Raw genomic sequence first — 56,234 nt, 5'->3', positions numbered from 1 at the left:
GCCTACAATCGGCAGCTCATCGTGCTCCTGCTCGTCGGCGTCGGCGCCGGGCTCCTGCTCGCCGGACCCAGGGCGCCCCTGCGCGACCCGCGCCTGTGGCTCGGCGCGCTGCTCGCGCTGGTGATCGCCGCGCCGAACGTGATCTACCAGGCGACACACGAGTGGCCCCAGCTGCAGATGGCGGCCGCCCTGAAGATCGACGAAGGTGACGACAACCGCGTCACGTTCGTGCCGCTGCAGATCGTGCTGGTGAGCTGGCCGCTCATCCCCGTCATGGTCGGCGGGTGGATCCGGCTCTGGCGGGACCGCCTCACCCGATCGCTCGCGATCGCCTATCCGCTGTGCTGCGCGCTCGTCCTCTATTCGGGAGGGCGTCCCGACTATGTGGCCGGGCTTCTCATCCTCCTCTTCTCCGCGGGGTGCGAGCCCGCGGTCGCGTGGCTGACCGGACGGCCCCGGCGGCGGGTCCTCCTCGTGGCGGCGGTCGCTCTCGGCGCGGTCAACAACGTCGTCTTCGCCCTCCCGATCATCCCGGCCGGCTCGCTGCGCGGTTCCCCGGTCGCCGTGGCGAACGAGGTGGCCCGCGAGTCGGTCGGCTGGCCCGGGTTCGCCGCGCAGGTCGCGGCGGTGGTGCGCGCCCTCCCGGATGCCGACCGGCCGCGCGCCGTCCTGCTCGCCGCCAATTACGGCGAGGCCGGAGCGCTGGACCGCTGGGCCGGAGAGTACGGCCTGCCCCCGGTCCACAGCCCGCACAACGACCTCTACTGGTGGGGGCCTCCGCCCGAGACGGCCCGCGTCGCGGTCGTGGTGGGAGCCCCGTCGTCCTTCCTGACCGGGCGGTTCGCCCGCTGCGACCAGGCCGCCTCCATCGACGGCATGGCCGGGGAGGAGCAGGGCATCCCCGTGACCGTGTGCCGGGACCCCGTCACGTCGTGGCGGGCGCTGTGGCCTGAGCTGCGTCACTACAGCTGACCGCCGGTCCCCCCGGATGGGCAAAGGGTGGTGCGGTGAGGCAGGATGACGATGTGTTGCTGATCGACCTTGCCCGGACGTCCGTGGCCGTGGCGGCGGACTCGGCGCGGCTGGCCAAGATCGCGCATCTGGCCGAGCTGCTCGGCAGGGTGGCGCCCGAGGAAGCCGCGATCGCGATCGCCTATCTCTCCGGAGAGATCCCGCAGCGCCAGATCGGCGTGGGCCCGCGCACCCTCCACGAGGCACCCGAGCCGCGTCAGGTCGCCACGGCCACGCTGACGCAGGTCGACTCCTTCTTCGAGCGGATCAAGGCGCAGTCCGGTCCCGGATCGCAGACGGCGCGCAGGGCGCTCGTCGACGAACTTTTCAGCGCGGCCACCCGCCAGGAGCAGTCCTTCCTGCGTCGGCTCATCCGCGGCGAGCTCCGCCAGGGCGCCCTCGACGGCGTGATGATCGAGGCCCTCGCCAAGGCGGCCGGCGTCCCCGCGACGGAGATCAGGCGGGCGCTGACGCTGCGCGGCTGGCTGCCCGCCGTGGGCGCGGCCGCGCTGCGCGGCGGGGTCGAGGAGCTGCGCGGTTTCCACCTGGAGGTGGGGCGGCCGGTCTCGCCCATGCTCGCGCAGAGTGCGCCGTCCGTCACGGCGGCCCTGGAGAAGATCGGCGGCCCGGCCGCGCTGGAGTGGAAGCTCGACGGCGTGCGCGTCCAGGCCCACCGGTCAGGCGACCGGGTCGGCGTCTTCACCCGCACGCTCGAGGAGATCACGCCGCAGGTGCCCGAGCTGGTCGAGGTCCTTCTCGGGTTGCCCGAGCGCGACCTCGTGCTCGACGGCGAGGTCATCGCGTTGCGGCCGGACGGGCGGCCCGAGCCGTTCCAGGTCACCTCCGGCCGGGTCGCGAGCAGGACCGACGTCGAGACCGCCCGCGCGGCGGTGCCGTTGAGCGTCTTCTTCTTCGACGCCCTCCGGGTCGGCGGCGCCGACCTGCTCGATCTGCCCGCCGAGGAGCGGCACGCCGCGCTGGCCGCGGCCGTACCCGCCGGGCTCGTGACGCCCCGCCTGGTCACGGGTGACGCGGAGGAGGGCGAGGCGTTCTTCGCCGAGGTCGTACGGCTGGGCCACGAGGGGGTGGTGGCCAAGTCGCTCCAGGCGCCGTACGCCGCGGGACGACGCGGGGCCGGGTGGGTCAAGGTCAAGCCCCGGCACACCCTGGACCTCGTCGTGCTGGCGGCCGAGTGGGGCAGCGGGCGGCGCGAGGGCTGGCTGTCCAACCTCCACCTGGGCGCGCTCGACCCGGAGAGCGGCGGCTTCGTGATGCTCGGCAAGACCTTCAAGGGGCTCACGGACGAGCTGCTGACCTGGCAGACCGCGCAGTTTCTCCGGCTGGCCGAGGGGCCGGCCGACGGCTGGGTGGTCACCGTGAAGCCCGAGCTCGTGGTGGAGATCGCCTTCGACGGGGTACAGCGGTCGACCCGCTATCCCGGCGGGATGGCCCTGCGGTTCGCGCGGGTGCTGCGCTATCGGCCGGACAAGCGGCCCGAGGAGGCCGACACCGTGGCCACGGTGCGCTCCCTCATGCCCTGAGTTGCCCGGCCTGTGAACCGTGGATGCCTCACTTGACGAGGCGGACCGTCAGGGGATAGCGGAAGTCGCCCCCCGCGACGGCCGCGACTCCGCCGACGACGGCGAGCACGAAGCCCAGGATCCATATGAACGGGATCAGCGCCATCCCGACGACGGTGAAGGGCAGCAGCAAGGTCGCCCCCGCCACGGTGAGATGGAAGTTCAACGACTCGACCGCGTGCCTCCTGATGAACGGGGAGGTACGACCGGCGGTCAGCAGCATGATCAGCGGACCGACCACGAACAGGCCGCACAGCGTCAGCAGGTGTGCCGCCGCTCCCCCCACCCGGTCGCCGCCGTCGGCGGGCCCGGCACCGGGGTGCGCGGCACGCGAGTGGTATCCGGCGGCCCGCGGGTCGTACCGGGGCGGGGCCGCGGGCGGCACATACTCGGCGGCGCGGGCGCCGTAGAGCTCATCCATGATCGGGATGAGGTCGGCGTGGGTGCGGGCGGTCATCGCGAGATGCAGCCGCTCGTCCATCTCGAACTTGTCCAGGCGGCCCTCGGCGTAGGCCGCCTTGACGTGCTCGACCACCTGGTCACGGTCCTGGTTCGTGACCCGCAACTCGGGGTGGATGGGCGTGCGCCCGGACCAGGATGGTGTCGCTGCCGTCGGCATCAATGCCCTACCTCCGTCGATGGAACGGCCGCACCGGACGCTCGTGACCTCCGGGACGAACGCGACCTGCCTGCCTCTCTCCTTCGAGTCTGCCTCACCACCCGGGCGGCAGGGCATCTCACCGTCCATCCTCGTGCGGGCCATGGTCGCGGCACATCCGGGATGTCCCCGACGTCTCCCCCGAGAACCCCCTAACCCGCACGCCACTGATCGCCGCTTCCGCCGCCGAATTGACGGTCGGGAACGGTATATAAGGGGTATGAGATGGCGAGATCGTTATGGCATCCGGCGACTACGCGGCCCCCGAGTCGCCAAGTTCGACCGGGAGGCCACGGATGACGACATCGAGGCGTTGATCGCGTTCGCCAGGTCGCGGCGCGGCGTCGAGTTCTACGTGGAGCCGGAGACGTTCGCCACCGACACCACGGCCGTGGCCGTGGCCCACGACGGCGAGTGGACCCGCCGCCGTGTCGGGTCGCCCGCCGTCATCGGCAGGGTCGCCAGGGATCTGGCGCTTCCGGTGTACGACGTGCAGCTCACCGGCTATCCCGCCCGCATGCGCGCCTACAACGAGCGCCGCCGTGAGCAGGAGCGGCGCCAGACCGAGCCCTAGACTTCCCCGAGCTTTGGCCTTCCCCCAGGAACCGTCCAGAGGAACTGCCCAAGCCGGGAACCGTCCCGGGCGGGTCCATCCGGCCGGGGTCTATCCCGCCAGCAGGGGCCTCTCCTCGCCGAGCAGCGCGATCAACGGCACCAGCCAACTCATCCGCGGGCGCCCCATCTGCGCGTCCAACTCCTCCGGCGCCGGCATGCGCTCGCGCAGCGCGTCGGGGGGAAGCAGGTGCCGCAGAGCCTGGCACAGCAGATTCGCCATCGAGTACGCCGGGTCGGCCGCCAGTGCCCGCTCCAGCGCGAGGCCGGCGAGGGCGCAGTCCCCGTCGCGCCACGCCGACGCGGCCAGCAAGGACGCGACCGGGGCGACGAAGCGGGGGTCCAGCCGCCGGGTGAGGTCCCGCCACAGGGCGAGATGGGCCTCCCTGTCGTCGATCAGCGCCCACGCCTCGTCACGGACCCTGATGACCGCCAGATCGAGGCCGAGCCGCGCGGCCTCCTCGTCGTCGAGGCGGCCTCCGGAGTCGTAGCGGCCGATCGCCGACCTGACGCGGGCGAGACCGTCGGCCACGAACGCGGCGGCGGTCTCGTCGGGCCGCTCCGCCCGGGTCAGCAGGGCACGGACGTCCGCCGCGACCCGCCGGGTGGCCTGGCTCATCGCCACCCGACGGAGCCCGCCGTACGGCTCGACCGACCGGACCAGGGTGCGCCGGTCGGGCAGCGCGACCAGGCCGTGCACGACGGCCTCGGCGGCGACGCGGCCGGACACCGGATCGTAGGGCGTGCCCTCGGGCGGGCAGCAGTCCGCCCGAGCGCAGACGTAGGACCAGTAGCGCCCGCCCTCCGCCCGGAGGGCCTCGGCGACGTGCACGTCACCCTCGCGGAGCAACCGGAGCGTCTGGTCGACCGCGGGGGTCACCAGCGCGGCCGGGCCGTATCCGGCGAGCACGGCCATCGTCATCCGCTCGCGGCGCAGCAGCGCGGCCAGCGGATCGAGCGCCCCCGGCCCGATCGGCAGGTCCCACCGGGTGGTCACGCGTAGCGCGCTCCCCGCGAACGCGGCCACGACCAGGCTGTCCTGCGGGTGGAAGCCGATGAGGTACGGCACCGCCGCGAGGATGTCGGCGGGTGAGGAGAGCACGAGCGTCGAGATGGAGGTCATGGATCGAGAGCGTCGCGGACGCTCTCTCCCGCGAAGCGGCCGAGCCGCGTTCTGGGGATATCAGGTCCGCTGTGGAGGAAGCAGCCGCTCGCGGACCAGCATCGCGGCGCCCGCCACCGCGGCCGGCATGAGGACGACGGCGACGAGGGGAACCATGAAGGCCAGGAAGAGGACCACACCGAAGCCGAGCGTGGCCCCCTTGTCGGCGCGCAGGAGGGCGAAGCGCTGCTTGCGCGGGATGCCGCGGCGTTCCAGCGGGAGCGCGGTCAGCTCGACGCTCAGGAAGAAGCCGGAGACGATCGCGCCGAGCACCGGCACGACGGTCTGGCCGATGACCGGCACGAACCCGAGCACGAACAGCGGGATCGTCAACAGCAGCACGTAGTAGAGCGTCACGACGCTGTCCCGGATCGACCGCCCCAGCGACCGCCAGAAGGGGGCGTCGACGGCGCCCGGAAGGCCGCCGAGATCCTCCTCGACCTTCTCCGACAGCTTCTCGTAGAACGGCTCGCCGATGGCCAGGGTCACCGCGGCGTAGGTGAGCACGGCGAGCGCGAGGCCGCCCACGAAGATCAGGATGCCGACGAACGTCCGGAACGCGTCCCGCCAGCCCCAGTCGTCCGCGAACGGGGTCGCCCACTCGGCCAGATCACCGGCGTGCGTGCCCAGCCACACCAGCGCCACGGCGTACAGGACGAACGCGATCAGGGCCGGGACGAGTCCGAACAGCCACCACCGGGGATGCCGCGCCACCCATCCGAGCCCTCTGAAGACAGAGCCGACGCCGCTCATGAAGCCGCCGGCCTCTCGCCGGACGGGCCTCCCGATGCCATTCATGTCCGGCAGGCTAGCGCCTCGGATCATTCGTCGCGATCTCGCCCATCTCGCCCGTCGGAGGTCAGCCGGCGCCCGGCCAGAGACGCGTGACGGAGACGCCGACCGCGGCGAACAGGCGGCGGAGCAACGGAAGGGAGACGCCGAGGACGTTGCCGTGGTCGCCGTCGATGCCGTCGACGAACCATCCGCCGAGGCCGTCGAGGGTGAACGCGCCCGCCACCTTCAGCGGCTCTCCGCTGGCGACGTAGGCCGCGATCTCGTCGTCGGTGGGAGCCCCGAACCGGACGACCGTCGCGCCCACGTCGGAGGCGCTGCGGCCCGACGCCACGTCGATGACACAGTGGCCGGTGAGCAGGCGGCCGGTCCTCCCCCGCATCGACCGCCAGCGCGACACGGCGTCCTCCGGCGAGGACGGCTTGCCATACGCGACGCCGTCGAGCTCCAGCATGGAGTCGCAGCCGATGACGAGGCCCACGTCGAGCGAGGACGCGACGACGGCGGCCTTGGCCTCGGCGAGGGCCAGGCAGAGCGCGGCCGGGGTCTCCGCGGTGATCGCGTCCTCGTCCACGCCGCTGACGATCACCTTCGGATCGAGGCCGGCGGCGCGCAGGACTCCGAGGCGGGCCGGGGAAGCGGAGGCGAGAACGAGTTCGGTCACGGATGTCGAGTTTAGTGCTCACATTCCCCATGTCTTCCAGCCGTCAGCACCGATACCTTTTTGCGGTTATTGATCGACTTGTAGGGAGATTTCGGTGGCGAGGGCGACAATCCGGGAACGGCTGCGCTACTGGTTCGACAACACGATGTCGAAGGGGACGGTGGCGCTGATCGGCTGGCTGGGGCTGGCGTCGCTCGCCCTCATCCTCATCGTCTCGGGGCTGACCCTGTGGATCACGCCGGACGAGGTGTTCGACCACGCCGGGTTGCCCGGCGTGCTCTGGATGACCCTGGTCCGGGCACTCAGCCCCAGCAAGATCGCGAGCGACTCGGGCACCGCGCCGTTCCTCGCCCTGATGCTCGCCGCGTCCCTCGGCGGCATCTTCATCGTCAGCACGCTGGTCGGCGTGCTGTCCGCGGGCCTCAAAGGCAAGATCGAGGAGCTGCGCAAGGGACGCTCGCGCATCATCGAGAGCGGCCACACCGTCATCCTCGGCTGGTCTGAGCAGGTCTTCACGATCGTCGGCGAGCTGGTCAAGGCGCACGCGAGCCAGCGCGGATCCGTCATCGCGATCCTCTCCGACCACGACAAGCCGGGCATGGAGCAGGCCATCCGCACGAAGGTGGGCGATACCGGCCGCACCCGTCTGGTCTGCCGTACCGGACGGCCGACGGAACCGGCCGACCTCTCCCTGATGAGCCTGGAGACGGCCAGATCCGTCGTCGTCCTCTCCCCTGAAGGGGAGGATCCGGACGCGCACGTCATCAAGACCCTGCTCGCGCTCGCGAAGCGCGACGGCGACCACCCGCCGGTGGTGGCCGCCGTCGCCGCATCCCGGAACATGGCGGCGGCACGCCTCGCCGGCGGGCCCGGCGTCCATCTGGTCGACTCCGACGACACCGCGTCCCGGCTGATCGTCCAGTCGTCCCGGCAGTCCGGCATGTCGGTCGTCTGCATGGACCTGCTCAACTTCGACGGCGGGGAGATCTACCTGCGGCCGGAGCCGTCCCTCGCCGGCGTGCCGTACGGCGAGGCTCTCGGGGCCTATCGGAGCGCGACCGTCATCGGGCTGCGCGCGGCCGGGAAGGTGGTGCTCAACCCGCCGATGGACACGGTGATCGGAACGGACGACGAGATCATCCTGATCGCCCACGACGACTCGCTCATCCACCTCTCGGGCGGCGCGCCCGCCGTGGAAGAGGAACGGATCGTCGGCATGGCGCACGAGCGGCCCGGCCCCGAGCGGACCCTTCTGCTCGGCTGGAACGGCCGGGCCGCCCAGATCGTGCGCTACCTCGACGGGTACGTCCCGGCGGGATCGACGATCGACGTCGCCAGCGACCACCCCGGCGCGGGAGGCGGCCTCACGGGCCTTGCCAGGCTCACCCTGAACACCAAGGAATGCGACATCACCGACAGGTACGCGCTCGAGTCACTCAGCGCGGGCCTCTACCAGCACGTGATCGTGCTCTCCGACGACCGGTACGGCACGCACCACGCGGACACGCGCACCCTGATGACTCTGCTCCAGCTCCGCGACATCCAGACCACGCTCGGGGACCGGTACTCCATCGTCAGCGAGATGCACGACGAGAACAACCGCGCGCTCGCCGAGGTCACCCGGGCCGACGACATCGTGATCAGCGACACGGTCATCGGCCTTCTCCTCGCGCAACTCGCGGAGAACCCGCGCCTGGCCGACGTGTTCGGGTACCTCTTCGACTCCAGGGGATCGGAGATCTATCCCCGCCCCGCGGAGGACTACGTGGTCATCGGGACACCGCTCGCCTTCTCGACGGTCATCGAGTCGGCCAGGCGGCGCGGTGAGACCGCGATCGGCTACCGCCTGGCCGCCGGGATCAACGAGCCGCCGAGGTTCGGCGTGGTGCTGAACCCGGACAAGGAGTCACCGATCGCGTTCGCGCCCGGGGACGCGGTGATCGTGCTCGCCGAGCGCTGAGACGCGGGGCCCCCGGCGGGCGGGGGATGGTCGCGCCCCCGGAACAGGGCGAGGGCCCGGTGACCGATGTCACCGGGCCCTCGCGGCGGTGCCGGTGCCGCCCGGCGGCCTCAGTCCCGGGCGCCCGCGAGCGCCTGGCGCAGGTTCTCCTCGGCCTGGTTGGACAGCGACGTGTGGATGATCTTCCCGCCGTACGGCGCGATCTGCGGGATGACCTTGTCCGGCGTGCTCTGCGTGACGAGCACGAAGAGGGCGGCCGCGCCGGGCTTGAGTTCCTCACCGATCTTCTTCATGAACTTGTCGTCCACGCCCACGTCGGTCATCGCGCCCGCGGCGGCACCCGTGGCGGCGCCGACGGCCATGCCGATGAGCGGCATGAGGAAGATGAGCCCGATGAGACCGCCCCAGAGCGCGCCTCCGGCGGCGCCGATGCCGGTCGTGCTGGTCGACTGGTGCAGCTTGATCTTGCCGTCCTTGGTGCGCTCCGCGACCGCCGCGTCCGCGAGCGTGATCAAGTTCTGCTTCTGCAGCTCGAAGAGCTTCTCCCGGACGGTGTTCGCGGTGGCGACGTCGTCGTACGCGACGGCGATCAGATTCGACATATCGATCCCCCCGATTCGGATGGCCGTAATCATCCCCCGGAGGACTGCTTCCTAAAGCACGCGAATGTGCGACATAACGGTATTAATGTCGCGCCAGTGCTTCTTCTGGGTGTCGGGGATGGTCATGAACACCAGGGCGGGCTTGTCCTTCGGCACATCGACCAGGGCGAGGGCCGCCATGGCCTTCCGCTTCTTGCCCTTGATCGTGTAGTTGACGGTGAAGCCGAGCAGCCAGCCGTCCCGGTCGCTCACGGTGATCGGCTGCGACGCGGTCCAGGCGATCGTCGCGCCGGACGGGTGGTGGTTCAGCGTCCACCGAGCGGCCAGGAAGGCCGTGTCGCGCGGACTCGCCTGCACCGGGATCGGCACCGGGCAGGACACCAGCAGACCCCGGAAGTTCGTGCCCTTGACCTTGGGCAACATCTGACGGGTGGCGAACGGACTGGCCGAGGCGAGCTTCCACACCTTGGCGAACCTGGGGAACGCGACGCCCGACCGATCGTCCTTCAGCGCACCCCGGCTCGGAGCCGCCCGGCCGTACAGCCGGCCCAGCCGCCGGTCGCCCTCGGGCAACGCCGGAATACGCGGGTCGGAGAGCGCGGCCTGCATGACGGCCGTGACCGTCGCGGCGCCGGTCGACGGGGTGGCCGTCACGGAACCGGAGGACACCACCGGGGAAGCCGCGGGCGAGGCGGCCCCGGGGGTCACGGCCGGAGTCATCGCCGGGGTGGCGGCCGGGTCGCCCGTCGTGGCGGCGCTCACGCCGGGGGTGCCCACGGGCGGGCTCGCCACCGCGGTATGGGCGGCGACCGCCGACGGGGCGGAGGCGTCGTCATCCCCGCCGCGCAGGACGACGAACCCCGCGACGCCCACCGCCGCGACGGCGGTCGCGGCCGCGATCGTCCGGTAGACGACGCGCATCGGCATGTCGCCCAGTCCCTTGCCGCCGCCGGGAGCCGGCGGGGGCGCGGGGACCACGATCTTGGGCAGCGGCGTCGTCTCCGCTTCGGCCGCCACGTATGTCGGAACAGCTTTCGTCCCATTGTCCCCAGGTGACACGATCGGGAGCGTACGGCATATCGCTGTATTTCGGGCGCGATCCCCATCACACTTCGGGAACGAGGATCATGTGGCGCGGAGCGGCCCCCAGCCCTCGGGACGGAAGCCGCCCTGCCTGAGCCAGGGAGCGTCGGCGATCACCGTGACCGACCCCGGCTCGATCTCCGTGAAGCCGGCGTCCCGCACCGCCGGCAGGCCGCTGTCCACCAGCGACGCCCACATCCCGGGGGTCGCGGTCCGCACGGCCACCGCCGGTCCCCGGCCGCGCCACGCGGCCCTGGCCCGCCCGTCGCTGCCCCACCACGCGAGCTGGGCGCCGTGCCCCGCCTGTGCCATCGCCTTGCCCGCGGTCATCTCCAGATGCGGATTCACCCAGAGGACCACGCCGTCCCGATCCGGACCGGCTGGAACACCGGAATCGGTCAGCTCGGTCCCGGAGACCTGGAGCCGCTGGAGATCCTTGGGCCAGTCGTCGAGCGGCACCGGCGGGTGCACGCGCACCTCGGCCGTCCGAACCTGGACCGTGATGCCGGGCAGGCCCAGCACCCGGCGCCACTCCGCCCCCCGCGCCCGGCGAACCACCTTCCTGATCCCGATCCGCTCCCACTGGGCGATCGGCTCGGCCCATTCGTCCTGGTCGAGCAGGCTCAGCACGGCGTGCGCCGCCGCTTCGAGGGCATCGGTGCGCTCGGGGGGAGCGGCACGCTCGATCCGTACGACGAGAGGGAGGACCCATTGGTTCATCGGACCAGGATTCCAGCCTCCCGCGTCTCCCTCACCCTCGCGGCGATCCTGGCCGACATCAGGGCGGCGGCCAGGCACAGGACGCCCGCGCCGTACCAGGCGAGGTCGTAGTTCCCGAGGTGGTCCCGGGTCACCCCGGCGAGGGTGGCGGCGAACGCCGCGCCGATCTGGTGGGAGGCGAACACCCAGCCGAACACGATCGCCCCGTCGGCACCGAAGATCCGCCGGCAGAGGGCCACCGTCGGCGGCACGGTCGCCACCCAGTCCAGCCCGTAGAAGATGATGAACACCAGCATGCTCGGATGCGCCGTCGCGGCGAAGAGCTGCGGAAGGATCAACAGGGACAACCCGCGCAGCGCGTAGTAGGCGACCAGCAGACGCCTCGGGTCGACCCGGTCGCTGAGCCAGCCGGAGAACACGGTCCCCACGATGTCGAAGACCCCCACGGCCGCGAGCAGCCCGGCCGCCGTGGTCTCGGTCATGCCATGGTCGTGCGCCGCCGGAATGAAATGGGTGCCGACCAGGCCGTTCGTGCTCGCACCGCAGATGGCGAAGCCGCCGACGAGATACCAGAACGACCGGTTGCGCGCGGCCTCGCGCAGCACCCGCAGCGCCCGGGCCGCCGCCCCTCCCCCGGCCGGGCGGGCGGGTGGCGGTTCCGCGCCCTCCTCGGCGCCGTACGGGGTCAGGCCGAGTTCTTGGGGGGTGTCGCGGAGCAGGAACCACACCAGCGGCACGACGACCAGCGCGCACGCGGTCACGGTCAGCGCCGCCGCCCGCCACCCCGACATCTCGACGAGATGGGCCAGCACCGGCAGGAAGATGAGCTGGCCGGTGGCACCGCCCGCCGTCAGCACACCGGTGACCAGCCCGCGGTGCCGTACGAACCAGCGGTCGGTGATGGTGGCGACGAACACGAGCGCCATGGAGCCGGTGCCGAGCCCGACGAGCACTCCCCAGCAGAGCACGAGCTGCCAACTCGCCGTCATGAACACGGTGACGCCGCTGCCGATGGCCACCAGGGCGAGGGCGGCGGACACGACCCTGCGCATGCCGAACCGGTCCATCAGCGCGGCGGCGAACGGCGCGGTCAGGCCGTAGAGCATGAGGTTCACCGACACGGCCAGGCCGATCGTGCCCCTCGTCCAGCCGAACTCCTCCTGGAGCGGCGTGATGAACACTCCCGGCGTCGCCCGGAAACCCGCCGCACCGACGATCGCGACCAGGGCCACCGCGGCTACGATCCACGCGCGGTGGAGGCGCGTGCTTCTCAATCTTGTCACCCTCACCCGGACATCATTCCTGGGGGAAATGTCGCCTACGAGTGGCCTGAAAGCCAATATGTGAAAGAATCCGGCCATGTCCTCCAGCACTCCGGAATCCGGGTCCCGGACCGAGCCCGACGCGGGGCGCCCGGCCCCGTCTCACGCCGTCCCGGACGGCGTGCTCGGCGCGGACGGCGCAGGCGGCGCGTCATCGGCCGGGGAGCGGCACCGCGTCGCGATCGTGGCCCTCGACGACTTCGCCCCTCTTGACCTGGGCATCCCGGGGCAGGTCTTCCAGGTGGCCGAGAACGCCGGCCGGGAGAAGCTCTACGAGATCGTGGCCTGCTCGCCCGGGGGAGCTCCCGTACGCACCTCCGCCGGGTACCGCGTGGTGCCCGACCACGACCTCTCCATCCTGGAGACCGCCGACACCGTCATCGTCCCCGGCATCCACGGCGGGCCGGCGCTCGTCGACGGCGAGATCGACGCGGAACTGCGCTCCGCCCTGCGGGCGGCGGCGGGACGGTCCCGGCTGATGTCCATCTGCACGGGGGCGTTCGTGCTGGCCGCGGCCGGTCTGCTCGACGGACGTCCGGCCACCACGCACTGGCGCAACGCCCGCCGCTTCAGGTCGCTCTTCCCCCGGGTACGGCTCGATCCCGACGTGCTGTTCATCGACGACGGCGACATCCTCACCTCGGCGGGCGTGGCCTCGGGAATCGACCTGTGCCTGCATGTGATCCGCCGGGACCATGGCAGCGAGGTCGCCAACCGCGCGGCCCGCCGGTGTGTGACCCCTCCCTTCAGGGAGGGCGGCCAGGCGCAGTACATCGAGCGGCCCCTGCCCGATCCGCACGGAACCAGCACGACGCCGACCCGGACCTGGATGCTGGAACGGCTGCACGAGCCGGTCGATCTGGCCGAACTGGCCGCCCACGCCAGGATGAGCGTGCGCACGTTCACCCGCCGGTTCCGCGAGGAGACGGGTCTCAGCCCGGCGCGCTGGTTGACCGGCCGCAGGGTGGAGCAGGCGAGGCACCTGCTGGAGACCACCGATCTCACCGTGGACGAGATCGCCAGGAGGACCGGATTCGGGACCACGGTGTCCCTGCGCCAGCACCTGCACGCGGCGGTGGGCGTCGCTCCCCTCACCTACCGCCAGACCTTCAGGTCCCGTCCTCCGCACACCGACTGACCTGCGCCGACTGACCTGCGCCGCACGGAAAGCGGCGACCTGCGCGCTCCGCGCCGATCCGACTAGGCTCGGGTGGTGCTTGAACCGATCATCGTTGTCGAGGACCTCCACGTCGAGATGGGCGCGAACCCCGTCCTCCGCGGGGTCGACCTGACGGTCCGCGAGTCCGAGATCGTCGCGGTCGCGGGTGAGAACGGGACCGGGAAGTCCACCCTGCTGCGCTGCCTGGCGGGACTGCGAACCCCCACGTCCGGAGAGGTCACCGTCTTCGGCGCACCGCCACGGGACGACGCGACGTTCTGGCGCGCGGTCGCCATGGTCGCCGCGGAGCCGGCCTGGTACCCCGGCCTGACCGTACGCGAGCACGTCGAGCTGGTCCGGGTCACCCACGAACCGGTGGGCGACGCCTGGCCGGGCGTCGGCGAGATGCTGGAGCGCTGCGGGCTGACCGAGCGGGCCGACGCCGTCCCGTCGACGCTCTCCACCGGCCAGCGGCAGCGGCTCTCCCTGGCCACGGCACTGGTACGGCCGAGCCGGCTGCTGCTCCTCGACGAGCCGGAACACGGGCTGGACACCGCCTTCCGCGGCCGGCTGGCCGCGATGCTGATCGAATACACCGCGGACGGAGGAACCGTCGTCATGGCCACCCATGACCCGGGGCTCATCGCGGCGACCGGCGCACGGCACAGCGTCCTGTCCTCCGGCCGCCTGGCTGCCGGAGCCGCCCGATGAACACCCTCGCCGCCGCTCGCGCGATCATCCGCGCCCCTCGGGCGAGACGGACGCGGACCTGGCAGGACCGCTACACGCTGGTCTTCGCCGTCGTGCTGCTGGGCGCGATCGCCGCCGATCCCCTGTCCCGGGCGTGGAACCTCCTGCTGGCACCGGTCGCCGACGTCCATCCGGCGACGATGGGCACCGGCCTGGCCCTGATCGTCCTCGCGTACGCGGGCCTGGTCGCGCTGGCGCGCCTGGTCGGGCCTGTCGCGCTGTCTCCGGCGGACGCCACCTGGCTGGTCCTGTCGCCCCTCGACCGGCGTGCCGTCCTCCGGCCCGCGGTGGTCCGGCTGCTGGTCGTGTCGGTCGTCGCCGGAGCCGTGCTGGGCATCGCCGCCCTGGCCGTGGTCGGAGTCCCGGATCTCGTGGCGCTCCGCGTGACCGGCGCCGTCGTCATCGGCGTCGCGGCCTGCGTCGGCGGATCGGCCCTGGCCGTACTGGCCCAGCGTTCGGACACGGAGGGGGGCTGGCTGAGCGTCGCGCTCACCACGATCGCGGTCCTCGCGATCGTCGCCGGGCTGGCGGCGGCGAGCGGTGCGGTCCTTCCGTGGCGCTCCCTGCTCACCTCGCTCCCCCGCCTGCCCGCGAGCGCTGTCATGGCGGCAGCCGCCGGCGCCGCCCTGGCCTCTGCAGGCGTCGCCGTACGGGCATGGCGGGCGCTGCCCGGCTTCCCCACGCGGGCGGTGATCGCCTCGTCCGTGCGTACGGGGCAGGCGGCCGACGCCCTTCTCACGCTGGAACCCACGCTGCTCACCTGGATCGCCGAGGACAACCACTGGCGGGCCCGCCGGTTGCGGTCCCGGCGCTGGCCGCGGCTGCCCGCGCCGCTCGCGGTCGCCTGGGTGGAGGCGCGCAGGCTGGGCCGCCACCCCGCTCGCCTGGCGGTGCTGCTCGCGGTGGCGGCGCTCCCCGCGCTGGCCGCCGTCGCCGGTGGTGGCATCACACCGCTGGTAATGGTCGCGCTGCTCGCCGGCGCCCTTTCCGCCGCGGCCTCCGGCACCTCCGGGGCCCGCCGGGACAGCGAGAATCCCGGCCTGGGCCGACTGCTCGGCGCCACACGGGAATGGACAAGAGTGGCACGGGTGATCCCGCCCGCGTTGCTCGCCGCAGCCTGGCTCGCGGCCGCGCTCGCCGGACTGGCCATCACCGGGCCGGTCGTCACGGGAGCGGTCGCGGGCGCGTCATGGTGGGCGTTCGTGCCGCTGTGCGCTCCGCCACTCGCCGTCGCCGCCCTACGCATCGCGGGGCGCGGGCCGATCGACCACTCACTGCCCGTGATCGACACCCCGGGCGGCCCGGTCCCGATGGGGCCGGTCCTGTGGGCGTTCACCGGGATCGACGTCGCGACGCTCGGCTGCGCCCCGGCGCTCGCCGCCCTTCTGGCCCGACCGGCGTCACCTGCCGGGTTCCTGATCGCCCAGGCCGCGGCGACCCTCCTGACCGCCGGCGCGTTCCTCGCGTCCGGAGCCCGCCCACGCCGCCGTCCCTGACCACGTCGGCCACGGGATCGACTTCCGCGGAACCCCGCTATTCGAGGCCGATGGCCCTGACAACGCGCTCGGCGACGCCGGGTTCGGGAGCCGGTTCCCCCTTCACCCGGTAGACCCCGCCGCCCCGGGTGAGCAGGCCCATGTCGATGAGGTACCTGCGAACGGCCACATGGTCGACCTCGCCCCCATCGCACCACTCGCGAAGCTTGTCGTTGACGACACGCTCCTCGTACGCGACGCCCGGTTCGAAGGACCGCGCCACGATGTGCTCGAGAACGACGTACCGGCGGCGCTGCTGCGCGGGAACCGTGGTCAGCCGCCTGCCCTGAACGAAGGGCAGCAGGGCGGATTCCGTCGGCTCACCGCCCTCTGGCCGTGACGAATCCGCTATGTCACGCGACAGATTCCTGAGTCGCTCATAATCCACACGCAACCCGTCGTCGCCCGCCACGATCAGATCGTGGTCCTGGAGCCGTTGAGCGGCCCTTAACGCGTCTTTCGCCGACAGTCCGGACGCCTCAGCGATGTCGGACGGCGTGTTCGCTCCGAGTGCGATCGCCGCCAGAACCCGCATTCGGCTCGGCTCCGCCAGCAGGCGTACGAGATTCTCAGGTGTCATCGTCCGAGCGAGGCACGGCGCAGGAGAGGCCGTTCCTCTTTCTCCCCTCGAAACACGATCCCCGTGGCGGAGCGACCGGCGAGCGGGGCGTTCGCGGCTCTCGCGACCTGCGCCGTCCGATTTCGCTCTCACGCTATGAGCCGAGGACGCGACGCCGCAATCGGATTACCGCTCACGCGCTCCCGGCGGCCCGACACCCGCAGCGCCGTCCATCCCAGCCGCCGCACAGGCCAGAACCGGCCCGTCCAGCGACCCGAAGGCCTCGGAAAACACGAGATCCCGTCCGATCCGACGATCGGACGGGATCCCGTCACCTGTCCTGCAGCCGTCTTGAGAACGGCCCACGAGTGGAGCTATGGGGATTCGAACCCCAGACCCCCTCCATGCCATGGAGGTGCGCTACCAGCTGCGCTATAGCCCCTTGGTGACCCCGCGACGGGTTTCCCCACGCGGCGCCACGCCAGTGTATAGGACTTCCCGGCCCAGGCTGTAACCGGTCAGCTGAGGGACCGCGTCCGGTTGATCAGATCGGCCAGCTCGGTCACGTCGCGATCCTCGGTGGCCGCCGCGAGGCGGGAACCTTGGTCCGCCAGGTCGGCCAGCCCCAGCCCGAACCGCTCGCTCCGGTCCGACCACGGAGCACGCAGGTAGTCGGCGAAGGCCGCCGCCACCGCGTCGACCTGGAGTCGGATCGGCGCCGAGGTCCACAGGTCGCCGCGTACGTCACCCGTGTCCACCGCGCGGCTGATCTCGGCCGGCCTGCGGCTGTCGGGGTCGAGCCAGCGGACCGTGGCCGTCGCGAGCTGCCCGGACGCCCCGGCGCGCAGCCGTACCCAGTAGAGCGCGGTCACGGAGTGGCCCGGCCCGACCTCGCCGCCGTCGCGCGAGTCGTCGCGGAACTCCTCGGGAGCCAGCTCCCGGTTCTCGTACCCGAGCAGGCTGTACGACTCGACGGTCGCCGGGTTGAAGACGACCTGCGCCTTGGCGTCGCGGGCACGGAGGTCGAGGTTGGCCGGGAGCCTGTCGACGAAGACCTCGCGCGCCTGCTCCTGCGAGCTCACGTAGACGGCGGCGCCGTCCCCGTTGTCGGCGAGCTGCTCCATCAGGTGGTCCCCGTATTCCCGGCCGACGCCGACGCACAGCAGGGTGATCTGCTTGCCCGCGTAGTCGCTCACCCGGTCGAGGATGGCCTGCCACGCGGTCTCACCGGTGTTGGCGAGACCGTCGGAGAGCAGGATCACCCGGTTGGTGGCGACGGAGCGGAACGCCCGGGACGCCTCCTGATAGCCGGTGACGAGGCCGTCCTCCAGGTTGGTCGATCCCTCGGTGTTCAACTCGTCGATGGCGCCGTGCAGCCGCGAGCGTTCCGTCACCGGGACCATCGGGCTGATCAGGCGGGCCGAGTCGCTGAAGGACACGATCGACACCTGGTCCCCCGGCATGAGCTGGTCGACGAGCGTGTGCAGGGCGTCGCGCACGAGGTCGAGCCTGCCGGTCTCGGCCATGGATCCGGAGACGTCCACCACGAAGGTCAGGCTGGCCGGCCTGCGCTCCTCCGTGCCGACGCCGCGCGTGCGCAGTCCCACCCGGACCAGCGCGCCGCCGCTCGTCCTGGCGCCGTCGACGTGTACGGCGAAGCCGTTGTCGTCCGGCTCGGCGTAGTCCTGCTCGAAGGAGTTGACGAACTCCTCGGTCCTGACCTGGTCGCGCTCGGGCAGCCTGCCCTCCAGGATCGCCCGGCGCGCGTAGCCGTACGACGCGGTGTCGACGTCGAGGGCGAACGTCGAGATCTGCTCGGCGGTGGCGTCGCGCTCCTGGCCGTCGGCCACCGCCGCCTGGTCGCCGGGGGCGGCCCGGCCGGCCGATGACGGTGTTTCTCCCCCGCCACCGCAGGCGGCGAGAGTGACTGACAGCAGGGCGATCCCCACCAGGACTGGTAAACGCGGCTTCATCCGGCACCTCCGTCGGCTCCCGTTCGCCCCTTACGACGCCATGCCGTACGGCGAAGCCGAGCCCGTCACGTAAGCGACGGCAAACCGTGCTCATCGCGTGATATCAGACAATCGGGCAATAGGCCTCCACGCGAGCCACCGGTATCGCCCGATCCGTCAGCGATGCCGCAGCAGCGTGGAGAGCGTGACCGGCCGGAGCCCGCGTTCCCGGAGTCCCCGGACGATGGCGGGGAGCGCGTCGTCGGTCAGCCCGGACGGCTTGCCACCGCCCAGGTGGAGCACGACGATCGACCCACCGCGCACGCCGTCGAGGGTCTGCTTCACGATCGCGTCCTTCGAGGTCGCGAACGCGTCCCTGCCGATCACATCCCACTGGACGGGGGTCAGGCCCTCCGCGGCGACCGCCTTCAGCGCCGCCTTGTCGAAGCAACCTCCGGGGAACCGGAAGAACCTCGGGTGGCCGGGGTCGAGCCGGTCGAGCAGGGCCTCGGTCCTGCGGAGGCTCCGCCTCATGTCGTGGGTACGGCCCAGCCCGTAGCAGGGGGTGGCGAACGCCTCGTGATCGTAGGAATGGTCGGCCACCTCGAACAGCGGATCGGCCGCGAGCCCGGCCGCCACGCGGGGATAGCGTTCGATCCACATCCCGGTCATGAAGATCGTCGCGGGCACCTTGAGCCGCCGGAGCTCGGCGATCAGCCGGGGGTTGGCGTAGGAGTCCACCTCGCCCCGGTCGAGCTGCCCCCGCATGTACGCCGTCATGTCCGCGTCGAAGGTCAGCGCGACCATCGTCGACTTACGCGATCCGTGGTGCACCAGGCCACGTGGACCCGGCGCCGAGGACAGATCGGAGGACGCCTCCGGGGACGGCCTGCTCGCCGGACCGGCGCCCGCCGCGGCCGGCCGGGGGTCCGTGAACGTGTCCGCCGCGCCCGTGGGAGCGTCCCGCGTGTACGCGGCGCACCCGGAGACGAGGAGAAGCGACATCAGGAAGGCTGCCCGCCGGCTCAGCATGATCGGCATGTTACGGCCGCGGGAGCCAGCGCCACCCCCGAACCCGGCGGCGAAACGCGGAAGGCCGGCGCGCTCCCTGTGGTGGAACGCCGCCGGCCTGATCGAACGAGTGGAGCTATGGGGACTCGAACCCCAGACCCCCTCCATGCCATGGAGGTGCGCTACCAGCTGCGCTATAGCCCCTTGCGACGCCTGTCAGTGTATAGGAATCGGCGCGCCGGACGGTAACCGAACGCGGCGATGTCACATCGGTGGGCCGTGATACGTCTGAGGTCCTATGAGCACCGAACTGTTCGTCAGCCATCGTGACCTGCTCACCGGGGTGGCGTATCGCATCCTTGGCAGCGCGGCCGACGCCGAGGACGTGGTGCAGGACGCGTGGTTGCGCTGGTCCGAGGTGGACGCGGGGGCGATCGGGAACCCCAGGGCGTACCTGGTGCGCGTGACCACGAACCTGGCGATCGACCGGTTGCGGCGGGTCAGGGCGCAACGCGAGGAGTACGTCGGCCCGTGGTTGCCCGAGCCGGTCAGCACCGAGCCGGACGCGGCGGAACGCGCCGGCCTGGCCGACGGCGTGGAGCTCGCCCTGCTGGTCGTCCTGGAGACGTTGTCGCCGCTGGAGCGCGCGGTGTTCGTCCTGCGGGAGGCGTTCGGCTTCTCGTACGCGGAGATCGCCGGGATCCTGGGCCGGGGCGAACCCGCCGTCCGGCAGCTCGCCAGGCGGGCCCGCGACCACGTGCAGGAGCGCCGGCCGCGGTTCGACGTGGACCGGAGGGAGCGCAGGCGGGTGACCGAGCGTTTCGCCGACGCCTGCGCCGAAGGCGACCTGCGCGGCCTCATGGAGCTCCTGAAGGCGGACGTCACGTTCGTCGGCGACGGTGGCGGCAGGGCGAAGGCGCCGCTGCGGGTGATGACCGGGCGGGATCACGTCGCGCGGTTCCTCATGGCCATCGCGTCCGAGAACGGGGTCGGCCGGTTCCTGACCTCGATCGGGGCGGGCGATCTCACCTCGATCGGCTTGGAGATCACCGACGTCAACGGCGGCCCGGCGCTCGTGGCGACCGCCGAGGGCCGCGCCGTCACCGTGATCTCCCTTGTCGTCTCGGACGGCAAGATCGAGACCATCTATCTCATCGCAAATCCGGAGAAGATGTCACGAATCACGCCCGGCGGCACGTCCCGGAGTACATGAGCCAAAACATCACCATCATCGGCGGCGGACTGGCCGGGCTGACCGCCGCGATCGCGTGCGCCGAGGGCGGGGCGGCCGTCACGCTGCACGAGGCGCACCGGACCCTCGGCGGCCGGGCCCGCTCCTCCGCCGCGCCGTACGTCGCGAACGACGGCACGCACGTCTTCTACGACGGCGCGCCGTTCCGGTGGCTGGCGGAGCGGAAGCTGGTCCAGCCGTACGTGAGCCTGCCGCTGAGGGCACTGGCCCGGAGCAGGTTCAGGTACCGCGACCGGCTGACGGCGCGGCCGCCGCTGGGCCTGCTCGCCATGACCGCCCGGCGGGGGGTGCGCGCGCCCGTGGACGAGGACTTCGGTTCGTGGGCCGGACGCCGGTTCGGCGCGGGACCCGCGCGCGCCGCCGCGGGCCTGCTCGGCGTCGTCACCTACGACGCCGATCCGGGCAGGCTGTCCGCGGCCTTCGTATGGGAACGCCTCCGGCGCGCCTTCTCGCCGCGCTATCCCACAGTCCGCTACGTCATCGGCGGCTGGGGACGGGTCGTCGACCGGATGGCCGCGCACGCGCGCGACCTGGGGGTGCGCGTCGAGACCGGATCGCGGGTCGACGAACTCCCCGCCGGTCCGGTGATCGTGGCAACGTCGCTCGACGCGGCCAGGAACCTGCTCGGCGACGACACCCTGCGCTGGGAGGGTGGCCGCGCCGTCCTGCTCGACCTGGCCGTACGCCGGAGGCCGGGCGACCTGTTCCTCGTCTCCGACCTGGACGAGGGCGGCTTCTTCGAGCGGTACTCCCTGCCGGACCCGTCGCTCGCCCCTCGCGGTGAGAGCCTGGTCCAGCTCCAGATGCCCATGCGGCCGGACGAGTCGAAGGCCGCGGCCGTCGCCAGGCTGGAGCGGATCGCCGACCTCGGCCTGCCGGGCTGGCGGGACCGCCTGACCTGGCGGCGCGACGCCGTGGCGGCGGGCCGGACCGGCGCGCTCGATCTTCCCGGACGTACCTGGCGGGACCGGCCCGCGATCGACCGGGGCGGCGGCGTCTGGCTCGCGGGCGACTCCGTGGCCGCCCCCGGACTGCTCGGCGAGGTGTCCGTCCACAGCGCCCTCGAAGCGGCGGCGGCCGTGCTGGCGGGAAAGGATCGCTCGGCTAGGCTCGGGATCCGTGGTTGAGATCGCGTTGAAGACCCGCGCCCAGGTCGCCGAAGGACCCACATGGCTCCCGGAGACGGGCGAACTGCTCTGGGTGGACATCCCCGCGGCGGAGATCCACTACTTCTCCCCGTCGACCGGCTCCGACACCGTACGGCACGCGCCACAGCACGTCGGCGCGGCCAGACCCCGCACGAACGGCGGGCTGGTGCTCAACCTGGTCGACGGGGTGGGGCTGCTCGACCCCGACGGCGGGTTCCGCTGGCTGGCCGACCTCGCGCGCGAGGGCGTACGCGGGAACGACGCCGCGGTCGATCCCCAGGGGCGGCTGTGGGCGGGCACGATGCGGTACGACCAGGCGCCGGGCGGCGGGCGGCTCTACCGGGTGGACCCCGGCGGCGCCGTCACCACGGCGTTGGAGAGCGTGACCATCAGCAACGGCATCGCCTGGAGTCCGGACGGCACGCTCATGTACTACGCCGACACGCCCACCCGGCGGCTCGACGTCTTCGACTACGCCCCGAGCGGCGACATCTCCAGCCGTCGCGTGTTCACCGCGATCGAGGGCGGCCAGCCCGACGGGATCACCGTGGACGCCGACGGATGCGTGTGGGTCGCGGTCTGGGGCGCCGGCCAGGTGCGCAGGTACACGCCCGACGGGCGGCTGGACCGGGTGGTGGACGTTCCGGTGGACCAGCCCACCGCGTGCGCGTTCGGCGGCCCCGCCCTGACCGATCTCTACATCACGTCGGAGGCCAAGGAGGGGCAGCCGCTCGCCGGGTCGTTGTTCGTGCTGCCCGGCGCGGGCGCGGGCCTGCCGGAACGCCGCTTCGCCGGGTAGCGGCGGAGTCGAACCGTCCCGCCCCGGTGTACGGGACGGTCCGGTTCGACGACGTTCCGCCTGGCGTGAACCGCGGCCGGTGGGGTCAGGCGCGGCCGTCGCCCTCCCCCGCCGGGCCGGCGGCGAGCTCGGCCCGGCCGAGCCGGTAGACGGCGGCCATCAGCAGCGCCCCACCGGCGAGTTGGAGCGGGGTGAGGTGCTCGCCCAGCAGGATGACGCCGATCGCCCCCGCGACCAACGGTTCCAGCAGAACGACCACCGCCGCCGTGGTACCGCTGACCACGCCCAGCCCGGCGAAGAACAGCCCGTACGCGAGCGCGGTCGGGACGATACCCAGGTAGGCCAGCGACAGCGTCGCGGCGAGCGGATCACCTCCTGAGGGAAGCACACGGTCCGCCAGGGCGAGCGGCAGCAGGCAGACGGCACCGGCGACGAAGGACCAGGCGACCGTGTCCCCGCGAGCCTCCCCCTCCCGGTCAGCCCGGCCGGACCGCTTCGCGCCGCTCAGCAGCGTCATCGCGGCGTAGGCCGCCGCCGACAGGACGGCGTATCCCGCGCCGGCCGCGGAGAACTCGCCGGGTCCTCCGGCGAGCATGGCCAGTCCCGCCACGGCCGCGCCGACGCCCGTCTTCGCGGCGCGGCTCAGCCGCTCGCCGAGGAGGAGCCGGCCCCCGGCCGCGACGAACAGGGGGTTCACCCCCATGGCGATCATCGTGGCGAGGGCGACGCCGCTCTCGGCGATCGCCGCGAAGTACGCGACCTGGGAGACGGCCATGGTCGTCCCGAGCGCCAGGATCATCCGCCACGACCGGCGCGGATCGGCCGCCCGGCGGGAGCCCGCCGGGCGGCCGATGAAGGTCACGCCGAGCAGGAGCGCGGCCCCGATCACGAACCGCCAGAAGGTGACGGCCACGGGGCTGAGATCTCCCGCCCGCCGCAGGAAGTCTCCGACCGCGCCGCCGGTTCCCCAGGCGATCCCGGCGGCGGACACGAAGATGAGGCCCCGGCGTACGGGCAGGGCAGGAACGTGCGTCATCGATGTCTCTCATGTGAGTGGTGGGAAGGGCCCGGAAAGCGGGCAGCCACCATCGGCCGGACCGCTTCTGGGCCGGCTCACGAGAGGGTCCGCCCGCTATCGGGCGGGCGGCGGAGAGATGATCAATCGCACGCGTGCACGCTATCGCGGCGCGCGGCACCGCGCACGCGGGTTTCCGTCCGATCGCTCCCGGCTGGAACTCCTCATTTCGGGAACGAATCAATATTCTGGGAAACGGACCGCCGAAGGGAATTTCCGAAGGGCGGGGTCAGGCCGTACCCTTGCATGGTGGTCGCCCGAGGCGAGGTCAGGTCGCCTCGGGCGGCCACTCTTGTTCACGCCCCGGCCGTCGCGGCCGGGCGATGCCCGGCCAGGAACGCGAGGGTGCGCGTCCAGGCGTCCGCACAGGCCCCGGCGAACTCCTCCATCCCGAGTTCGAAGAACCCGTGCGGCGCGCCCGGATAGGTGACGATCTCGTGTTCGACGCCCGCGTCCGTGAGCGCCGCGCCGAACGCGGCGACCATGTCGGCGGGGATGCCCTCGTCCCCTCCCCCGAACATCGCGAGGATGGGCGCCTCCAGCTCGGGCGCCAACTGCGTGGGTCCCGCCGCCCCGAAGAGCACGCCGGGATATCCGTACAGTCCGATCGCTCCGGCCAGGCCGAACCGGGGTAGGGCCGACGTGAACGCCATCCGGCCGCCGAAACAGAAGCCGAGCGAGACCACCGCCGCGCAGCCCTCCCGCCTCAGCCGGTCCGCCCCGGCGGCGATGTCGGCGTACAGGCCGTCTCTCGTGAGCGCGCCGAGATGCTCCATGAAGGGGAACGCGTCGGGGTCGCGCGGTTCGGTGCCCGCCGTCCGGCCGAAGTAGTCGATCGCGAGCGCGTGGTGGCCCTGTTCGGCGAGCCGGACGGTGAGCTGCTCGTAGAAGCCGGACAGCCCGCGGTTGTCGGGCAGCACCAGCACGCCCGTTCCGGACGCCCGACCGGGGCGGGAGAGATACGCCGCGAACTCGGCGCCGTCGGCGGAGGTCAGCGGGAGGCGCGTGGAACCGGCGGTCGTTACGGGCGCTCCGTGGATCGGCGGCACGGCATCGGCGTCATAGCACACAGGCGGATTCCCTTTCGGATCGGAATTACGCCCACAATGCTAATGACGGATAATAGTGAATATGCTTATCATAACAGAGGGAAATAAATTACCGGCCACCGTTCGATAAACATCGCATTTCTGTGTGCGAATTCGCGGGGTCGGCGGGGGCTCCGCGCGGAACCGCCGCTCCAGCGATGCCGACCGACCCCCTCCGCCGGCAGGCGCGGCCCGCGCCCACCGACTCCGGCACCCCTGGTGAACGGGAGAGATTCAGCGCTTACGGCCCAGCCCGCAGTAGCCGGTCTTGGCCAGGTCCTCGTCCATGAACATGGGCAGGTCCTCGGGGGTGGTCAGATCCCATGGGGCGATCAGCTCGAAGTCACCGAAGAAGGCGGCGACCTCGTCCCGCGAGCGCGGCCGGAACGGGGAGTTGGCCTGCTCGTAGAGCTTGGTGATCCGGGCCATCGTCTCCGGCTTGGCGTCGCTCCCCGCGTGCGCGACCGCCAGGTAGCTGCCCGGCGCGAGCGCCGCGCGGTACTCCGCGACGAACTCGTGCGGCCGGTCCTCGTCGGGGACGAGGTGCAGCAGGAACATCATCAGCACGCCGACCGGCTGATCGAAGTCGATCACCGCGCGCACCTCGGGGTGGTCGAGGACGCTCTTCGGGTCGCGCACGTCCGCGTGCACCATGGCCACACGCTCCGGCTCGGCGAGCAGGGCGCGGCCGTGCGCGCAGACGACCTCGTCGTGGTCCACATAGACCACGCGGGCGTCCGGCGCGACCCGCGTGGCGATCTCGTGGACGTTCTCCCGGGTCGGCATGCCGGATCCGAGGTCGAGGAACTGCCTGATCCCCTGCCCCGCGAGATGCTCGACGATCTCCCGGATCGCCTCGCGGCTCTGGAGCGCGATCTCCCGCATCTGGGGGAAGATCCCCAGCACGAGATCGCCCATCTCCCTGTCGACGGCGAAGTTGTCCTTGCCGCCCAGGTAGTAGTCGTACATGCGGGCGGCGTTGGGGATCTGCGGGTTCACACCGGCCGGGGCAATGGGGTCAGACACGATCACTCCTCAGGTTTTGGGAATGATCGTAAGGGGTATCGCTGGCGAACTATCCACTTTTGTGTGGCTTGCGCCGCCCCCGTGGAGACGCAAGCCGCACCGGTGTCATTCGTCCTCGATGACCCTCTGCGCCCCCGCGTACCAGCCGGCCACCATCTGGGCGGCGACCACGGCGAACAACAGCACGAACGGCATCGTCCAGCCGCCGCTGACCTCGTACAGCACGCCCACGGCGAGCGGGCCGGCGCCGGCGATCAGGTAACCGGCGCTCTGCCCGAAGGCGGACAGCGCCGCCGTGGCCTCGGCCGTACGGGCGCGCAGCGCGAGCATCGCCAGCGCGAGCGGGAAGGAGCCCATGCCGATGCCCACGACGATCGTCCACGCCCAGAGCGCGTGCCCGGTCAGGAGCCCGGCGAACCCGATCACGTACGCGGCGCCGAACCCGATGACCAGCAACCGCTGGTCGGCCATCCGGGCGGCGAGCGCCGGGACGAGCATCGAGATCGGGATGCCCAGACCGGTGAACACCGCGAGGATCGTTCCCGCCTGCCCCGACGTGTACCCGTTGTCCTGCAGCAGCTGGGGAAGCCAGCCGAACATGACGTACGCGATGAGGGACTGGGTGCCGAAGTACGCGGCGATCGCCCAGGCCAGCCTGCTGCGCGCCAGCTCGCCGAGTCCCGTCCCGCGTACCCGGTGCCGCTCCGGCTCACTGCGCGCGAGCGCAAGCCACGGAATGGCGGACACGGCGGCCAGAGCCGCCCACACACCGAGTGCCACGTGCCAGTTGCCTCCCGCGGCCCGCTGGATGGGCACGGTCGCGGCGGCGGCGAGCATGGTCCCGACGGCCATGGCCGTCGAGTAGACAGTGGTCATCATCCCGGCCCGCGCGGGGAAGTGGCGCTTGATCAGCGTCGGGATCAGCACGTTGCCGATCGCGCCGCCGGACAGCGCCACCACGCTGGCCGCGAGAAACACGCCCGAACTCTGCACCGCGGAGCGCAGCAACAGCCCCGCCCCGAGCAGAACGAGCGCGGTCAGGAGCAGTCGGTGCTCGCCCACCCGGTGGGAGAGCGCCGGGGTCATCGCCCCGAAGAGGGCGAAACAGAGCACCGGCAGCGTGGTGAGCAGCCCGCTCGCCACGCCCGACATGCCGAGGCCCGCGCTCACCTGGTCGAGCACGGGGCCCACGCTGGTCACGGCGGTCCGCAGATTGAGCGCCGCGAGAACGATACCGAGCCCGACGAGCCAGGCGACCGATCCCGATCTGCCCCTGCGTACGACGACGGCGGTCATGCCGGTGACAACCCTCTTTCAGTGTCGATTCATCCTATGATTCGACAACCATACCAGAGGGCGTGTTCCCGACATGAACCGCGAACACTGCTGTAACACCCGTACGGGCACTCCGGCGTGCCGGGGCGCGCAGGTCAGGTACGCGGCAGGCGCGTTCCCGGGCCGCCGACCGGCGGAACCGGTCCGGGACCGGGCGCGGGGAGCGGGGACTGGGGCGGGTACTGCGGGTTCACCGGCTGGGGCGGCATCGGCTCGCCGATGTCGTATCCGGTGCCGGATCCGCCCTCCTGATGGGGGGCCGGGATGTCACCGCGCCAGCCACCGCTCTCGGTGCCGCGCGACTCGATGAAGGTCTTGAACCGCTCCAGGTCGCCCTTGACCCTTCTGTGTACGATCTGCAGCACGTCGGCCGCGGTCTCGGCCACGCCCTCGGGGTCGTACGCCAGCTGGAGCGTGACACGCGAGTGATCGTCGTCGAGGCGGTGGAACGTCACCACCCCGGACTGGTGCGGCCGGTCCAGCGAGCGCCAGGCCACCCGCTCGTCCGGATGCTGCTCGGTGATCTCCGCGTCGAACTCGCGCCGGATGCCGCCGATCTCGACGACCCAGTACGTCCGGGTGTCGGTGACCTGCTTGACGGAGTCCACGCCTTCCATGAACTCGGGGAAGCTCTCGAACTGGGTCCACTGGTTGTAGGCGGTGCGCACCGGGACGTTCACGTTGACCGAGTGTTCGATCGAGCTCATGCCTCTCCTCCTGTCCTCGTGGGTTCGGAGGATTGCCCTGCCCCGTGTGACCCGCTCTAGTCCGATTCGCCGGTACGGGTCACGACGGCGCGGCGACGCAACCAGAACAACCCGAGGATCGGCAGCACGAGCGGCACGAAGAGGTAGCCGGCGCCGTAGCCCGACCACACCGTCGCATGCGGGAACGCCGCGGAGTCGACGAGGCTGAGCGTGCCGACGATCAGCACGCCCGACAGTTCGACGACGCAGGCCGTCAGGGCGAGCCGCCGCTCCCCGCGGGCCAGGGCCACGGTGAGCAGGATGTACACCACGGCGGCGAACGCCGAGAGCAGGTACGCCAGCGGCGCCTCGCCGAACCGCGTCGCGATCTGCACGGCGGCGCGCGCGGTGGCCGCGAGGGCGAACACGCCGTAGACGGCGACGAGGACCCGGCCCGGCCCCGATGTCACCTGAGCGCTCACGCCGTACCGTTCCAGAGTTGGAGGAGCCGTCCCGTCATGACCGCGACGGTGAACCCGGCGACCGCGATGACGCCGGGGCCCCAGCGGGTGCGCTCCGCCTTGCCCCACCACACGGCGGCGGGCGGGATCACAACGGTCCCGGCGAGATAGCCGACGAAGGTGGCCGTCTCCTGCTCCAGGTCGGACAGCCGCGTCACCGCCAGGCCCGCCTGTACGAGCAGGGCCACCTCGATGAGCGCGAGCCCGGCAAGCAGGACGATGCCCATGGGCCGGTTCCGGATGGCCGTGATCAGACTGATCAGGGCGAGCAGGAGGGCCGCGCCGATCAGCCAGCCGGAATAGGCACCGATCATCGCGCGTCAGGGGTCGGGAGCATGGCCAGTAGGTTACCGCCACCACCGGCCGCCCCGGATTTCGCCTCCGGCGGTGGTCTGTCGCGCGGCCTGGGCCGCGAAAGATGGGTGGAGCTATGGGGATTCGAACCCCAGACCCCCTCCATGCCATGGAGGTGCGCTACCAGCTGCGCTATAGCCCCTGGTCACCGCTTCGAGTCTTCTCGACGCGGCGCCCGAGGAGCATATAGCGACCATTTGCCGTTTACCTAATCGACACCTGGAGGGAACCGCACGCGTCAGCGGTCGGTTTCCGCTTCCGGCCTGTCGTCGCTGCTCACGGGCTCGGGAAGCGTTCCCGCGTTGTGCTCGAGCAGCCGCCAACCTCGACGGCCCTCCTCCAGGACGGACCACGAGCAGTTGCCGAGCCCGCCCAGGGCGGACCACAGCTCCTCGGGCAGGCCGAGGAGGCGGGCGATGCCGAGCCGGAGCGCCGCGCCGTGGGAGGCGACGACCAGCAGGCCGTCGTCCGGAAGGCGGGCGACCCAGCGCCGGATCGCCTCCGAGACGCGGTCGGCGACGTCGGCCACCACCTCACCGCCCGGGGCCTCCCACGCCTCGAACTCGGCCGGCCAGCCCGCCTTGATCTCCTCGCGGGTCAGCCCCTCCCAGGCGCCGCCGCCGCGTTCGCGCAGCTCCTTGTCCACCTGCACGCCGAGGCCGGTGAGCCTGCCGAGGGCGGCTCCGGTGTCGTAGGCGCGTTGCAGGTCGGAGGAGACGATCGCCGTGGGCTTCAGCGCGGCCAGCAGGGACGCCGCCCGGGCCGCCTGGGCCACCCCGGTCCTGTCCAGCGGGATGTCGCTGTGGCCCTGAAAGCGTTGTTCGACGTTCCATTTCGTCTGGCCGTGGCGCAGACAGACCACCCGCCGGATCACGCGGGCCTCCCCGCCGCCGGTTTGAGGCGTTCGGTCACCGGGCCGCCCCGCCGGCCCGCTGCGCGGCCACCTTGGTGACGCTCTCCGGAAGCTCGATCGAGGGGCAGTCCTTCCAGAGCCGCTCCAGGGCGTAGAAGGTGCGCTCCTCTTCGTGCTGGACGTGAACGACGATGTCGATGTAGTCGAGGAGCACCCAGCGCCCCTCACGCTCGCCCTCGCGGCGGACCGGCTTGGCGTCGGCCTCGATGCGGAGCCTGTCCTCGATCTCGTCCACGATCGCGCGGACCTGACGGTCGTTGGAGGCGGAGCAGAGCAGGAAGGCGTCGGTGATGACGAGCTGCTCGCTCACGTCATAGGCGATGATGTCGTCGGCCAGCTTCTCCGCGGCGGCCTCGGCGGCCACGCTCACGAGCTGAAGCGATCTCTCAGATGCGGTCACGATGTGGTTCTGTCCTCCATTGCCGGGCACGCGTTCCGATCGGCTCCTCCAAGGGTGCCCACCGGACGGCGGGTGATTCAATCCCGTTTTCGCGCCCGACCCTATCCGGACGCACTCCCGCCGTATCAACGTACGCCACCGGGCTACCGATTCCACCCCTCGATCCTCGTCCGGGGCCCCGCGCCCGTCAGCCGCCCGCCGGGCCCCTGAGCAGCGCCTCGACGCCCGTCAGGTCACCCCTCCGCGTCGCGGTAGAGGCCCCGCTTGTTGATGTACTGGACGATCCCGTCGGGTACGAGGTACCAGATGGGCTCCCCCGCGGCGACCCGCTCACGGCATTCCGTCGAGGAGATCGACAGCGCCGGGATCTCGATCAGACTCACCCTGCCTTCGGGGAGGCCGGGGTCGAGCAGCGCGTGCCCCGGACGGTCACAACCGACGAAGTGGGCGATCGTGAACAGCTCGTCCACGTCCCGCCAGCTCAGGATCTGCGCGAGTGCGTCGGCGCCGGTGATGAAGTACAGCTCCACATCCGGTCCGTATATGGACGCGATATCGCGCAACGTGTCGATCGTGTACGTCGGCCCCGGACGGTCGATGTCGACCCGGCTTACTGAGAAACGGGGATTCGACGCCGTCGCGATCACCGTCATCAGGTAGCGGTCCTCGGCGGCGGTGACCGTCTTGTCGGCCTTCTGCCACGGTTGCCCGGTGGGTACGAACACCACCTCATCAAGCCGGAAGTGGTGCGCCACCTCGCTCGCGGCCACGAGGTGACCATGATGGATCGGGTCGAACGTCCCTCCCATGATGCCCAGCCGTCTGGTCGCCGCCCCGTTTCTCATGAAACGGACCCTAGCCTGCAAGTCGTACTAGACCGGAACTACCCCTCTAAATCACTCTCCCGCGCGCGGCCCGTTCCACCGACATAGCATGCGGAGCATGACCACTCCCGATCGCAATCGCGTGCAGCTGCCCGGCATCAGCTCCCGCGCCTACGAACACCCCGCCGACCGTTCCGCGCTCGTCGCGATGCGTTCGCTCAGCGGATTCGACTCGGTGCTCAAGCGCATGTCCGGCCTGTTCAGCGAGCGCCGCCTGCGCCTGATGTTCCTGGCCTCCGCGGTGCGCACGACGGACACGCAGTTCCGCGCGCTCCACGACATGGGCCGCGACAGCGCGTACATCCTCGACCTGCACCGGATCCCCGAGATCTACGTGCAGCAGGATCCTCAGGTGTCCGCCATGGCCATCGGCTTCGACGAGCCGTTCATCGTGGTCTCGACCGGCCTGCTCGACCTGATGGACGAGGAGGAGCTCCGCTTCGTCATCGGGCACGAGACCTCCCACATCCTGTCGGGCCACGCCGTCTACGGCACGATGCTGGCGATCCTCACCCGCCTGGCCACCCGGGTGGCCTGGATCCCGCTCGGTTACATCGGCCTGCGGGTCATCGTGGCCGCCCTGGAGGAGTGGCAGCGCAAGGCCGAGATGTCGGCCGACGGCGGCGGCCTGCTCGCCGGGCAGGACCCCGACGCCGCGCTGCGCGCCCTGATGAAGCTGGCCGGAGGCTCCCGCCTGCACGAGATGAACATCGAGGCGTTCCTCGACCAGGCCCGCGAGTACGACACCGGCGGCGACGTCCGCGACGGCCTGCTCAAGGTCCTCAACCTGATCGGCACGACCCACCCGTTCGCGGTCACCCGGGTCGCCGAACTCGACCGCTGGCGCCGCACCGGCGAGTACGAGAACATCCTGGCCGGGAACTACCCACGCCGCGAGGACGACGCCAACGCCAAGATCACTGAAGAGGTCAAGGCCGCCGCCAACTCCTACCGCGAGTCGTGGTCCCAGTCCCAGGACCCCTTCATCGGCGTCCTGCGCGACGTCGCCGAGGGCGCGGTCAACGCCGGTGAGCGCATCTTCAACAAGTTCGCCCGCAGGGAGAACTAGGAGCCGGGTCCGGGGGGCGCCCCCCGGACGGCACGGCGACACAGTCGCCGACGGATCCATCCCGTCCGGAGTTCGGACGGATACCTAGACGAAGAACGCCACCGCTCGCACGGCAGCCGCGCACAACGCGACGAAGCCGCCGAGCACGGCGAGCGCCCGCAAGCCCTCTCTCCGCAGTTCGGGCACCCGAGCGCCGACGCGCTCGACCTCACGGCCGATGATCCCGCCGGTGACGACGCCGAAGGCGATCCCCGCGACCGTCACGGGCACCGCCTGGGTCCACCACTCGGGTTCCAGGCGTGCTCCGGCCGTGAGCCAGAGCGCGGCGAAGGCCGCTGCCGCGGCGGGCAGCCCGGGCCAGGCCACGGCCGAGACGAGCGAGCCCGCCAGGGTCAGGGGAAAGGTCAGCACCCGCAGGAGGCCCCGCACCCGGGGCGACTCCCGCTTGCGCACCAGCCAGTGACCGCTCCACAGAGCCCTGGTGAGGACCGCGAGCGTCCCTGTGATCGCGAACGTGGCGAGAGGGAACACGAGCGACACCACCACGCACGGGACCGCGAGCAGCGCGAGCACCAAAAGCGCGGCGCTGCCGGTGGGAAGGCCCGGCGCGGTGTCCGCCGCGGCCTTGTCCGCACTCCTGTCCCGGATCCTGGCCCTGCTCCCGTCGTGCGTCTCCTCCGGCTCTTCAGGCGCGGCACGGCGTCGCCCACCGCTCGTGAACGCCGGTTCGGCGGAGGCGCGGGCGAGCCGGGCCAGCCGGTCGGCCAGCACGGCGGCCGTGGGACGCCTGCTCGGGTCGCGATGCAAGGCCGCCCGGATCAGCGGCAGCAGCGCGGCGGGCACTCCGGCCAGGTCCGCCTGGCCGTGCAGGATCGCGTACATCTGGGACTCCACGGTCCCCCTGCCGAAGGTGGGCCGTCCGGTGGCGGCGAACGCCACCGTCGCCGCCCAGGCGTGCACGTCGGCCGGTTGTCCCACGGTCTCGTCGGCGAAAAGCTCGGGCGCCGCGTAACCGGGAGTGCCGAGGAAGGTCCCCGTCATGGTCAGCCTGGTCGCGTCGAGGACCTGGGCGATCCCGAAGTCGATCAGCACCGGCCCGTCCACGCCCATCAGGACGTTCGCCGGTTTGAGGTCGCGATGCACGACACCGGCGGCATGCGTGATCGCCAAAGCGGTCGCGAGCCCCTGGGCGAGCGAGATCAGGTCGCACTCGGCGAGCGGCCCCGCCCGGCGCACCGCGTCGAGCAGGGTTTCGCCCTCGATGTGCTCCATCACGAGATAGGGCCGGTCGCCCGACAGGTCGGCGTCCAGGACCTGCGCGACGTACGGACTCTCCACCCTCCGCAGGGCCCGTACCTCACGCTCAAGGCGTAATCGGGCGTCAGGATCGTCGCCGAGCGGGTCGCGGAGCATCTTCACGGCGACCTGCTCGCCCCGGCGGTTGGCCGCGAGGTAGACCTCGCCCATGCCGCCCCGGCCCAGCCGCTCCAGCAGCGCGTACGGGCCGACCCGCCCCAGACGTCCACCCATAGGAGGGACAACCATAGTGGCCTCCGGGGACAAATCCGGGGAGGCACGCCGGGCGGATATCAGGCCGAGACGGGGACGGCCCCCTCCCTCCGCCGGCGCTCGGCGAGCAGATGATCGAGGCTCAGCCAGCCCGGTCCCGCGACCGCGATGACCAGAGCCAGCGCACCCAGCGCGAGCACCAGTTCGAGGCCGCCGTCACCGGGCCCGTGCGGCACGTGGACGTACAGGAACGCCCCCGCGGCCACCATGCTCACGGCGACTCCCGCGACGGACGTGAGCAGCCCCAGGATGAGCAGTGAGCCACCGCCGAGTTCGGCGAGGATGGCGAACATCGCCGAGACGCTCGGCATCGGAATGCCCGCCGTGGCGAACTGCTCGGACGTGGCGTCGACGCCGTTGCTGTACTTCTCCCAGCCGTGTGTGACGAAGATGACCCCGAGCACCGACCTGCCGATCAACGCGACGACGGCGTAGAGCACCCGCTTCATCACGAGTCCTTCAGCAGGAGCTCCAGCTCCGTCTCGGGCTCCGCGTTCAGCCTTCGGGGCCCGGTGCGCCGCCAGTTGACGTGCCCACGGCTCTCCAGCCACAGCATGAGCCGGTCGGCGGCGACGACCACGCCGACGGCCATGCAAAGGGCGACCACAATCTCCATGCGCACAGCCAAGCCCCACCGCGTCGCCTCCCCTAGTGACACGCTGGATACTTTGCGCAACATTGGCCCCGGTGAAGGCAACCACAAGTCATTCTCAAGCGCCCTAGACAATCCTTGGGGGTAGTCCGTCGCACCGGGGGAACGCGTGCGGCGGCAATCGGGAGAACACAACCAAGAAAGCGGTGGTTCACCTCAATGGACACCGATCGCACGACCGGGCGGGGCACCGGACAGGTCACCGTCGTGATAGCCGACGAGCATCCCCTGTACCTCGAGGGGATCCGGTCCGCACTCCACGACTGCACGGACATCACCGTCACGGGGACCGCCTCGGAGCCCATCGACGCGATGCGGCTCGCCGCACGGCTCCGCCCCCGCGTCGCCCTCATCGACGTCGCCATGCCAGAGGTCGTCGACTACCTGACCCGCAGATGTCCCGCCGTACGGGTCCTCACGCTGGGCACAGGAGACGACGGGAGGAACCTGCTCACCGCCCTCAGGGCCGGGACCTACGGGCACCTGCTCAAGGGCTCCGAACCCGGCGAGGTCGCGGCGGCGCTCCGCTCCGTCGCGCTGGGACAGATGGTGTTCGGCCGGGGCGTCGGGACGCGGCTGCTGGCCCACCTCAGCGCCCCCGTGATGCGTATGCCGTTCCCCGGGCTGACCCAGCGCGAACGCGAGGTGCTCGAATACCTGGCCGACGGCCGTTCCAACGCCGAGATCGCAAGAGAGCTGTGCCTGGCCCCCAAGACCGTGCGCAACCACGTCAGCAACGTGCTCAACAAGCTGGAGGCACCCACCCGCGTGGACGCCGCGCTGCGGGCCAGGGACGCGGGCCTCGGCTCACGCCTCCTCCTCACCCACGTCTGACCCGGAACGCGTCCGCTCCGGACCCCGTCCGGGTCCGGAGCGGCTCCGGTCGGCGGCTACCCTCGGACGTGCCCGTCGCCGGTGTAGATCCACTTGGTGGACGTGAGCTCGGGCAGGCCCATCGGGCCGCGAGCGTGCAGCTTCTGCGTCGAGATGCCGATCTCGGCGCCGAACCCGAACTCTCCGCCGTCGGTGAACCGGGTGGAGGCGTTGACCGCGACCGCGGCCGAGTCCACGGTCGCCACGAACCTGCGCGCCGCCCGCTGCGATCGGGTGACGATCGCGTCGGTGTGGCCCGAGCCGTACGTCCTGATGTGCCGGACGGCGTCATCGAGCGAGTCGACGACGGCCGCGGCGATGTCCAGCGAGAGGTACTCGGCGAAGAAGTCCTCCTCGGTGGCCGCCACGACGTCGGCGCCGTGCGCGCGCACCCGCTCGTCGCCGTGGACGGTCACGCCCGCGTCCTTGAGCGCCGTGAGGGCCCGCGGCAGGAACTCCCCGGCGATGTCGGCGTGCACGAGGAGCGTCTCGGCCGCGTTGCACACCGAAGGCCGCTGCGCCTTCGCGTTGATCAGGATCGAGAGCGCCGTCTCGATGTCGGCGTCGGCGTCCACGTACACGTGGCAGTTGCCCACGCCGGTCTCGATGACGGGCACAGTGGACTCCTCCACCACACTGTTGATCAGTGACGCGCCACCGCGCGGGATCAGCACGTCCACCAGGCCGCGGGCCCTCATCAGCTGCTTGGCCGACTCCCGCGTCTGCCCCGGGACGAGCTGCACCGCCGCGGCGGGCACCTCCGTCGCCGCCAGCGCATCCTGCATGATCCGCACGAGGACGGTGTTCGAGGAGTACGCGCTGGAGGAGCCGCGCAGCAGCACGGCGTTGCCGCTCTTGAGGCACAGCGCCGCCGCGTCCACGGTCACGTTGGGCCGGCCCTCGTAGATGATGCCGATGACCCCGAGCGGCACCCGCACCTGGCGCAGCTCCAGCCCGTTGGGCAGCGTGCTGCCCCGCACCACCTCGCCGACGGGATCGGGCAGCTCGGCCACCTCGCGCACGGCAGCCGCGATCTTCTCGATCCGGCCGGTGTCGAGCCGTAGGCGGTCGATCATCGCCTCGGACACGCCGCCCGCGCGGGCCTTCTCCACGTCGGCGGCGTTCGCCTCGACGATCTCGGCCGAACGGGCCACCAGGGCGTCCGCGACGGCGCGGAGCGCGAGGTCCTTCGGCGCGCGCGGCAGCGGGGCCAGCACGGTGGCGGCGTCCTTCGCCGCGCGGGCGACCTTCAGGAAGTCTTCTACCTCAGACATGCTCCGCACTCCAGAACTAGTGGTGGTGCCCCAGTATGACGATGTCGTCCCGGTGGATCAGCTCGCGCTCGTATTCCGGACCGAGCACCCTGGCCAGCTCCCGGGTGGAGCGGCCGAGCAGCTCGGGGATCTCGCTCGCGTCGTAGTTGACCAGCCCGCGGGCCACGACGACGCCGGCCGGACCGCAGAGGTCCACCGGGTCGCCCGCGGAGAAGTCGCCCTCGACCTTGACGACACCCGCGGGAAGCAGGGACTTGCGCCGCCCGACGACCGCCTCGACCGCGCCTTCGTCGAGGTGGAGCCGCCCCTGGCCGGTGGCGGCGTGGGCCAGCCAGAGCAGCCGCGTGCCGGGATGGCGGCCCACCGGATGGAAATAGGTGCCGACGTCGTCACCGGCCAGCGCGTGCGCGGCGTGCGCGGCCGCGGTGAGGACGACGGGGACCCCGGCGCCGGTGGCGATGCGGGCGGCCTGCACCTTCGTGACCATGCCGCCGGTGCCGACCCGGCCGGACGTGCCCAGCTCGACGCCCTCCAGGTCCTCGGGCCCGCGGACCTCGGTGATCCGCCGGGCTCCGTCCCTGCGCGGGTCGCCGTCGTACAGGGCGTCCACGTCGGAGAGCAGGACCATCGCGTCCGCGTACGTGACGTGGGCGACCAGCGCGGCGAGCCGGTCGTTGTCACCGAACCGGATCTCGTCGGTCGCCACGGTGTCGTTCTCGTTGACCACGGGGACGATGCCGAGCTCAAGCAGCCGCGCCAGCGTGCGCCGCGCGTTGCGGTAATGGGACCTGCGCATCATGTCGTCCGCGGTCAGCAGCACCTGGCCGACCCGCAGACCGTACCTCGCGAAGGACGAGGTGTAACGGGCGACGAGCACGCCCTGGCCGACGGAGGCCGCCGCCTGCTGGGTGGCCAGGTCCTTGGGACGGCTCCTGAGCCCGAGCGGGCCGAGTCCCGCCGCGATCGCGCCGGAGGAGACCAGCACGATCTGCCCGCCCGCCAGCCGGCGCGCGGCCAGCACGTCGACCAGCGCGTCCACCCGGTCCACGTCGATGGTGCCCTGTGGGGTCGTCAGCGACGACGACCCCACCTTGACGACCAGCCGCGCGGCCGTACCGACCTGCTCCCTGCTCATCCGCCCATCCCCTCTCAGGCGAGCCTGCTGTCCGTACCGCGGGGCCCGGCCATCCGGGTCTGCGTGCCCTGGGACGGCTGCCAGTCGAAGACGTATCCGCCCTCCATCGGACCGATGACCACCTCGGCGCCGACCTGGGCGCCCGCCTCGACCAGCGCCTCCTCGACGCCGAGCCGTTCCAGCCGGTCGGCGAGGTAGCCGACGGCCTCGTCGTTGGTGAAATCGGTCTGGCGGATCCAGCGCTCGGGCTTCTCGCCCGTGACCTGGAAGGTGTTCTCGTCCACCCGCTTGACCGCGAACCCGGTCTCGCCGAGCTGGCGCGGCCGGATGACCAGGCGCGTCGGCTCCTCGACCGGAGCCTCCGCCCGCGCCCGGGCCACCATCTCCCCCATCGCGTACGACAGGGGCGTCAGGCCCTCGTGCGAGGCGGCGGAGATCTCGAAGACCCGCAGGCCGCGCTCCTCCAGCATGGGCCTGACGATGTCGGCGAGGTCCCGCCCGTCGGGCACGTCCACCTTGTTCAGCACGACCATCCGCGGCCGGTCCTGGAGCGAGCCGTACGCCTCGAGCTCGGCCTCGATCACGTCGAAGTCGCTGAGGGGATCACGGCCCGGGTCGAGGGTGGCGCAGTCGAGGACGTGCACGATGGTCGAGCAACGCTCGACGTGCCGCAGGAACTCATGGCCGAGTCCCTTGCCCTCCGACGCTCCGGGGATCAGTCCGGGCACGTCGGCGACCGTGAACACGGTCTCCCCCGCGGTCACCACGCCGAGATTGGGGATCAGGGTGGTGAACGGATAGTCGGCGATCTTCGGCCGGGCGGCCGACAGCGCCGCGACGAGAGAGGACTTGCCGGCGTTCGGGAACCCGACCAGCGCCACGTCGGCGACGGTCTTGAGCTCCAGCATGATCTCGGCTTCGTCACCGGGCTCGCCGAGCAGCGCGAAGCCGGGGGCCTTGCGCCTGGCGTTGGCCAGCGCGGCGTTGCCCAGCCCGCCGAAACCGCCCTGGGCCGCGACGTACCGGGTGCCCGCCCCGACGAGGTCCACCAGCACCTCGCCGGTCCTGGCGTCCTTCACGACGGTGCCGTTCGGGACCGGCAGCACGACCGTCTCGCCGGTCGCGCCGTCACGGTTGGACCCCATGCCCTGCTTGCCGTTGGCCGCCCGGCGGTGCGGGCGGTGGTGGTACTCCAGCAAGGTGGCCGTGTTGGGATCCACCTCCAGGATCACGTCACCGCCCCGGCCGCCGTTCCCGCCATCGGGGCCGCCGAGCGGTTTGAACTTCTCCCGGTGGATGGAAGCGCAGCCGTGACCGCCATCACCCGCCTTGATGTGGAGGATGACGTTATCGACGAAATCAGCCATTGCTTCCCCTCATGGGAGGGGTCGGCGCGCTTTCACCGCTGTGCCCCTCAGAAAAAGAGATGAGGCGGACCGAGAATTCGATCCGCCTCATCTACAACCGTTTGCCGAGCGGATTCACTCCGCGATCGGGACGATGCTCACCGCGCGCCGGCCCCGCTTGGTGCCGAACTGCACGTGGCCCGCCGCGAGGGCGAACAGCGTGTCGTCGCCACCACGGCCGACGTTGTCACCCGGGTGGAAGTGCGTGCCGCGCTGGCGAACGATGATCTCGCCGGCGTTGACAAGCTGACCACCGAAGCGCTTCACGCCCAGACGCTGAGCGTTCGAGTCGCGGCCGTTCCGGGTGGACGAGGCGCCCTTCTTGTGTGCCATGATTCACTCCCTTTCGGGGGACATCCCCCGGGAAATACTTACTGTCCGGGGTTGATGCCGGTCACCTTGACCTGGGTGTACCGCTGGCGGTGGCCCTGGCGCTTCTTGTAACCGCTCTTGTTCTTGTACTTCAGAATGCGAATCTTGGGGCCCTTGGTCTCACCGAGAATCTCGGCCGTCACCTGGAACCTGCCAAGCGTGGCAGCGTCGGTGGTGACATCGCCGTCGTTGACGACGAGCACCGCCGGCAGCGACACCGAGGAGCCAACCTCGCCGGCGACCTTGTCCACCTCGAGGACGTCCCCGACGGAGACCTTCTGCTGCCTGCCGCCGCAACGAACGATCGCGTACACCGCGGAACCCTTCTTCTGGCTAAATGCTTAGATGCTGCGCCCCGCATCCAGCTGCTGTCGATAACACGACCGGCGAACCGGGTAGGCGCGCGAAGCCAGGCGCGCCACCGGGCGCACCGGTTGACTAGGGTACCGGATTACCGGTACCCAGGTCGAACCGGGCGGAACACCGGGAAAGACGAAGTCCTATTCTGCCGTCTTCCTGCGGGAACGGCGACGTCCCCGAGGCTGACCGGCGAGAGCGTCGTCTCCGGCGTGAAGAGCGTCGGTGACGCTGTCACGGCCGTTGACGGACGCGGCGACGGCCGTGCCCTCACTGGTGGAGAGCTTCTCGGCCACGGCCTTCTCGATGGCCATCTTGCCCTGCGTGCCCCTCGGCTCGGGCTTCGCCTCGACCGGTTCGGACGAGATGATGACGCCACGGCCGTGACAGCAGTCACAGGGTGTCGAGAACGCCTCAAGCAGGCCTTGTCCGACCCGCTTGCGGGTCATCTGGACCAGGCCCAGAGAGGTGACCTCCGCCACCTGGTGCTTGGTCCGGTCCCGGGCCAAGCACTCGAGCAGCCGCCGGAGCACCAGGTCGCGGTTGCTCTCCAGCACCATGTCGATGAAGTCGATCACGATGATGCCACCGACGTCCCGCAGCCTGAGCTGGCGGACGATCTCCTCGGCCGCCTCCAGGTTGTTCCGGGTGACGGTCTCCTCGAGGTTGCCGCCCTGGCCGGTGAACTTACCGGTGTTGACGTCGACGACGGTCATCGCCTCGGTCCGGTCGATCACCAGGGAGCCGCCCGAGGGCAGCCACACCTTACGCTCCATCGCCTTGGCGATCTGCTCGTCCACGCGGTAGCTGGCGAAGACGTCGCCCGACTCCTCCCACTTGGAGAGGCGGTCGGCCAGGTGCGGGGCGACGTACTGGACGTACTCGTCCACGGTCTCCCACGCGTCCTCACCCTCGACGACCAGCGAGGCGAAGTCCTCGTTGAACACGTCCCGGACCACCCGGACGGTGAGGTCGGGCTCGGCGGAGAGCAGTTCCGGCGGGCTGGCCGACTTGGCCTTGCCCTGGATGTTCTCCCACTGCGCCGACAGCCGGGCCACGTCGCGGCTGAGCTCCTCCTCGGAGGCACCCTCGGCCGCCGTGCGCACGATCACACCGGCGTTCTCCGGCATCACCTTGCGCAGGATCTGCTTGAGCCGCGTCCGTTCCTTGTCGGGCAGCTTGCGGGAGATGCCCGTCATCGAGCCGTCCGGCACGTAGACGAGGTACCGGCCGGGCAGGCTGATCTGGGAGGTCAGCCGTGCGCCCTTGTGCCCGATCGGGTCCTTGGTGACCTGGACGAGCACGGACTGGCCGGACTTCAGCGCCGCTTCGATCCGCTTGGGCTGGCCTTCCAGCCCGGCGGTGTCGAAGTTGACCTCACCGGCGTACAGCACGGCGTTGCGGCCCTTGCCGATGTCGACGAACGCCGCCTCCATGGAGGGCAGCACGTTCTGGACCTTGCCGAGGTAGACGTTGCCGACGTAGGACTGGCTCGCCTCCCGGTCGACGTAGTGCTCGACGAGGATGCCGTCCTCCAGGACCGCGATCTGCGTGCGGCCGCCGTGACGGCGCACCACCATGACCCGCTCGACCGACTCCCGCCGGGCCAGGAACTCCGACTCGGTGATGATCGGCGGGCGGCGGCGGCCCAGCTCGCGTCCCTCGCGGCGGCGCTGCTTCTTGGCCTCCAGGCGGGTCGAGCCGCGTACGCCCTGGACCTCGTCCACGGACGTGGCGCGGGTCGCCCGGGGCGCCCTGATGCGCACCACGGTGTTGGGCGGGTCGTCGACCGTGAGCTCGGCCTCCTCTGTGCCACGGCGGCGACGGCGGCGACGGCGGCGCGACCCGGCCTGATCGCCGTCAGCCTCGTCCTCACCGGTCTCACCGCGCTCCTCGCCCTCCGGCTCCTCCGCGGCCTCGATCTCCGCCTCGTCGCCGTCCTCGGAGTCGCGGGTCTTGACGCCGCGGCCGCGGCCGCCCCGGCGCCGCCGACGGCGCCGGCCGCCCGCCTCGCCGTCGTCCTCGCCGTGCTCGGCGCTCTCGTCGGTGTCCGCGCTCTCGGCCTGCTCCTCCGCCTCCTCGGCGGGTGCGGCCGGCTGCGGCCGGACCACCGGGACGGAGAACGGGTCGGGGGCCTGGAACAGCGGCTGGAACACCGCGGCGGGAGCCTGGAACATCAGCGACGGAGGCTCGGACATGCGCTGGGCGTGCAACCCGAACGGGTCGGCCACCACGCTCCGGTCGGGCGCCTCGACATCGGCGTCCTCGTCCTCAGCGGTCTCAGCGGTCTCGGAGCCCTCGGCGGCAGCGATGTCCTCGGTGCCCTCGGCCTCCTCGGCGGGAACCTCGTCGAGCTGCTCCTCATCCGGCAGCGCCAGGGACATCGCGGCGGCCACCTCGGCCTCCGCCGCCGTCATGGCGCTGGATCGTTCCGGTGTCGTCTCCTTGCGCGTACGGCGCCGCCGGGTGGGGGCCGGAACCTCCTCGGCCGCCGTCTCGCCCGCGAGCTCCGCCGGCGCTTCGGCGACCGGCTGCCCGGTCGTGTCCGGGACCGGTTCCTCGGCGGCCTTGCGCGTACGGCTCCGCCGGGCCGGCTTGACCGGACCCGCGTCCTCCGCGGTCTCCTCAGCGGCCTTCGCGGTGGCCTTGCGGCGGGTCGCCCGCTTGGGCTTCGCGTCCTCGGCGGCCGGTGCGGCCTGCGGCTCCGCTTGCGCGGCCTCGGCCGGTGCGGTCTCAGGCTGCGCGGATGCCGGCTCAGCGGCCGGTGCGGTCATCGTGGCCGGGGGGGTGTCCTCGGGCTCCGGCGGCGGCCCGGCGGGCCTGCTCGCCGAACGGCGGCGCACCGGAGTGGTGCCGCCACCGGCTCCGCTCCGCGTCCCCCCTGCCGTCCTGTCAGTCGTCGTCGTATCGCTGCCAAGGCTCACAGCCCCGGCATTGGGCTCGTTGTCGAGCATGCGGGCGCTCTCCCGTCAGCTCCCGGGCACGTCTCCGCGCCGCGCGGGAGCTCTCGTCTCTCGCGGTCCGCCGGGCTCCCTTGCGGTGCCTCGGCGGCAAGTCTTATCGGTCTCCGCCCACCCGATCGAAATCGAACGGATCGGCGGGCTCACCGGTCGCCGCGTCGAGCGGCCCCTGCGCCAGCCTGGTCACCTCGGGGGGTGACAGCGGCGCGAAGCCCGCCACAAGACGCAGTCCCGTGAGTACGTCATCGGGTCGAACCGCAGGTGTCGCGTGCCGAACGACCATGCGAAGTATGACACACGGTCGATCCGGCTCCTGGCCTGCTGCTCTCCCCTCCCCTTCCTGAACGGCCAGAGACAGTACCGCCTCGCGGGCATCGAACCGCCGCAAACCCTTCTTGGTCAGGCGTTCGACCTCCACGCGGTCGGCGGCGACGAATGTCTCGACCGCCTTCGCGGCCACCTCGGGATCCATCCCGGGCAGCCGCAGCTCCCACACCGAACCCTCCAGCCGGTCGGCCAGGCCGCTGTCGCGCGCCTCGACCACGTCGAGCACGTCCAGGCCGGGCGGCAGCGAGGCGTCCAGGTCGGCACGGAGGCGGTGCGGGTCGCACGGCCTGCTCACACCGATCTCGAGGTACTCGGCCTCGCTCGCCACCCCGGTCGGGGCCGCGCCGGCATAAGAGATCTTGGGATGGGGGCTGAACCCCGCGCTGTACGCCACCGGGATGTCGGCTCGCCGTACCGCCCTTTCGACGGCACGGGAGATGTCGCGGTGACTCGTGAAGCGCAGCCGTCCACGCTTGGCGTAGCGCACACGAAGGCGCTGCACCACGGGCGCGGGCGGGGGCCCATCAGGAACGGGTTTCAGTGTTAAGTCGTCCTTCCGGTGTCGGTCCGTCGTCTTTCAGGATAAGCCTCGCGTGGAAGTCCCCTGTCAGATCACGGTGAGGGGCAGCAGCTTCTTGCCGGTCGGGCCGATCTGGATCTCGGTCCCCATGGTCGGGCAGACGCCGCAGTCGTAGCACGGCGTCCAGCGGCAGTCCTCGACCTCGACGTCGCTCACGGCGTCCTGCCAGTCCTGCCAGAGCCACTCCCGGTCGAGACCGGCGTCGAGGTGGTCCCACGGGAGCACCTCGTGCTCCTCACGCTCGCGGGTGGTGTACCAGTCGACGTCCACGGGCTCGTCGGCCAGCGACTTGTCGGCCGCCACCATCCAGCGCTCGTAGGAGAAGTGCTCGCTCCAGCCGTCGAACCGGCCGCCGTCCTCCCAGACGGCCCGGATCACGCGGCCGACACGACGGTCGCCCCTCGAGAGCAGTCCCTCCACGATCGACGGCTTGCCGTCGTGGTAGCGGTAGCCGATGGCCCTGCCGTACGCCTTGTCACCACGCAGCGCGTCGCGCAGCTCCCGCAGGCGGCGGTCGACCGTCTCGTGGTCACACTGGGCGGCCCACTGGAACGGCGTGTGCGGCTTGGGCACGAACCCGCCGATGGACACCGTGCAGCGCACGTCCCTGGAGCCGGTCGCCTCACGGCCCGCCTGGATGACCTTCTTGGCCAGGTCGGCGATGCCGAGGACGTCCACATCCTCCTCCGTCGGGAGGCCGCACATGAAGTACAGCTTCACCTGACGCCACCCCTGGCTGTACGCCGTGGTGACGGTGCGGATGAGGTCCTCCTCGGTGACCATCTTGTTGATCACCTTGCGCATGCGCTCGGAGCCGCCTTCGGGAGCGAAGGTGAGCCCGGAGCGGCGCCCGTTGCGGGAGAACTCGTTCGCCAGGTCGATGTTGAACGCGTCCACGCGCGTGGACGGCAGCGACAGCGACGTGTTGGTGCCCTCGTACCGGTCGGCCAGGCCCTTGGCCACGTCGCCGATCTCCGAATGGTCGGCGCTCGACAGGGACAGCAGTCCGACCTCGTTGAAGCCGGACTCCCGGATGCCGTTCTCGACCATGTCGCCGATCGTGGTGATCGACCGCTCCCGCACCGGACGGGTGATCATCCCGGCCTGGCAGAAGCGGCAGCCGCGGGTGCACCCGCGGAAGATCTCCACACTGAACCGCTCGTGGACGGTCTCGGCCAGCGGGACGAGCGGTTTCTTCGGATAGGGCCACTCGTCGAGGTCCATGACCGTGTGCTTGAAGACACGCGACGGGACACCCGCTCTGTTCGGCACGACGCGCATGATGCGCCCGTCCGGGTGGTACTCGACGTCATAGAACTTCGGGACGTAGACGCCCCCGGTGGAGGCGAGACGCATGAGCAGCTCGTCGCGGCCGCCCGGCTCCCCCTCGCCCTTCCACTCGCGGATGACCTCGGAGATCGCGATCGCGATCTGCTCTCCGTCCCCGAGGACGGCGGCGTCGAGGAAGTCGGCGATGGGCTCGGGGTTGAACGCGGCATGGCCACCGGCCAGCACGATCGGGTCCTCGTCCGTCCGCTCGACCGCGTCCAGCGGGATGCCCGCCAGGTCGAGCGCGGTCAGCAGGTTGGTGTAACCCAGCTCGGTGGAGAAGGACACCCCAAGGACGTCGAAGGCGCGAACCGGGCGGTGCGCGTCGACGGTGAACTGGGGTACGCCTTCGGATCGCATGAGCGCCTCAAGGTCGGGCCAGACCGCGTAGGTGCGCTCGGCCATCGTCTCGGGCAGCTCATTGAGGATCTCGTAGAGGATCTGCACACCCTGGTTGGGCAGGCCGACCTCGTAGGCGTCCGGGTACATCAGCGCCCATCGGACGCTCGCCTCGTCCCAGTCCTTGACCGTCGAGTTGAGCTCACCCCCGACGTACTGGATCGGCTTCTGCACCTTGGGCAGCAGCGGCTCCAGGCGAGGAAACAGTGACTCGACAGACATGGCTCAAGCGTATCCGCTTCAAAAGGCGCTCCAGGTCCGCTCGTCCACAGGCCCGATCCGGCTACGCGCCACCGCCGCCGTAGGGACGATCCCGGATGTATATCGCCTGGAGCAGACCTATGGCGATCATGTTGGCGAACGTGGCCGTACCGCCGTAGGAGACGAAGGGCAGCGGCAGACCGGTGATCGGCATGATCCCGATCGTCATTCCGACGTTGATGAAGGTCTGGAAGGCCAACCAGCACACGACGCCTCCGGCGACCAGGCCGCCGAACCTGTCGTTGCAGAGCCGGGCGATGCGCAGGCTGCGCAGCAGCACGACCCCGAGGAGGACGACCACCGTGGCCGAGCCGAGGAAGCCGAACTCCTCCCCCACCACGGTGAAGATGAAGTCGGTGTGCTGCTCGGGAACGAACCGCCCGGTGGTCTGCCCGCCGTGGAACAGCCCCTTGCCGAAGAACTCCCCCGATCCGACCGCGATCAGCGCCTGCGTGCTGTTGTAGCCGGCCCCCCGCGGATCGCTCGCCGGGTTGATGAACGCGGTGAACCTGGCCACCTGGTACGGCTTCAGCAGTCCCATGGACCACACCGCCATCGCCCCGGCGACGCCGAGTGCCAGGACCACCACGATCCAGCGCTTGCGCACGCCCGCCAGAACCAGCATCCCGCCGGTGATCATGGCGAGGACCATCGTGGTGCCCAGGTCGGGCTGGAGCATCACCAGGATCGTGGCCAGCCCGGCGGCGCCCAGGCAGAACGCCACGCTGATGGCGCGAGGTCGGTCCGTCCGGTCGGCCGGCTTGGCGAGCAACGTCGCCAGTGTCAGCACCAGAGCCGGTTTCGCCAGCTCCGACGGCTGCACGGCGAAGCCGCCACCCAGCAGGATCCACGAATGCGACCCGTTGATGGTCGAGCCGAGCGGCGTGATGACCAGGATCAGCGAGAAGATCGCCACCGCGTACGCGATGGGCGCGGCCGACTTCAGCCACCGGAAGTCGGACATCGCGACCACGATGAACAGAGCCGCGCCGATGAAGAGGTTGAGCACATGCTTCTTGACCATCCCGGTCGGCTCGACCGACGACCAGCTCCGGGTGGACGACCAGACCAGAAGTGTCCCGATCACGGACAGGGCCGCGACGGCGAGCAGCATCAGACCGTCCATCCGCCTGATCGCGGACCCCCGCCCCACCGCGCGCTTCGCGAAGGATCGCTTGCGCACGGCCGCCTGCTGAATCATTGGGCGACCGTCCCGTCCTGCTTGATGACCGGCAGGCGCTCCACGGGATGCCCGGAGGGCAACGCGGCCTCGCGCTGCTTGCCATTCTCGTTCTTGCCCAGGCCGTAGATGCCCTCCCAGATCTTCCTCGCCGCCGGAGCGGCCGACTCCGCTCCGAAACCGCCCTGGGAGACCAGCACCACGACCACGAGCCGCGGGTTCTCGGCGGGAGCGAACGAGGCGAACCAGGAGGTGTCCCGCTTGCCCCACACCTCGGCGGTACCGGTCTTGCCGCCGATCCGCACCTGCTTCATCGGGAAGCCGTTGAACGCGCCGGCCGCGGTGCCGTCCGAGGTCACCTCACTCAGTGCCGCACGGATGTAGTCCCGGGTCTCCTTGTTGATCGGCAGCTTGCCCACGACAGGGACCTTGATCTCCCTGACCAGCGTGCCGTCCGGGCGGAACAGCGCCCGTCCCACCCTGGGGCTGCGGAGCTTGCCGTCTCCGACGAGCGCGGCGTACGCCCTGGCGAGCTGGAGCGGGGTGACGAGCACGTCACCCTGGCCGATGGAGAAGTTGGCCGCCTCGTAGGCGTGGTAGATGTACCCCTCCAGGCAGTTCTCGTTGGCGAGTCGCTTGGAGAAGGCGGCCCGGCCGGCATCCTTGATCTCCGGATAGCCGGTCTTCGCCCGCTTGCACATCTCGTTCTTGGTGGCGTTCCACAGGTCGCGCTTCCACGCGCGGTCGGGGATGAGGCCCGGGGACTCTCCCGGCAGGTCGATGCCCGTCCGCTTGCCGAAGCCATAGGCGCGAGCCATGCTCGGCATCGGCTCCTTGACCTTGGACTTCGGTTTGTTGCCGCCGTCTCGCAGCCACTCCTCGTACCCGGCCCGGTAGAAGACCGTGTCGCACGACTTCACCAGGGCGGTGTGCAGCGAGATGGCGCCCAGGCTCATGCCTCCGGCGTTGGGGAACGCCCGCCCGTTGACGTTGTACGAGCTCGGGCACTGGTAGGTCCCGCGCAGCGGGGAGCCGTCCGCGACCATCGCTGACACCGATGAGATCTTGAAGGTTGATCCCGGCGCGAACTCGCCCTTGATCACCCGCGAGATCAGCGGCTTGCCGGACTTGTTCGACAGCAGGCGCTGGTACTCGTGCTCGGAGATGCCCCCCGTCCATACCGCCGGGTCGTACGTCGGCATGCTCGCCATCGCGACGACACGGCCGGTCTTGACGTCGAGCACCACGCCCGCGGCGCCGTCCGACGCCGGGTTGCTCTTCATCGCCTCGGCGACCGCCTTCTCGACGACGGACTGGACCCGCGCGTCGATGCTGGTGACCAGCGTGTCGCCTGTCGTCGGTGACCGCTGCTGCTCGACGGCGATCTGCTTGCCCATCCGGTCCACCTGGACGCGACGCAGGCCCGACGTGCCCCGCAGCTCGGGGTCGTACACGGCCTCCAGCCCGTCCCGGCCGACCAGGTCGACTCCGGAGAAGCTGGCCTTGAGGCCCTGGCGCTTCTCCAGCTCGTGCTGGGTGACCGGCTGCAGGTAACCGAGCAGCTGGGCCGCCTCGCTCCCGCCCGGGTAGTAACGGCGCGCCTGGATCTCCGCCGTGACCCCCGGGAAGTCCTCCTGCCGCTCCAGGATCTGCAGCGCCTCACGCGTGGTCGCGCGATCGTCCACCGGGATCGGCTGGTACGGCGAGCCCGGCCAGCACGGCCGGGTCACTCCCGGCCCGCAGGCGCGGATCTGCTGCTTGAGCTTGTCCGGTGCCATCTCGAGCACCTTGGCAAGGCGGGTCAGCACGGCCGCGCCGCCGTCGGGCATGCGCTCGAGCGTCGTCCGATCCACGGAGATCACCAGGCTGGTGCGGTTGCGCACGAGCGGCCGGCCGGACGCGTCGAGGATCTGCCCGCGCAGCGCCGGCACGACCACGTCACGGGTGCGGGTCTCGGTGGCGACCGCCACGAACTCCCGCCCGCGCACCATCTGGACCTGCCAGAGGCGCACGACGAGAACCACGATCAAAGACACCACCAGAATCTGAAGAACGATCAATCGCGCACGCATGCGGGTCATGCGGCCCCCTCGCTTATATCCGTCTCCAGCTGGGCATCAGCACGGCCTGTCCCCGCCGCTCGCGGTGGAGTCGCCGTACCGCCCACAACACGACCGGGGCGGCGATCAGATTGCACAGCGCCACCCACGGCCACACGGTTCGCATATAGGCCCAGCCGACGCCGTCGTCCGTGATCAGGGCTCCGACCCCCACCGTGAGAGCCGGGGCGAGGACCGCGCACACCTCCGTGGCGACCAGCGGGGCGTGCGCGGCCAGCTTGCCCGCCACGAATCCGGTGATGCACAGGACCAGGGCGTACTGGCCGAGCACGCCTCCTGCGGGGGGCAGGATGTCGGCGGCGAGGCCCGCGCAGAAGCCGATGATCATGCCGGCGTTCGCGCCCCTGACCGCGGCCAGAGCGATCACGACCAGCAGGACCAGATCGGGGACCACGCGGACCGGCAACCGGTTCAGGACCGTCACCTGCACGACAAGGGCGACGAAGACCAGCAGCCCGGCGACGAGGTTGCGCGCCATGGCGATCAGTCCCTCCCCTCGCTCTGGCGCGGCTCCGCCGCGGGGTCCGGCTCGTTCACCTGTCCGGCCGGGTCCCTCGGCTCAGCCTGGTCGCGCCGCTGAGCCTTCTGCTTCTCCTTGTGCTGGTCCTTCTGCTTGTCCTTGGCCTGGTCCTTCTTGCCGGGAACGGCCTTTCGCGGCTCTTCCGGCAGGACCGAATCGCGCGGATCGCGATCAGGGGCCCGGACGACGACGCCCACCACATCGAGCGCGGTGAAGTCGGCGTACGGCCGGGCGTAGGCGGTCCGGGTCAGCTCGCCCGGCGTCACGTCGACCCGTTCGATCTCCCCGATCGGCACCCCCGGCGCGTACGGCGTGCCGTTCTGGGAGCCGAAGGAGACGATCCGCCGCCCCCTCTTCAGGGGCGCGGTCGAGTCGAGCAGGCGCAACCTGATCAGGTTGCCGCCCCGGCCGTTCTCGCCGAGCCCGCTGACGACGCCGAGCTCGTTCCCGCCCTCCAGGCGGGCACCGGCCAACGATCCGGGATCGGTGAGAAGCACCACGGTCGAGGTGCCCGGCCCGGTGCGAAGCACCCGGCCCACCAGTCCGTCGCCGTTCAGGACGGTCATGTCCCGGCGCACACCGTCCCTGGAGCCGACGTCGATCTCCACGCTGTCCTCGAATCCCGCCGTGTGCCTACGGGCGATCACCTGTGCGGGGACCACCCGGTAGTGGCCGAGACCGGACAGCCCGAGCATCCGGTCGAGCTCCTTGGCCCTGCCCTTGTTCATGTCCGCGGCGGCCAGCTTGGTCTTGAGCTGGGCGTTCTCCTTCATCAGGCCCTCTATGCGGTCCTTGGCGCCGGGCGCGTCCCCCAGCATCGAGAAGAACCGGGACACGGGAGCGGTGACCGTGGTGGTCGCCCGCTCGGCCGTGCCGAAGACGGTGGAGGCGAACTGACGCAGCGGCCCGGCGACGGAGGAGTCACCGCCCCGGTGACCCACGGTGATCAGCACCAGCGCGGCGGTCAACAGAGCACCGAAGACCACGCGGGCGCGGCGAGAATCTCTCATGTCGCCCCCTTATTAGTGGCGGGGCTCCGGCACCAACACCTGCTGGAGCGCTTCGAAGTCCTCCACGCACTTGCCCGATCCGAGGGCGACCGAGTCTAGGGCGTTGTCCACGAGGTGCACCGGCATGCCGGTCTCGTCCCTCAACCGTGCTTCCATGCCCTTCAGCAGGGCGCCGCCGCCGGTGAGGGCGATGCCGCGGTCCATGAGATCGCCCGACAGCTCGGGCGGGCACCGGTCCAGAGTGGTCTTCACCGCGTCGACGATCGCGTTGACCTGCTCCGCCGTCGCCCGGCGGATCTCCTCTGCGGAGATCACGACGGTCTTGGGGAGGCCGGTGACGAGATCCCGGCCGCGGATCTCCGCGTGGATCTCCTCGTGGTCGTGGTACGCCGACCCGATGGCGATCTTCACTTCCTCGGCGGTCCGCTCGCCGAGCATCAGGGAGTACTCCTTCTTGGCGAAGCTCACGACCGCCTGATCGAGCTCGTCGCCGCCGACCCTGATCGACTGGCAGGTGACGATGCCGCCCATCGATATGATGGCGACCTCGGTGGTGCCGCCGCCGATGTCCACCACCATGTTGCCGGTGGGCTCGTGGACGGGAAGGCCGGCGCCGATGGCCGCCGCCATGGGCTCCTCGACGATGTAGACCCGCCGGGCACCCGCCTGGTATCCCGCTTCCTTGACAGCACGCTGCTCGACGCCGGTGATCCCGCTGGGGACCGCGACGATGATGCGCGGCTTGGCGAACCGCTGGCGCCTGTGGACACGCTGGATGAAGTACCTCAGCATGCGTTCGGTGATGTCGAAGTCGGCGATCACCCCGTCACGCAGGGGACGCACCGCGATGATGTTTCCGGGTGTTCGCCCGATCATCCGTTTCGCTTCGATACCCACCGCGACGATCTTTCCGGTGGAGTTGTTGATCGCTACGACGGACGGCTCGTTCAGAACGATGCCGCGCCCCCGGACATAGATGAGAGTGTTCGCCGTGCCGAGGTCAACCGCCATGTCACGGCCCAGGAATGCCAGCTTGCTCCCCATGCTGAAGAAGGCCTTTCAGGTGGTTTGCGGGATAACGCATCGCACTCGAATCGTAACTTGTTGTACCCATGGCCCGGCACATCGAGCCTTCAGCGAGCGGGAAAATCTTCCAGGTCAGGGCCATCAAAAGCGTCACTGCCAGGGAAAACACGAGAGGCCCCGGTTTGAGCCGGGGCCTCTCCTGTGGTCGAGCGCTCAGAAGCGGTCGGGGAAGAAGATCTTGATCTCGCGGGCGGCGGACTCGGGCGAGTCGGACCCGTGGACGACGTTCTCGCCGATCTCCAGAGCGTGGTCGCCGCGGATCGTGCCGGGGGCCGACTTCACCGGGTCGGTCAGACCCGCCAGCGCGCGGAACGCCTCGACGGCCCGGGGACCTTCCACGACGAGCGCGACCAACGGCGCGGACGTGATGAACTCCACCAGCTCGCCAAAGAACGGGCGCTCGGCGTGCTCGGCGTAGTGGGTCTTGGCGGTCTCGGCGTCCAGCGTGCGCAGCTCCATCGCCACGACCTTGAGGCCCTTGCGCTCGATGCGGCCGATGACGTCGCCGATGAGACCACGCCGGACTCCGTCCGGCTTGATCAGGACAAGCGTGCGCTCCGACACGAGAATCTCCTCTGTTGCGATCTTCAGCCGTACTCGACGACGGCTTCGACTGGGCGGCCCTCCACAGCAAGGCGATCTCATGGCCGCGCTCGCTCGGGTGCTCCGTGCAACCCGCAGCTTACCGGTCTGAGGGGGTTTCCCCGCTCTCCGTACCCGCCTCCTCGGGCGAGAGGGTGGGCGACGGGATCAGCACCTGCGCCTCCCGCCTCGACGACCCGGGCTCCCTGCGCCCCAGCCACGACGCGACCACGATGATGCCCACCACGGCGAAGCCGCCCACCAGAGCCCACATCCACAGCGCGTCGACGAACGCCTGGGCGACCAGCTCCGGCTTCGTCGGATCGCCCGACTGAGCGATCTCGCGCAGATGGGTCAGCTGGATGCCCGTCCCCAGCAGGAAGCCCGCGAGTACCGCGGGGAAGCACAGGGAAAGGCCGAGCAGCGCCGTACCGATCCGCACCGGCCGCAGCGCGGCGACCAGCGCCACCGCGGAACCCCCGGCCAGAAGCGCGAACGGCACCACGAGCAGCGGACCGTCCGGGGTCGGCGCGATCAGCCTGATCGCGCAGAGTCCGGCCACCACCGCCACCAGGCCGGCTCCGACGAGCTTTCCGGCCTTCTGCTCGCCCGCTGCCCCCACCACGCAGGCGGCGACCACGGCGATGGCGGCGGCCACCGTGAACGGCAGCCACAGGCCGGACAGCCCGGGGCCGCCGCGCACGCCGCCCATCTCCACGTACGTCGTCTGCGCGGCCGTCGGCAGGACGACCAGTCCGACGGCGACGTTGGTGAAGGCCAGCGCACGCCCGCCGGGGCCATCGAACGCCGCCACCGCGCCCAGGCCGAGCATCGCGACCACCGCGACGGCCGCCGCGGCGATGACCAGGACCGGCGGCCAGTCGAACGTCGTGCCGACCGCGAGTACGGCGATGCCCGCCGCCGGCACCGCCGCCAGGGTCAGCCGACCCCGCTCCGCGGCCGACGGCCGTTCCACGTCTCCGGCGTCTCGGGGGTCGCCGGCGACTCCGGCGACTCCGGCGACTCCGGCGACACTGTCGACACCGCCGTGGACATGGACACCGCCGCCGCTCGTGACGATCCAGAGGACGAGGTACACGGCGGCCAGCGCGAGCGCGACACCGGTGAGGAGCGGATACGGCTGGAGCGTCACCTGCCACGAGGTCGCCCTGGCCAGCGGCCACAGGGCGAGGGCCTGCGCCCCTGCCAGGCTCGCCGCGAGCATCCCCGCCCAGAGCGGCAGCAGGAACCTGCGCCGCGGACGTTCCCACGCGGCCACCAGCGTCGCGGGCAGCAACAGGCCGGCGCCGATGCCGTGCAGGACGCGCAGCACGCCGACCATGACGGGCGACCCCGCGTAGCCTCCCGCCGCGTCGGCGGCCGCGAGCAACGTCAGACCCGCGACCAGGACCGGCGCGGCACGGAAGCGGCGTACGGCGACCGCCGCCAGCGGCACGGCCAGCAACATGACCGGCAACGCGAGCCCGTGCGCCCGCATCATCGCGACCTGTGAGGCGTCAGGCGGCAGCAGGGCCGCCACAACAGAGATGGTGTTCGGGATGGCGACGATCGCCAGTGGCAGCGCCACCGCGACGAGGAGCCCGACCACGATGTCGAGCAACAGGGGAACGCGAACGCCCCGGACCGCCACGGCGGTCCGGGCCTGAATCGGGGGGACGGCCATGCTGGCCGACTTTAGCGCTTCGTCGCGCCTTCGACACGGCGAGCGACGAATATCGCCGTAATCCACAGGGCCGCGAAGAGCACTCCAAGGACGAACATCGTCGGCACGAGGAAACCGGTGGCGATCGTCAGGAGCTGGACGAAACTGCCCGCGATATAGCCGTACGGCCGCTTCAGCATGCCCGCGACCAGCACGCACAACACCGCCAGCCCGATGCCCACCGACACGGCCACGGTGGTGTCGATGTGTGCCACGGCGATCGCGACCGGAGTGAACAGGGCGACGACGATCGCCTGCATCCCCAGCACGCTGGCGGCGAGGCGCCGCATCCCCGGGGTCACCTCGAACATGTCCGCACCACGCCCGCCGCTCATCGATCCGCCTTCAGCAGGACGCGGGCGTCGCCCACGGTGACGACGGACCCGGTGATCAGTACGCCGGACCCGAACTCGTCGCCCTGGTCCGCCAGGCCGACCGCGAGATCGATGGCGTCGTCCAGCCTGGGAACCTCGTGGACGCGCTCGGCCCCGAAAACGCTCTCCGCCTTCTCCGCGAGATCCTCCGGAGACATGGATCGTGGCGAGGTGTTCCTCGTCACGACGATCTCCTCGACGATGGGCTCGAGGAGCTCCAGGATCGTGTCGACGTCCTTGTCGGCCATCACGGCGACCACGGCGATGAGCCTGGTGAAACCGAAGGACTCGGAGATCGCGTCGACGCTCGCCTCCATGCCGCCCGGATTGTGCGCGGCGTCCAGAACCACCGTCGGCCCCCGCCTGACGACCTCCAGCCGCCCGGGGCTGGTCGCCTGCGCGAACGCCTGCCGTACGAGATCGTCCCCGAGAGGCTCGTCACCGGCGCTCAGCGCCTCGACGGCGGCCAGCGCGCTCGCCGCGTTGCTCGCCTGGTGCGCGCCGTACAGAGGGAGGAAGACCTCCTCGTAGACGCCCTTCAGCCCCTTCAACTGGAGCAGTTGACCACCCATGCCGAGCTCGCGATGCAGGACCCCGAACTCCAGGCCCTCCCGCGCGACCGTCGCGCCCACTTCCGCGGCCCGGCGCATCAGAACCTCCGCCGCCTGGAGCGGCTGCTGCGAGAGCACGGCCGTCGCCTTCGCCTTGATGATGCCGGCCTTCTCCCCCGCGATCGTTTCGACGTCCGGGCCGAGATAGTCGGTGTGGTCCAGCGAGATCGGTGTGATCACCGACACCGTGCCGTCGGCGACGTTGGTGGCGTCCCAGGTCCCGCCCATGCCGGTCTCGATCACCGCGACGTCCACGGGGGTGTCCGCGAAGGCGGCGAAGGCCATGCCGGTGAGCACCTCGAAGAAGCTGAGCTTTCCGACTTTGGCGTCGATGATCTCGAGGTACGGCGCGATGTCCTCGTAGACCTCGGCGAACCGCTCCTCCGAGATGGGAGCACCGTCCACACTGATGCGCTCACGCATGGAGTTCAGGTGAGGGCTGGTGAACCTGCCGACCCGAAGGTTACGCTCACGCAGCAGCGACTCGATCATGCGGGCGGTGCTGGTCTTGCCGTTCGTCCCCGCCACATGGATGATCGGGTATGCCTTGTGAGGGTCACCGAGCAGCTCCACCAAGGCGGTGATTCTGTCGAGCGTGGGCGTGAAATCCCACTCGACTCCCCTGCGCATGATGGCCTGTTCGACCTCTCGATACTCCACGCATCAACCTTACTGTCAGCCCGCATGGCCGCCGCCCCCGAGGACATCACACGGCGAAACCGCAGGAAACGGCAGGCAAAGGGCATCGGCTGATCCTCGGCGGAGCTGCGCCGCGTGAGCCGCGCACACCGCGGTTCCTCATCTTGAACTTCCAGGAGCGCACCATTTGAGCCCAGTGACTGTGAGGACAAGCCGCAGTAGCTCTTGGCCGTGAACGCAACCGTGGACGCTGCACCGTGGGGCGAGCCACTGTGGCTGGAATCCCAGGCACTGCGCGGAGCCGCCGTGGCCGGTGTCCTTGCGGCCTGCGGCTGTGGGGCCGGTAGTGGTGGCCAGTGCCTGTAGACGCCGTGTTGTGGGACCAGTCACGGTGGCCGGTTCCTGTAGACGCTGTGTTGTGGGCGGAGCCGCCATGGCCGGTGTCTGTGCGGCCTGCGGCTGTGGGGCCAGTCGCGGTGGGCCGGTGCTTGTAGACGCTGTGTTGTGGGACGGGTCGCGCTGGCTGGTGTCCGTAGGCACGGCGACGGGGGCTTGCTCCGGCCGGCCGTGATAGTTGCGATCAGGTGCATACCGCTGTCGCGGTCGCGGGCGCGGTGGTTGCTGGCACGGTCTTACGCCGGCCTCCACAAACCCCCGCCTCCGCGCCCCTCTCTCCCGCCGCACACCTACTCGGGGTCACGGAGCGGGCCACAGCCAGTTCCCCCGAACCCCTCCTCCCGGCTCCTGGGCGAGCCAGTCGGACTTCTCCTTCCCCGGGCCGAGCCGGGCCCGCTGCCTACGGCATGTTCGGGCGGCGATGGGCCGTCCAGAGGAGCTCGGCCGTACACGAGATCAGAAAGCTCCGCGCACTGGGCCAGAACCACGGGACACGTCAGAACCACGCGCCAACAGCCGAGGCGACGCAAGGGGAAGCCGACTCAAGGTCGGCGGAGACGCCCGACCGCGGAGCGCGCCCACCCCCGGGAATACATCCAGACCGGAAAAGACACCCGGACTGCGGAACGCTCCCTCACCGCGGAACGCGGCCACGCCGGGGCGCCGGGGGACGTCTCCCTGAACCCGTCCATGCCAGGAAGTGCGTCCAGACCGGGATGCTACGGCGGGAAAGGGGGGCGCGGAGGCGGGGGTTTGTGGAGGCCGGCGTAAGACCGTGCCAGCAACCACCGCGCCCGCGACCGCGACAGCGGTATGC

The 56,234-nt window shown here is 70.9% G+C and carries 53 protein-coding genes and 3 tRNA genes (1 of these 56 running past the window's edge); 12 read left to right on the top strand and 44 right to left on the bottom strand.

The annotated features are described in order from the left end of the window. Together AB0I59_RS03515 and AB0I59_RS03510 are read left to right on the top strand one after the other, a co-directional pair. Nucleotides 1–972 carry the 3' portion of a glycosyltransferase family 39 protein gene (locus tag AB0I59_RS03515; RefSeq protein ID WP_358129601.1) on the top strand. 516 nt of this gene lie to the left of the window's left edge, so 972 of the gene's 1,488 nt are visible here — the last part of the coding sequence; its start codon lies off the left edge, out of view; its stop codon occupies nt 970–972. A 35-nt stretch (nt 973–1,007) separates the two neighbouring features. Next, nucleotides 1,008–2,552, top strand: a complete 1,545-nt coding sequence (locus AB0I59_RS03510; RefSeq protein WP_358129599.1) for an ATP-dependent DNA ligase — start codon at nt 1,008–1,010, stop codon at nt 2,550–2,552. Between the two features lie 28 nt (nt 2,553–2,580). Here the strand turns inward: AB0I59_RS03510 and AB0I59_RS03505 are convergent, their stop codons facing one another. Then, complete coding sequence (locus tag AB0I59_RS03505; RefSeq protein ID WP_358129596.1) at nt 2,581–3,210, bottom strand: DUF1707 and DUF4870 domain-containing protein; 630 nt, start codon at nt 3,208–3,210, stop codon at nt 2,581–2,583. Between the two features lie 259 nt (nt 3,211–3,469). On the opposite strand from AB0I59_RS03505, the gene AB0I59_RS03500 reads away from it, so the two are divergent. Beyond that, nucleotides 3,470–3,823, top strand: a complete 354-nt coding sequence (locus AB0I59_RS03500) for a hypothetical protein (RefSeq protein WP_061257341.1) — start codon at nt 3,470–3,472, stop codon at nt 3,821–3,823. 90 nt (nt 3,824–3,913) lie between these two features. Here the strand turns inward: AB0I59_RS03500 and AB0I59_RS03495 are convergent, their stop codons facing one another. The 3 genes from AB0I59_RS03495 to AB0I59_RS03485 all read right to left on the bottom strand — a co-directional run bounded on the left by AB0I59_RS03495 (nt 3,914) and on the right by AB0I59_RS03485 (nt 6,479). Continuing rightward, a complete protein-coding gene (locus AB0I59_RS03495) occupies nt 3,914–4,984 on the bottom strand; it encodes a DUF4192 domain-containing protein (RefSeq protein WP_061257340.1) in 1,071 nt (356 codons plus the stop codon). Between the two features lie 60 nt (nt 4,985–5,044). Beyond that, the gene (locus AB0I59_RS03490; RefSeq protein WP_358129592.1) at nt 5,045–5,821 is read right to left on the bottom strand and encodes an EI24 domain-containing protein; all 777 of its coding nucleotides are present in this window, start codon (nt 5,819–5,821) and stop codon (nt 5,045–5,047) included. A gap of 61 nt (nt 5,822–5,882) precedes the next feature. Beyond that, the gene (locus AB0I59_RS03485) at nt 5,883–6,479 is read right to left on the bottom strand and encodes a Maf family protein (RefSeq protein WP_061257338.1); all 597 of its coding nucleotides are present in this window, start codon (nt 6,477–6,479) and stop codon (nt 5,883–5,885) included. A gap of 94 nt (nt 6,480–6,573) precedes the next feature. On the opposite strand from AB0I59_RS03485, the gene AB0I59_RS03480 reads away from it, so the two are divergent. Then, on the top strand, nt 6,574–8,439 hold the full coding sequence (locus AB0I59_RS03480) for a CASTOR/POLLUX-related putative ion channel (protein WP_061257337.1): 1,866 nt from the start codon (nt 6,574–6,576) through the stop codon (nt 8,437–8,439). Between the two features lie 110 nt (nt 8,440–8,549). On the opposite strand, the gene AB0I59_RS03475 is transcribed toward AB0I59_RS03480, so the two are convergent. The 4 genes from AB0I59_RS03475 to AB0I59_RS03460 form a co-directional block, all read right to left on the bottom strand. Further along, nucleotides 8,550–9,041, bottom strand: a complete 492-nt coding sequence (locus AB0I59_RS03475) for a DUF1269 domain-containing protein (RefSeq protein WP_061257336.1) — start codon at nt 9,039–9,041, stop codon at nt 8,550–8,552. A 51-nt stretch (nt 9,042–9,092) separates the two neighbouring features. Next, nucleotides 9,093–10,058: a hypothetical protein gene (locus tag AB0I59_RS03470; protein WP_358129589.1), complete on the bottom strand. Its 966-nt coding sequence runs from the start codon at nt 10,056–10,058 to the stop codon at nt 9,093–9,095. Between the two features lie 108 nt (nt 10,059–10,166). Then, the gene (locus AB0I59_RS03465) at nt 10,167–10,844 is read right to left on the bottom strand and encodes a peptidyl-tRNA hydrolase (RefSeq protein WP_358129586.1); all 678 of its coding nucleotides are present in this window, start codon (nt 10,842–10,844) and stop codon (nt 10,167–10,169) included. Further along, nucleotides 10,841–12,118, bottom strand: a complete 1,278-nt coding sequence (locus tag AB0I59_RS03460; protein WP_358129583.1) for an MFS transporter — start codon at nt 12,116–12,118, stop codon at nt 10,841–10,843. Before AB0I59_RS03460 ends, AB0I59_RS03465 begins: the two co-directional genes overlap by 4 nt. A gap of 85 nt (nt 12,119–12,203) precedes the next feature. Here AB0I59_RS03460 and AB0I59_RS03455 point away from each other — a divergent pair, with 85 nt between their 5' ends. The 3 genes from AB0I59_RS03455 to AB0I59_RS03445 all read left to right on the top strand — a co-directional run bounded on the left by AB0I59_RS03455 (nt 12,204) and on the right by AB0I59_RS03445 (nt 15,571). After that, entirely contained in the window at nt 12,204–13,304 is a 1,101-nt protein-coding gene (locus AB0I59_RS03455) for a GlxA family transcriptional regulator (protein WP_358129581.1), read from the top strand. A gap of 75 nt (nt 13,305–13,379) precedes the next feature. Then, a complete protein-coding gene (locus AB0I59_RS03450; protein ID WP_358129578.1) occupies nt 13,380–14,036 on the top strand; it encodes an ABC transporter ATP-binding protein in 657 nt (218 codons plus the stop codon). Then, the gene (locus AB0I59_RS03445; RefSeq protein WP_061257332.1) at nt 14,033–15,571 is read left to right on the top strand and encodes a DUF6297 family protein; all 1,539 of its coding nucleotides are present in this window, start codon (nt 14,033–14,035) and stop codon (nt 15,569–15,571) included. The genes AB0I59_RS03450 and AB0I59_RS03445 overlap by 4 nt, the downstream gene beginning before the upstream one ends. Before the next feature lie 37 nt (nt 15,572–15,608). On the opposite strand, the gene AB0I59_RS03440 is transcribed toward AB0I59_RS03445, so the two are convergent. The 5 genes from AB0I59_RS03440 to AB0I59_RS03420 form a co-directional block, all read right to left on the bottom strand. Beyond that, entirely contained in the window at nt 15,609–16,190 is a 582-nt protein-coding gene (locus AB0I59_RS03440) for a DUF2087 domain-containing protein (RefSeq protein ID WP_358129575.1), read from the bottom strand. 348 nt (nt 16,191–16,538) lie between these two features. After that, nucleotides 16,539–16,611, bottom strand: a tRNA-Ala gene (locus AB0I59_RS03435). Between the two features lie 76 nt (nt 16,612–16,687). Then, nucleotides 16,688–18,142 carry a vWA domain-containing protein gene (locus tag AB0I59_RS03430; protein ID WP_061257330.1) on the bottom strand — a complete coding sequence of 485 codons (1,455 nt, stop codon included), beginning with the start codon at nt 18,140–18,142 and terminating at the stop codon, nt 16,688–16,690. Between the two features lie 156 nt (nt 18,143–18,298). Beyond that, nucleotides 18,299–19,153 (bottom strand): polysaccharide deacetylase family protein, encoded by an 855-nt coding sequence (locus tag AB0I59_RS03425; protein ID WP_358129572.1) that lies wholly within the window; start codon nt 19,151–19,153, stop codon nt 18,299–18,301. 110 nt (nt 19,154–19,263) lie between these two features. Then, nucleotides 19,264–19,336, bottom strand: a tRNA-Ala gene (locus tag AB0I59_RS03420). 94 nt (nt 19,337–19,430) lie between these two features. Between AB0I59_RS03420 and AB0I59_RS03415 the strand changes: the two genes are divergently transcribed. Genes AB0I59_RS03415 through AB0I59_RS03405 form a run of 3 tightly spaced genes read left to right on the top strand, consistent with a single transcriptional unit; the run spans nt 19,431 to nt 22,331 of the window. Further along, nucleotides 19,431–20,345 carry an RNA polymerase sigma-70 factor gene (locus AB0I59_RS03415; RefSeq protein WP_061257329.1) on the top strand — a complete coding sequence of 305 codons (915 nt, stop codon included), beginning with the start codon at nt 19,431–19,433 and terminating at the stop codon, nt 20,343–20,345. Further along, entirely contained in the window at nt 20,342–21,511 is a 1,170-nt protein-coding gene (locus tag AB0I59_RS03410; RefSeq protein WP_358129569.1) for an FAD-dependent oxidoreductase, read from the top strand. The genes AB0I59_RS03415 and AB0I59_RS03410 overlap by 4 nt, the downstream gene beginning before the upstream one ends. Beyond that, nucleotides 21,504–22,331 carry an SMP-30/gluconolactonase/LRE family protein gene (locus tag AB0I59_RS03405; protein WP_358129566.1) on the top strand — a complete coding sequence of 276 codons (828 nt, stop codon included), beginning with the start codon at nt 21,504–21,506 and terminating at the stop codon, nt 22,329–22,331. Before AB0I59_RS03410 ends, AB0I59_RS03405 begins: the two co-directional genes overlap by 8 nt. A gap of 85 nt (nt 22,332–22,416) precedes the next feature. Here AB0I59_RS03405 and AB0I59_RS03400 read toward each other — a convergent pair whose 3' ends face one another. The 11 genes from AB0I59_RS03400 to nadD all read right to left on the bottom strand — a co-directional run bounded on the left by AB0I59_RS03400 (nt 22,417) and on the right by nadD (nt 30,574). Beyond that, nucleotides 22,417–23,367, bottom strand: coding sequence for a DMT family transporter (locus AB0I59_RS03400; protein WP_358129563.1), 951 nt, complete (start codon nt 23,365–23,367; stop codon nt 22,417–22,419). Between the two features lie 335 nt (nt 23,368–23,702). Continuing rightward, on the bottom strand, nt 23,703–24,476 hold the full coding sequence (locus AB0I59_RS03395; RefSeq protein ID WP_061257326.1) for a dienelactone hydrolase family protein: 774 nt from the start codon (nt 24,474–24,476) through the stop codon (nt 23,703–23,705). 252 nt (nt 24,477–24,728) lie between these two features. Then, complete coding sequence (locus tag AB0I59_RS03390) at nt 24,729–25,520, bottom strand: SAM-dependent methyltransferase (RefSeq protein ID WP_358129559.1); 792 nt, start codon at nt 25,518–25,520, stop codon at nt 24,729–24,731. Nucleotides 25,521–25,625: 105 nt separating this feature from the next. Beyond that, nucleotides 25,626–26,816: a CynX/NimT family MFS transporter gene (locus AB0I59_RS03385; protein WP_061257325.1), complete on the bottom strand. Its 1,191-nt coding sequence runs from the start codon at nt 26,814–26,816 to the stop codon at nt 25,626–25,628. 134 nt (nt 26,817–26,950) lie between these two features. After that, nucleotides 26,951–27,562, bottom strand: a complete 612-nt coding sequence (locus tag AB0I59_RS03380) for an SRPBCC family protein (RefSeq protein WP_358129556.1) — start codon at nt 27,560–27,562, stop codon at nt 26,951–26,953. A gap of 56 nt (nt 27,563–27,618) precedes the next feature. Then, on the bottom strand, nt 27,619–28,023 hold the full coding sequence (locus tag AB0I59_RS03375; protein WP_358129553.1) for a hypothetical protein: 405 nt from the start codon (nt 28,021–28,023) through the stop codon (nt 27,619–27,621). Beyond that, complete coding sequence (locus tag AB0I59_RS03370; protein ID WP_061257323.1) at nt 28,020–28,376, bottom strand: hypothetical protein; 357 nt, start codon at nt 28,374–28,376, stop codon at nt 28,020–28,022. Before AB0I59_RS03370 ends, AB0I59_RS03375 begins: the two co-directional genes overlap by 4 nt. Before the next feature lie 109 nt (nt 28,377–28,485). After that, nucleotides 28,486–28,558: transfer RNA gene (locus tag AB0I59_RS03365), tRNA-Ala, on the bottom strand. Between the two features lie 96 nt (nt 28,559–28,654). After that, a complete protein-coding gene (locus AB0I59_RS03360) occupies nt 28,655–29,290 on the bottom strand; it encodes a histidine phosphatase family protein (protein ID WP_061257322.1) in 636 nt (211 codons plus the stop codon). 34 nt (nt 29,291–29,324) lie between these two features. Continuing rightward, nucleotides 29,325–29,729: a ribosome silencing factor gene (gene rsfS, locus AB0I59_RS03355; protein WP_061257508.1), complete on the bottom strand. Its 405-nt coding sequence runs from the start codon at nt 29,727–29,729 to the stop codon at nt 29,325–29,327. Between the two features lie 233 nt (nt 29,730–29,962). Further along, nucleotides 29,963–30,574, bottom strand: coding sequence for a nicotinate-nucleotide adenylyltransferase (nadD, locus tag AB0I59_RS03350; RefSeq protein WP_061257321.1), 612 nt, complete (start codon nt 30,572–30,574; stop codon nt 29,963–29,965). Between the two features lie 97 nt (nt 30,575–30,671). On the opposite strand from nadD, the gene AB0I59_RS03345 reads away from it, so the two are divergent. Beyond that, on the top strand, nt 30,672–31,682 hold the full coding sequence (locus AB0I59_RS03345) for a M48 family metallopeptidase (RefSeq protein ID WP_358129548.1): 1,011 nt from the start codon (nt 30,672–30,674) through the stop codon (nt 31,680–31,682). 84 nt (nt 31,683–31,766) lie between these two features. On the opposite strand, the gene AB0I59_RS03340 is transcribed toward AB0I59_RS03345, so the two are convergent. The 3 genes from AB0I59_RS03340 to AB0I59_RS03330 are packed head-to-tail and all read right to left on the bottom strand — an operon-like array spanning nt 31,767 to nt 33,867. After that, nucleotides 31,767–33,212, bottom strand: coding sequence for a serine/threonine-protein kinase (locus AB0I59_RS03340; RefSeq protein ID WP_358129545.1), 1,446 nt, complete (start codon nt 33,210–33,212; stop codon nt 31,767–31,769). A gap of 59 nt (nt 33,213–33,271) precedes the next feature. Beyond that, nucleotides 33,272–33,700, bottom strand: coding sequence for a DoxX family protein (locus AB0I59_RS03335; RefSeq protein WP_061257319.1), 429 nt, complete (start codon nt 33,698–33,700; stop codon nt 33,272–33,274). After that, on the bottom strand, nt 33,700–33,867 hold the full coding sequence (locus tag AB0I59_RS03330) for a hypothetical protein (RefSeq protein ID WP_228643672.1): 168 nt from the start codon (nt 33,865–33,867) through the stop codon (nt 33,700–33,702). Before AB0I59_RS03330 ends, AB0I59_RS03335 begins: the two co-directional genes overlap by 1 nt. A gap of 195 nt (nt 33,868–34,062) precedes the next feature. Here AB0I59_RS03330 and AB0I59_RS03325 point away from each other — a divergent pair, with 195 nt between their 5' ends. Further along, a complete protein-coding gene (locus AB0I59_RS03325) occupies nt 34,063–34,737 on the top strand; it encodes a LuxR C-terminal-related transcriptional regulator (RefSeq protein ID WP_061257318.1) in 675 nt (224 codons plus the stop codon). Between the two features lie 56 nt (nt 34,738–34,793). Here AB0I59_RS03325 and AB0I59_RS03320 read toward each other — a convergent pair whose 3' ends face one another. The 17 genes from AB0I59_RS03320 to AB0I59_RS03240 form a co-directional block, all read right to left on the bottom strand. Further along, the gene (locus tag AB0I59_RS03320; RefSeq protein WP_061257317.1) at nt 34,794–36,050 is read right to left on the bottom strand and encodes a glutamate-5-semialdehyde dehydrogenase; all 1,257 of its coding nucleotides are present in this window, start codon (nt 36,048–36,050) and stop codon (nt 34,794–34,796) included. 16 nt (nt 36,051–36,066) lie between these two features. Then, complete coding sequence (gene proB / locus AB0I59_RS03315; RefSeq protein WP_358129541.1) at nt 36,067–37,185, bottom strand: glutamate 5-kinase; 1,119 nt, start codon at nt 37,183–37,185, stop codon at nt 36,067–36,069. A 14-nt stretch (nt 37,186–37,199) separates the two neighbouring features. Next, nucleotides 37,200–38,552 carry a GTPase ObgE gene (gene obgE, locus AB0I59_RS03310; RefSeq protein WP_061257315.1) on the bottom strand — a complete coding sequence of 451 codons (1,353 nt, stop codon included), beginning with the start codon at nt 38,550–38,552 and terminating at the stop codon, nt 37,200–37,202. A gap of 114 nt (nt 38,553–38,666) precedes the next feature. Further along, nucleotides 38,667–38,924 carry a 50S ribosomal protein L27 gene (rpmA, locus tag AB0I59_RS03305; protein ID WP_061257314.1) on the bottom strand — a complete coding sequence of 86 codons (258 nt, stop codon included), beginning with the start codon at nt 38,922–38,924 and terminating at the stop codon, nt 38,667–38,669. A gap of 38 nt (nt 38,925–38,962) precedes the next feature. Next, a complete protein-coding gene (gene rplU / locus AB0I59_RS03300; RefSeq protein ID WP_061257313.1) occupies nt 38,963–39,277 on the bottom strand; it encodes a 50S ribosomal protein L21 in 315 nt (104 codons plus the stop codon). A 186-nt stretch (nt 39,278–39,463) separates the two neighbouring features. After that, nucleotides 39,464–42,274, bottom strand: a complete 2,811-nt coding sequence (locus tag AB0I59_RS03295; RefSeq protein ID WP_358129537.1) for an Rne/Rng family ribonuclease — start codon at nt 42,272–42,274, stop codon at nt 39,464–39,466. A gap of 103 nt (nt 42,275–42,377) precedes the next feature. Continuing rightward, on the bottom strand, nt 42,378–43,109 hold the full coding sequence (locus AB0I59_RS03290; protein WP_061257506.1) for a TIGR03936 family radical SAM-associated protein: 732 nt from the start codon (nt 43,107–43,109) through the stop codon (nt 42,378–42,380). 105 nt (nt 43,110–43,214) lie between these two features. Further along, nucleotides 43,215–45,137, bottom strand: a complete 1,923-nt coding sequence (locus AB0I59_RS03285; protein ID WP_061257311.1) for a TIGR03960 family B12-binding radical SAM protein — start codon at nt 45,135–45,137, stop codon at nt 43,215–43,217. 61 nt (nt 45,138–45,198) lie between these two features. Continuing rightward, nucleotides 45,199–46,377, bottom strand: coding sequence for a rod shape-determining protein RodA (rodA, locus tag AB0I59_RS03280; protein ID WP_061257310.1), 1,179 nt, complete (start codon nt 46,375–46,377; stop codon nt 45,199–45,201). Beyond that, on the bottom strand, nt 46,374–48,428 hold the full coding sequence (gene mrdA / locus AB0I59_RS03275) for a penicillin-binding protein 2 (RefSeq protein ID WP_358130582.1): 2,055 nt from the start codon (nt 48,426–48,428) through the stop codon (nt 46,374–46,376). The genes rodA and mrdA overlap by 4 nt, the downstream gene beginning before the upstream one ends. A 22-nt stretch (nt 48,429–48,450) precedes the next feature. Then, nucleotides 48,451–48,954 carry a rod shape-determining protein MreD gene (mreD, locus tag AB0I59_RS03270; protein WP_061257308.1) on the bottom strand — a complete coding sequence of 168 codons (504 nt, stop codon included), beginning with the start codon at nt 48,952–48,954 and terminating at the stop codon, nt 48,451–48,453. 5 nt (nt 48,955–48,959) lie between these two features. Beyond that, nucleotides 48,960–50,006: a rod shape-determining protein MreC gene (gene mreC, locus AB0I59_RS03265; protein WP_082777030.1), complete on the bottom strand. Its 1,047-nt coding sequence runs from the start codon at nt 50,004–50,006 to the stop codon at nt 48,960–48,962. Nucleotides 50,007–50,018: 12 nt separating this feature from the next. Further along, nucleotides 50,019–51,050 carry a rod shape-determining protein gene (locus AB0I59_RS03260; protein WP_061257307.1) on the bottom strand — a complete coding sequence of 344 codons (1,032 nt, stop codon included), beginning with the start codon at nt 51,048–51,050 and terminating at the stop codon, nt 50,019–50,021. Nucleotides 51,051–51,245: 195 nt separating this feature from the next. Next, nucleotides 51,246–51,656, bottom strand: coding sequence for a nucleoside-diphosphate kinase (gene ndk / locus AB0I59_RS03255; protein WP_061257306.1), 411 nt, complete (start codon nt 51,654–51,656; stop codon nt 51,246–51,248). 118 nt (nt 51,657–51,774) lie between these two features. Further along, nucleotides 51,775–53,358 (bottom strand): hypothetical protein, encoded by a 1,584-nt coding sequence (locus AB0I59_RS03250; RefSeq protein ID WP_358129530.1) that lies wholly within the window; start codon nt 53,356–53,358, stop codon nt 51,775–51,777. Between the two features lie 11 nt (nt 53,359–53,369). Further along, nucleotides 53,370–53,732, bottom strand: a complete 363-nt coding sequence (locus AB0I59_RS03245; RefSeq protein WP_061257304.1) for a DUF4233 domain-containing protein — start codon at nt 53,730–53,732, stop codon at nt 53,370–53,372. After that, nucleotides 53,729–55,012 carry a bifunctional folylpolyglutamate synthase/dihydrofolate synthase gene (locus tag AB0I59_RS03240; protein ID WP_358130579.1) on the bottom strand — a complete coding sequence of 428 codons (1,284 nt, stop codon included), beginning with the start codon at nt 55,010–55,012 and terminating at the stop codon, nt 53,729–53,731. Before AB0I59_RS03240 ends, AB0I59_RS03245 begins: the two co-directional genes overlap by 4 nt. Nucleotides 55,013–56,234: the final 1,222 nt, after the last annotated feature.

The sequence above is a fragment of the Microtetraspora glauca genome, from assembly GCF_040656155.1.
Taxonomy (GTDB): domain Bacteria; phylum Actinomycetota; class Actinomycetes; order Streptosporangiales; family Streptosporangiaceae; genus Microtetraspora; species Microtetraspora glauca.
This window is presented reverse-complemented; position numbering and strand designations above follow the sequence as displayed.

Bases quoted from the DNA above. Each gene is read 5' to 3' on its own strand.
- AB0I59_RS03465 (WP_358129586.1), bottom strand. From the start codon at position 10,844: ATGAACCAATGGGTCCTCCCTCTCGTCGTACGGATCGAGCGTGCCGCT.
- mreD (WP_061257308.1), bottom strand. From the start codon at position 48,954: ATGGCGCGCAACCTCGTCGCCGGGCTGCTGGTCTTCGTCGCCCTTGTC.
- AB0I59_RS03500 (WP_061257341.1), top strand. From the start codon at position 3,470: ATGAGATGGCGAGATCGTTATGGCATCCGGCGACTACGCGGCCCCCGA.
- AB0I59_RS03425 (WP_358129572.1), bottom strand. From the start codon at position 19,153: ATGCTGAGCCGGCGGGCAGCCTTCCTGATGTCGCTTCTCCTCGTCTCC.
- AB0I59_RS03370 (WP_061257323.1), bottom strand. From the start codon at position 28,376: ATGATCGGTGCCTATTCCGGCTGGCTGATCGGCGCGGCCCTCCTGCTC.
- AB0I59_RS03345 (WP_358129548.1), top strand. From the start codon at position 30,672: ATGACCACTCCCGATCGCAATCGCGTGCAGCTGCCCGGCATCAGCTCC.
- AB0I59_RS03245 (WP_061257304.1), bottom strand. From the start codon at position 53,732: ATGAGCGGCGGGCGTGGTGCGGACATGTTCGAGGTGACCCCGGGGATG.
- AB0I59_RS03410 (WP_358129569.1), top strand. From the start codon at position 20,342: ATGAGCCAAAACATCACCATCATCGGCGGCGGACTGGCCGGGCTGACC.
- AB0I59_RS03295 (WP_358129537.1), bottom strand. From the start codon at position 42,274: ATGCTCGACAACGAGCCCAATGCCGGGGCTGTGAGCCTTGGCAGCGAT.
- AB0I59_RS03490 (WP_358129592.1), bottom strand. From the start codon at position 5,821: ATGAATGGCATCGGGAGGCCCGTCCGGCGAGAGGCCGGCGGCTTCATG.
- AB0I59_RS03285 (WP_061257311.1), bottom strand. From the start codon at position 45,137: ATGTCTGTCGAGTCACTGTTTCCTCGCCTGGAGCCGCTGCTGCCCAAG.
- AB0I59_RS03335 (WP_061257319.1), bottom strand. From the start codon at position 33,700: ATGAAGCGGGTGCTCTACGCCGTCGTCGCGTTGATCGGCAGGTCGGTG.
- rpmA (WP_061257314.1), bottom strand. From the start codon at position 38,924: ATGGCACACAAGAAGGGCGCCTCGTCCACCCGGAACGGCCGCGACTCG.
- AB0I59_RS03475 (WP_061257336.1), bottom strand. From the start codon at position 9,041: ATGTCGAATCTGATCGCCGTCGCGTACGACGACGTCGCCACCGCGAAC.
- obgE (WP_061257315.1), bottom strand. From the start codon at position 38,552: ATGGCTGATTTCGTCGATAACGTCATCCTCCACATCAAGGCGGGTGAT.
- AB0I59_RS03385 (WP_061257325.1), bottom strand. From the start codon at position 26,816: ATGACCGCCGTCGTCGTACGCAGGGGCAGATCGGGATCGGTCGCCTGG.
- AB0I59_RS03445 (WP_061257332.1), top strand. From the start codon at position 14,033: ATGAACACCCTCGCCGCCGCTCGCGCGATCATCCGCGCCCCTCGGGCG.
- AB0I59_RS03495 (WP_061257340.1), bottom strand. From the start codon at position 4,984: ATGACCTCCATCTCGACGCTCGTGCTCTCCTCACCCGCCGACATCCTC.
- mrdA (WP_358130582.1), bottom strand. From the start codon at position 48,428: ATGCGTGCGCGATTGATCGTTCTTCAGATTCTGGTGGTGTCTTTGATC.
- mreC (WP_082777030.1), bottom strand. From the start codon at position 50,006: ATGAGAGATTCTCGCCGCGCCCGCGTGGTCTTCGGTGCTCTGTTGACC.
- AB0I59_RS03325 (WP_061257318.1), top strand. From the start codon at position 34,063: ATGGACACCGATCGCACGACCGGGCGGGGCACCGGACAGGTCACCGTC.
- AB0I59_RS03455 (WP_358129581.1), top strand. From the start codon at position 12,204: ATGTCCTCCAGCACTCCGGAATCCGGGTCCCGGACCGAGCCCGACGCG.
- AB0I59_RS03415 (WP_061257329.1), top strand. From the start codon at position 19,431: ATGAGCACCGAACTGTTCGTCAGCCATCGTGACCTGCTCACCGGGGTG.
- AB0I59_RS03340 (WP_358129545.1), bottom strand. From the start codon at position 33,212: ATGGGTGGACGTCTGGGGCGGGTCGGCCCGTACGCGCTGCTGGAGCGG.
- AB0I59_RS03380 (WP_358129556.1), bottom strand. From the start codon at position 27,562: ATGAGCTCGATCGAACACTCGGTCAACGTGAACGTCCCGGTGCGCACC.
- AB0I59_RS03330 (WP_228643672.1), bottom strand. From the start codon at position 33,867: ATGGAGATTGTGGTCGCCCTTTGCATGGCCGTCGGCGTGGTCGTCGCC.
- AB0I59_RS03440 (WP_358129575.1), bottom strand. From the start codon at position 16,190: ATGACACCTGAGAATCTCGTACGCCTGCTGGCGGAGCCGAGCCGAATG.
- proB (WP_358129541.1), bottom strand. From the start codon at position 37,185: ATGAGCAGGGAGCAGGTCGGTACGGCCGCGCGGCTGGTCGTCAAGGTG.
- AB0I59_RS03320 (WP_061257317.1), bottom strand. From the start codon at position 36,050: ATGTCTGAGGTAGAAGACTTCCTGAAGGTCGCCCGCGCGGCGAAGGAC.
- AB0I59_RS03240 (WP_358130579.1), bottom strand. From the start codon at position 55,012: ATGCGCAGGGGAGTCGAGTGGGATTTCACGCCCACGCTCGACAGAATC.
- AB0I59_RS03430 (WP_061257330.1), bottom strand. From the start codon at position 18,142: ATGAAGCCGCGTTTACCAGTCCTGGTGGGGATCGCCCTGCTGTCAGTC.
- AB0I59_RS03250 (WP_358129530.1), bottom strand. From the start codon at position 53,358: ATGGCCGTCCCCCCGATTCAGGCCCGGACCGCCGTGGCGGTCCGGGGC.
- AB0I59_RS03260 (WP_061257307.1), bottom strand. From the start codon at position 51,050: ATGGGGAGCAAGCTGGCATTCCTGGGCCGTGACATGGCGGTTGACCTC.
- AB0I59_RS03400 (WP_358129563.1), bottom strand. From the start codon at position 23,367: ATGACGCACGTTCCTGCCCTGCCCGTACGCCGGGGCCTCATCTTCGTG.
- rodA (WP_061257310.1), bottom strand. From the start codon at position 46,377: ATGATTCAGCAGGCGGCCGTGCGCAAGCGATCCTTCGCGAAGCGCGCG.
- AB0I59_RS03505 (WP_358129596.1), bottom strand. From the start codon at position 3,210: ATGCCGACGGCAGCGACACCATCCTGGTCCGGGCGCACGCCCATCCAC.
- nadD (WP_061257321.1), bottom strand. From the start codon at position 30,574: ATGAGAAACGGGGCGGCGACCAGACGGCTGGGCATCATGGGAGGGACG.